A 57,671-nucleotide genomic window follows, 5' to 3' on the forward strand; every position below is an offset into this window, starting at 1 on the left:
GTGTTTTATTCTAGGTTTCGGTTTGTACGGTTCCACATTAATTATCCCGATTTATACCCAGGCGATTTTAGGATGGACGGCAACTGATGCCGGATTATTATTGATTCCGGGTTCTATTACAACAGCGATCATGATGCCATTTGTTGGAAACATGATTCAGAAAGGGGTGCCACAAGGTTATATGGTAGGAATTGGATTTTTTGTTTTCTTCCTATTTACCTTTATGATGCAAACCCGCATGACACCTGATACCGGTGTAGAACATATGTACTGGCCATTGATTTTAAGAGGAATTGGTTTAGGATTACTTTTTGTACCGATTACCACACTTTCACTTTCAACATTAAAAGGGAAACATATTGGTGAGGGAGCTGCTTTTACCGGAATGATGCGTCAATTAGGAGGTTCGTTTGGTATTGCCATCATTACCACTTTTATCACCCGTTTCAGTCAGGAACACCGAGTGAATCTGATCAACCATTTAGACCCTGCAAATCATGATGTGCAGCAACGCATTGCAGGCATGCAACAGGCTTTTATGTCTAAAGGATATAGTGCAGATGTAGCCCTTAAAAAAGCCTATCAGGGAATAGAATACTCTATTTTGAAACAAAGTACCGTAATGGCATACATTGATATTTTTATGTATTTAGGAATTATGTTCCTCTGCTGTATTCCGATTATACTTTTAATCAAAAAAGGAAAAAACAAAATTAATCCGGCAGACGCCATGCATTAATTTTAAAGCAAAAACTAAAAAAGGCCGGATTCAAAATTTGAATCCGGCCTTTTTTAGTTTTGATAATTTTCTATAATGAAACTAAATGTTTACACACTTAAATAATTTGGCTAAAGCCTTTAAAAATGGCTTAACGAATCCCCCGCCAGCTAAAGCTGGGGGCTATTCAACCTAAATTAGAAACCTTAAATGTGAAATGTAAGATGTGAGATGTGAACCAAAAACACCCCTCGAAAACCTTTGTCCCTTTGTCCCTTTGCCCCTAAAAAAACTCAGAACCTCAGCAACTCAAAAAAACTTATCTCGTAAAAACCAAATGATTCCCTTTTGAAAGATTCGCATCAAACTGATAGCCTTCATAATTAAATCCTTTCAAATCGTCGATTGTTTCTGCATTAGTATCAATGATATAACGCACCATCATTCCTCTTGCTTTTTTTGCAAAGAAGCTGATTATTTTTAGCTTGCCATCTTTATAATCTTTAAAATCCGGAGTAATTACAGGGACTTTTAGTGCTTTAACATCAACAGCAGAAAAGTATTCGGTACTGGCCAGATTTACAAACAACTCGTCTTTTTTTAGCTCTTTATTCAATGCTTTTGTGACTGGTCCTTTCCAAAAATCATGTAAATTTTTATGATCCTCTATAGGTAATTTTGTTCCCATTTCTAAACGATAGGCCTGCATTAAATCCAGAGGTTTTAAGACGCCATAAAGTCCGGATAGAATTCTAAGTTTGTCTTGCAATACTTCTAACTTTTCTAACGGAATAGTATACGCATCCAAACCGGTATAAACGTCACCATCAAAAGTATACACTGCCGGACGTGCGTTTTCAGGCGTAAAAGGTGTTTTCCAAACTTGATTTCTCTGCCAATTCAAATCGGCTAATTTTTCCGAAATAGACATTAACGAAGCTAGGTCTGCCGGCTTTTTAGGTTTTAAAACTTTATGAACCAAGCGTGCTTCTTTTAAAAAAGACGGTTCTGTATATTGAGTAGTTGGTAATTCTTTTTCGAAATTTAATGACTTCGCAGGCGATATAACAATTTTCATTTGTGCATTTTTAAGTGATTCAAAAATACAAATTGCATTTCTAAAAATAACCGATTAAGATTGATTTGTTCGATAGCGGCATAATCATAAGCAAGCTTATATTTATTTTGCCACGAATTACACGAATTTGCACGAATTAAAGTTTGTTAGTTTCTGTACGAAAAAAAATGCCACAGATTAGAGGATTAAAAAGATTAAAATAAATCTGCTCGAATCTCTACAATCAGTGGCAAAAAACATTCGTGAAAATTCGTGTAATTTGTGGTAAACTTTTCCCCATCCGTGACTACATTTCATATTTCGATAAAAATTGCCCGGAAAACGGTGACTTTCGATAAAAAAGTGAGCGATAGATTATAAAAGGCATTTTCAATGTTGTAAATTTGCAGGCGTTCGATTCTCTTCAAGAATATGACGTACTATTTAAAATCCGTGAATTCGTGGCTATACAAACAAACTATAAAACAGCTTTACAACATAAAATCTTCGGAATCATTTCGCAAGCATCTCAGGAACTAAATGTGGACAGTTATGTCATTGGTGGCTTTGTCCGGGATTTACTTTTAAACCGTGGTTCAAAAAAAGATATTGATGTGGTGGCTGTTGGCAGCGGTATCGAATTGGCCTTAAAAGTATCTGAATTACTTCCTAAAAATCCAAAAGTACAGGTTTTCAAAACTTACGGAACTGCTATGTTGCGCTTTGAAGACACCGATATTGAATTTGTTGGCGCCCGAAAAGAATCTTATAATTTTGACAGTAGAAATCCACTTGTTGAAAACGGAACATTGGAAGACGATCAAAATCGCCGTGATTTCACGATAAACGCTTTAGCATTATCACTAAACGAAAAAACTTTTGGTGACCTTTCCGATCCTTTTGACGGATTGGCAGATTTAGAAAATAAAATCATAAAAACGCCTTTAGATCCTAGTATCACCTATTCTGATGATCCGTTGCGAATGCTTCGCGCCATTCGTTTCGCCACTCAGTTAGGTTTTGAGATTGAAGAAAATTCACTCCATGCTATTACTAAAAATGCGGATAGAATTAATATCATTTCCGGAGAAAGAATTGTCGACGAATTAAACAAAATTCTTTTGACAGACCAACCCTCTATCGGATTTTTGCTTTTATACAAAACCGGGCTTTTAGATATCATTTTACCGGAATTGACTGCGTTGAATCAAGTGGAAGAAATTGAAGGTCATACGCATAAAAACAATTTTTACCACACCTTGGAAGTGGTAGATAATATTTGTCCTAATACCGACGATGTTTGGTTACGCTGGTCTGCTTTATTGCACGATATCGGAAAAGCTCCAACAAAACGTTTCAATAAAAAACAAGGCTGGACTTTTCACGGACATGAGTTTTTAGGTGGAAAAATGGCCAAGAAAATATTCGAACGCCTACATATGCCTTTGAATCACAAAATGAAATTTGTACAAAAAATGGTTATTATGAGTTCGCGTCCAATTGTTTTGGCACAAGATCTTGTAACCGATAGTGCAGTACGCCGTTTGGTTTTTGATGCGGGAGAAGATGTAGAGAATCTGATGACGCTGTGTGAGGCTGATATTACCACCAAAAACCCGTCAAAATTTAAAAAATACCATAAAAACTTCGAAATTGTCCGCAAGAAAATTGTTGAGGTTGAAGAACGCGATCATGTACGTAATTTTCAGCCGCCAATTTCCGGTGAAGAAATTATGGAGTTATTCGACTTAAAACCATCCCGTGAAATCGGAGTTCTAAAAGAAGCGGTAAAAGAAGCTATTCTGGAAGGCGAAATCCCAAATGAGTATCAGGCTGCTTATGATTTTGTTGTTAAAAGAGCGGAGAAGATGGGTTTGGTTAAAGCGTCTAAGTAACTAAGTTTCTGAGATTCTAAGACAGTAACGCTCAATGAATATTAAATATTGATTATTAAAAAAATGTAAATCGAACCTTTGTTGTTTTGAAAAAAGACGCAGTCAAAAACTACAAACTCAGAACCTCAACAACTTAGATCCTTTGCAACTCAAAAAAAAATGAAAAAACACTTCCCCACAATCGCAAAAACAGCATTAGTTTTAGTTTATTTAGTAATTGTTGCAGGAGCATTAGTGCGTATGACAGGTTCCGGAATGGGATGCCCGGACTGGCCGAAGTGTTTTGGATATTATATTCCACCTACAGATTTAAAAGAACTGACGTGGGCACCAAACCGTGCTTTTGAAAAAGGACAAGTAATCATTAAAGACGAAACTTTATTGGTTGCTAAAGATAATTTTACCACCAAAACTGATTTCGATACTTCGCATTGGGAGAAATATACCAAACATGATTATGCTATTTTTAATCCGCTTCACACCTGGATTGAATATATCAATCGATTGTGCGGTGCTTTGGCAGGAATGGCTTGCTTTTTTATGGCTATTGCTTCGTTTAAATTCTGGAGAGAAAAGAAAGCAATTCCCCTTCTTTCGTGGCTGGTTGTTTTTATGATGGGTTTTCAGGCCTGGTTAGGAGCAAAAGTAGTCTACTCGGTCTTAAACCCAATCAAAATTACGGTTCATATGGTTATGGCTCTCGTAATTGTTGCTGTCATTTTATACATCATACAATTAGCAAGACCAAAATTAGCAACGGTAACGTACAATAGCACATTCAAAACGATACTATTAGTGTCCCTTTTACTGACTTTAATACAAGTAGCTATTGGTACACAAGTACGTCAACTTGTAGATCAGCAAATAAAAAATGGTCTAACCGAGAGTATTCTTTGGTTACAAAATCCATCCGTTACTTTTTACGTACATCGCTCCTTCTCTATTATCGTTTTACTTGTAAATGTGTACTTATTCACCAAAAACAGAAAACTAAACTTAGGATTTTCAAAAATGAACTGGGTATTGTTTCTTATCGGTATTGAAATTCTAACCGGAATGGCTATGGCTTATTTTGATTTCCCAATAGGAAGTCAGGCCATACATTTAGTATTGGCCTCTATCTTGTTCGGAATTCAATTTTACATGATTTTGGAAGCTCAGAAACCTAGCTCAGCCAATTCTTAAAGTCCTGAACTTTTTCACGACTTACCACTACCTCATCTTCCTTATACGAAGGTAAAATTACTTTCAGACGGGAGTTGGTGTATACTTGTATTTCTTTTATTGCTTTTAGTGACACAATAAATTTCCTGCTGACACGAAAGAAATCTTTCATGTCTACTTCTTGTTCCAGAATCTCTAAAGTCGAATCGATTAAATAGTTTCTGTTATCGAAAGTATGAAGGTATGTTCCTTTATTTTCACTAAAAAAACATTCAATTTCGTCAATACCAATTATTTTGAGCTGTTGACCAATCTTAACGGTAAAGCGCTTTTTATATTCTTTTTCGAAGGGATTTGACAGCATTTTTCTGATTTGTTCGAAATCAAGCTGAAGATTCGCATTCTCCGATTCTAATTTAGGTATACGGCTTTTAAATTTGGTAACGGCAATATCAAGATCCTCTTCGTCTATGGGTTTTAAAAGGTAATCGATACTGTTAAGTTTAAAGGCTTTTAGTGCATACTCGTCATAAGCAGTAGTAAAAATAATAGCACTTTTAATATCTATTTTTTCAAAGATTTCGAATGATAAGCCATCAGACAATTGTATATCCAAGAAAATCAGATCCGGATGACTATTGTTCGAAAACCAGTCTATTGACTCTTCAACAGAATGCAACATGGTTTCTACAACAATATTTAGCTTTTCAAGTTTGCGTTGCAATAATCTTGCTGCCGGCTTTTCGTCTTCGATAATTAATGTGGTCATTTAATAAAATGCAAAAAATTTAAAAAAAAATAACCTTAAAATTACTACTATTTTTTAAAACTGGCTCTTTCCTTATCCATATATTTTTGAATTTTCTTTTGTTGCCATTCATGACTGAAAAACAAATCTTCTCCAAAAACAGAAAAGCCATGAAAAAACAAACCAATACCCCAGAAAATTGCCGTTGAATAGGTCCGCCAGTCTAACAGTCCACTATCATAAATATCTGCTCCTCTTCCAAACAAATCCCTGTTTAAATTAGCCACTATTATGATCACATTTACAATAATAAATATTTTCAAGTGCGAATAAAACCCCTTTATTCTTCGCATTTTTCTGTACGCTATGGAAAAATTCTCATCAGAACCAAATTTCTGAAAATAATCTTCTTGTGTACCTCTTTTATATTGTCTCATTTTCTATGCTTTAAAATTATTGCCACTTTTCTTTATTATTCCTTTTTTCTTTCTCCATAAGTTCTTTGATCTTCTTTTCCTCCCATTCTTTTCCTAAAAACGGAATTACATCAAAAACCTTTAACCCATGAAAAATAACTCCTAACCCCCACCACATCAATGGCCAAAAAAACCATAAATACTCCGGTGATGTCCATAAATTTATAATCAATAAAATTATATTCACTCCAATATAAGCGGTTAAATTACCATAAAACCCTTTGATACTTTCGACTTTCTTTTTAGCCGAGAAATAACGATCCTCTTCATTATAATTTACTTCCATGATTACTCCCATTTTTGCGTTTTTGTTTTTTTCTCTAAGATGCTTTTTACCTTTCGCTCTTCCCATTCTTCTCCGAATATTTTATAAGATGCGAATAAATCGATCGCGGACACAGCTAAGAAGACTGTCCAAATTCCCATTACAAACAAATTAATATGTTTTAATGGAAAGAAGTTTAAAGGAGCCCCTAAATAGTCTTTTGAAACAAAAACAAGTATTCCAATGATATAGAAAAACACATGCATATAGAACGCTTTAAGTTTCACTACTTTTTTGCTTGCCATTTTTTGAAGTTCAAACTCCTCAGTACTATTCTTGAAATCTGATTCCATAATTATTTCCAATTTTGTTTGTTATTCTCTTTTTCTAAAATTTCTCTGATTTTTCTTTCCTCCCAGCCCGAACTGTAACCAAACACTTTAAAAGCATGCATTACAACACCAAATCCCCAGCCCAGAGCCGAAAACCAAAACCATTGAAATCCGGGAGAATATCTTAAATTTATAAAAGCTAAAATGGGAATAATACAACAATATGAAATTATATTTCCATAGAATCCTTTTAGTTCTTCCACTCTTTTCTTAGCTCTAAAATAAGCTTTAGTTTCATCGTTATAATCTGTATTTGTTTCCATAACTGTAATTTGTTTCGTCAAAATTGGTATTTTGACCGTGAAATTATTTTCATTTTGTTCAATCAGAACTTTCCTGTTCGATACAATTGCATATCGGTTTACAATATTCTGCAAACCAACTCCCTGACGATCTTGCAAAACTTCTTTTTTCTGAAAATCATTCTGGATTGCGAGATAATCTCCATCAATAAAGATTCTTATATGAAGTGGTTTCTGCTCACTTACTACATTGTGTTTTACTGTATTCTCAAGTAAAAGCTGCAAAGACAAGGGAACTACTTTTGCATCCGGATTGATAGATGTTGCCGGCATTTCGTAAAACAAACTATTCTCAAAACGCATTTTTAACAAATTCATATACGTTTTAGCAAAGGACAATTCATCTTCTACCGACACCAGTTCTTTGTCTTTTTGCTCCAAAACGTAGCGGTAAATTTTAGACAAAGAAGTAGTAAAACGTTGTGCATTATTCGGATTTTCTTCAATCAAAGAACTTAGAACATTTAAACTATTGAATAAAAAATGCGGATCTATCTGATTTTTTAAACTTTCGAATTTTGCATTGGCAGTCCCGGCGATAATCTTTTGTTGCGTTACCTCAAACTTAGAAGCCTGTTTCCACTTTACCATAAAACTGCGGGCTTGCATAAAACTGGAAACACCAAATGATAAAATAATATAAAAAAGATGCAGCCAGATCATTCTTTCGCTGAAAAACTGCTCCAGAGACATTTCCTGTACGCAAACAAAAATGATAAAATTGATTCCTAAAACAGCAGGAACGGTATACAGTACAGTAACCAGAATCCCGTAATATACTCTCAAATTGGTTTGTTCCAGCCAATCCCATTTTTTATCTAACAATACATTCAAAAACCCGTTGCCAAAGCCAAGTCCAAAAGAATACAGACAACTCAATAAGAACGTAAGTACTACATTTTTCAAACTTAAATCGGATCCCAAAAAAATGCAGAAGATTATTGTAAAGACCATAGAAATCTTGAAACACATGATCGTTCCACTTCTCAAATTTCCAAATGTATTTCTATGGTCTTTCATTATAAACTTATTTTATTATTATTATTTTTTACAACTTTTTTGTGTTTCTAAAGCTCTGTCTAATCCCCATTTTGGAGAAAAAGGAGTTTCCGGTTTAAAAGTAGCGAAAAGTTCAACAGCTTTGTCAACTTGAGCACATAATGGCTTTGTATCCACTCCCGTCCATTTTGCTCCACCTAACTGATAATCTGCTTCACCGAAAACCGCTCTCGGGTTATTAGGATCTATTGTCTTTGCTTTTGCATAATTTTCCATTATTCTACCGGAATACTTTTGAGCATTTGTCATCGGATCCTGTACTACCCATGCTGTGTAAAGTAAAGCCTGTAAAACATATAGTTCTGCATTGTTTTGATCTTTTATGAATTCAACATCTAATGCATCCTGTGCTTTTGTCAATAGTAAATCAACTTTAGATCTGTCTTTTTCTGAAAAAGCGGCTGTTGTATTTACTAAAGCCACATAATAATTAGGTAACCAGCTGTTTTTTTCAGCAGAAGCAATTCTTTCGAACATAGCCGACGCTTCTGCACTTTTTCCTTCTTTCCAAAGTCCGAATGCTTTTCCCATTCCTTGTTCGAATTGTGTTTGGGCCGATAATAACCCGCAAATAAACAATGTGATGGCTGTAATAATTTTGGTCATGATTTCTTGATTTTAAAAAGTTATTGTTTTAGTTATTAAGGTTGTGAGTTTCTAAAACTCCGGTTCTTTTTGATATTGATTGAAACTCTTTTTATTTATACTTCAAAAGTAGGTCTGTTTTTGCTCTCTCAAAACTAAATCCTACCGAGTTGTTGAATTTGGTGACTGAATTGCTTTTTTTGAGGTGCAAAGGTCCAGAGATGCAAAGGTTCAAAGTTTTTTTTTCTAAGAAACTTAGAATCTCAGAGCCTTAGCAACTATAAGTTTTTCAACTGATTCTCATTCTTATTATCACTTATGGTCCAGAAGAAACCAACAAAGAAAAATCGGTCTGCTGTTGGTATAATGGCTTGTCTGTTATAAACTCCGTTTGCATCCGGTGATTTTGCGTAATCATATCCGAAAATATTCTGAGTTCCTAAAAGGTTCGAAACCGAGAAATAAAGAATCTTTTGAGTAGTTAGCAAATAAGCCCAGTTAAAACTCAAACTGTTATACGATTTTGTTTTTCCATTCATAAATTGCGTTTGATTGGGATCATTGTAAGGTCTTCCTGAACTATAACTATTGGTAAACCCAATTTGTGATTTCCAATCGGTTATGAAATATTTAGTTACAATTGACAAACTGTGATTGGCAACAAAATTTGGAGTTACCGCCGTTGGAAAATTTTTATAATCTCTTTCCGAATCAATGTACGAGTACGAAATCCAGTATTCTAAATTTTTATACAAATTACTGTCTCTCCAGAATAAATCCAATCCTTTTGCATAACCTGAACCGTTGTTATTGAATACGGAATTGTACTTAATATCTTTTGTATCGTATTTTACCAAATTGCTGTACTCTTTGTAATAAGCCTCGGCTCTGAAAGTCTGACCCGGTTTTGTAAACTGATAATTCAGAATATAATGTTGTGCTTTTTCACTTTCAAACTGATGATACTTTGAATATTTGATATAGTCAACCACAGGAGTCTGAGAGAAATCACCATAAGCAAAAGAAAACTGACTGTTTTTAGAAACTTTGTAAGCAAGAGAAGCTCTTGGAGCAATGTTCGTTTCGTTTAATAAATTATTGTTTGAAAGTCGGAAACCTACTTTGGCTGCTAGTTTTTTAGAGAATAAAATATCTCCTTCGGTATAAAAAGCAGCGATTCCTGAATCGTATCCGTTTGCTACTTTTACAGTCGCATTGTCATCAAAATTTTCATTGAATTTTGTAATGAAATAATCTGCTCCAAAAGACAATTTAAAATAATTTGAAAAATCTTTTCTCAATTTCAATTTTAGTTGTGCGGCATTCTCATTACTGTCAACATCATTTACATCAAACGACACTTTATTTTTACTGTAACCGTAACTGATTCCTGAAGTCAACTGCCATCCCGTTCCAAAATTTCCTTTATACGAAGCATTCAGGTAAAAATTGTTATTGTTTAAATCAGTTCTGATCGGATCAACAAAATTTATATTTTTCTGATTCAGATCAAATCTTTCAGAATCAAAGGCCGCATAAAACTTAAAGATTCCTCTTTCAAAATGATAACGATAAACAGCCTCACCACCAATAGATTGATATGGATTATTCCAGTCTACATTTTGCGGAATAACGGCCTGATAAGGTGCTAAATTGATATAATTGGTATTGATACTGAAGGAGCTTTTTTTCCATTTTTGTGTATTTCCCACTCCCAAACCAACTGTCATCAAAGCAATATCTGTTTTATTTTGGTCTGGTTCGTCCTGCGTATTCAAAAGCAAAACACTTGATAAGGCTTCACCGTATTCAGCAGAGTATCCTCCGGTAGAAAAAGCGATTCCACTAAACAAAAAAGGAGAAAAACGGCTACGGGTTGGTAAATTATTAGTGGTTGCACCATAAGGTTGCGCCACACGAAGTCCGTCAACAAAAGTCTGTGTTTCGCTGGCTTCTCCTCCACGTACAAACAAACGTCCGTCTTCTGCTACATTTTGGGTTCCGGGTAAAGTTTGCAAGGCTGCAATAATATTTCCGGCAGAACCTGCTGTTGTTACAATATCCAATGGTTTAAGAACCGAAACTCTGGCTTTATCTCCGGATTCTAATGTTCCTGCGGTAATTACAACCGCATCAAGCGCATTTACATTTTCACGAAGTTTAATGGTTTGTTCTTTAAAATTGGTGACATCTATCTCTTGTTTATAGGTTTCATAAATTAAAAAACTCACTACTAAAAACTGATTTCCTTTTGTTGCTGTTTCAAAAGAGAACTCACCGGTATCAGAGCTTGTCGCTCCATCATAAGTTCCGTCAATATAAATACTGGCACCAGGAATTGGTTTTCCTTTTTGATCCACTACTTTTCCTGAAATGGTATTTTGGGCAAAAATAAAAGCTGTTGCAAATAAAAATGTAATAGTAAAAATTATCTTGGTTTTCATATCATTGGTTTTTGATGAGGCAAATATATTTTAACACTTTTAGTTAAAAAACATTAAATAACCCAATTGTAGAATTTCATGGATGAGTTGTAAATTACTTATTTGTATCTTAGCTACTGCGTAATTTAAACTAATGATGATGTTAGAAAGTAAAAGAGTTTCAAATTTGTATCAATCCATTTACAATGGAGATCCGTGGTTGGAAGTAACTTTAGAAAATACCTTAAAAAATGTCAGTGCAGCTCAGGCCTATCGAAAAATAAACCCCAATTTAAACACCATTTGGGAAATTGTCAATCACCTTATTCAGTGGAGAAGGAACATCTTAAAACGTGTCCAGGGTGAAACGATTACAACTCCTGACCACAATTATTTTGTCCCGGTTTTAGATTCCTCTGAAGCCGCCTGGGAACAATCGCTACAAAATCTGGCAAAATCACAAGAATTATGGAACAGCTTTCTGAATACCTTTGATGATGCTAATTTTGAAAAAATATATCCTACTAATAATCATACCTATTATGAGCACATTCATGGAATCATTCAGCATGACGTTTATCATTTGGGGCAGATTGTTATTCTTAAAAAATTACTTTAAGCTTAGAACTTTAAGACGTCTTAATCATGAAAAAATCAATATTTACACTTGCCTTTTTACTTTTGAATTGCATTGCTTTTGCACAAGCCACCGAATCTCAATATGATGAAAAGCTGGCAAAATCTTTAAATGCCGACGAATATGGCATGAAAAAATATGTTTTCTGTCTTTTAAAATCAGGAACAAATACAACCGCATCTAAAGAAGAAACCAAAAAATTATTTGAAGGACATATGTCCAATATCGGCAAACTGGCGAAAGAAGGCAAATTGGTCATCGCCGGACCTTTTATGAAAAACGATCGAAATTACAGAGGACTCTATATTTTTAATGTAGAAACTATCGAAGAAGCCACTGCACTTGTAGCTACAGATCCTGCTATTCAGGCCAAATTACTCGAAGCCGAACTAACCCCTTGGTATTCGTCTGCAAGCTTACAGGAGGTGCTAAAACTTCACGATAAAATTGCTAAGAAAAAAATGTAATTTCATTCTATGAAAACAGAAAAAGAGAAAATGATTTCCGGAGAATATTACATCTCCGGCGACCCTATTTTAATAAAAGAGCGCCGAAAAGCTAAAAATCTATTACATCGTTTAAATGTTACCGAATATCGTCTGACAAAAAAAGCAAAAGAAATCATAACCGAATTAATCCCGAACGCAGGCAAAAGCTTTTATATCGAACCGCCTTTTCATTGCGACTACGGATATAATATTACTTGTGGTGATAATGTCTACTTTAATGTTAACTGTGTTGTTTTAGATTGTGCTCCTGTAACTATCGGATCAAATGTGTTTTTTGCACCAAACGTTCAAATTTACACGGCAACTCACCCGTTGGATGCCGAATTGAGAAAAACATTAGAAAATGCACTGCCCATCACTATCGGAGACGACTGCTGGATTGGTGGAAATTCTGTAATCTGTCCCGGTGTAACGATCGGTAAAGGCTGTGTTATCGGAGCAGGATCTGTGGTTACAAAAAACATTCCCGACAATTCACTGGCTGTTGGTAATCCTGCAAAAGTGATTAGAAAATTAAACCAAGAACCTGAATCCAAACCATAATGCTTACCTTAAACAAAGTACACCATATTGCCATTTTATGTTCCGATTATAAGAAATCCAAATATTTCTACACTCAGATTCTTGGACTTACTGTCATTCGCGAGATCTATCGCGAGGAACGCCAATCGTATAAACTTGATCTGGCTTTAAATGGTATTTATATTGTTGAATTGTTTTCTTTTCCAAATCCACCACAGCGACCGTCAAGACCGGAAGCAGTTGGCTTGCGTCATCTTGCTTTCGAGGTAATTAATCTTGATGAAACAATAGCTTTTCTGAACACTAAGAACATAGAATCGGAGCCAATAAGAATTGACGAAACGACAGAAAAACGATTTACTTTTATAGCCGATCCGGATTTATTACCGATTGAATTTTACGAGCGGTAAATAATTGCTTTTAAACTAAAGCAAAAACTGGAATTATGCGTTGATTCCGTTAAACAATGTATACGCAATAAATTTGGCTAAAGCCTTTTCTGCTTCTTTAATCGAATACCTCCAGCTGAAGCTGGAGGCAATTGATCATTTTTATTCTATTTACACCGCTGTATCTATTTTTTTTTAAACACATATATACATAGTTTAGAAAACGAAAAAAGGCATTTCATTTATTTAAAATTTCAATCGTCAGCTTGAGCGAAGTCGAAGACCTCATGGTTAGACTATGTGATAGAAATGTGTTTCTTTTTTATACTCTTTTTCATAACTAAAGTCTATGTTTCTATGTGTTAAATATATTTTTTACCACTTGCATCCGTTTCAACTGGAGAAAAATTGAGGTCTCTTACTAAATGGCTTTAATCCTAAAAACTAAATAATCAGCAAAAAAACAGGGCAAAACCCCTCCTTAACTAATTTTAACACAATAATATGCTGATTTGTTAGGAGAATACTACTTTGATTCTTTAATTTTGTGAATCGCATAAAACTACTGCGACTTACAAATTTACTTCTGATGAACAAAACGGCGCAAATCAAAAAAAATCATCAATTTATTGTCTTTCAAAAATTAGTTGTTGTTTCCCTTTTAATTGGTTTTCTTTCTGCTTTTTTAGGCATTTCACTAAAGAAAATTACAGAGTACTACGAAGAAATCTTTTTCCATGAAGTTTCCGTAAACCCCATATTCTATGTTATTTTCCCGGTTTTCGGATTGTCTGTAATTTACTTTCTAAGGCAATATCTCTTTAAAAAGAAAGAGAACAAAGGAATTAAAGAAGTTTTTGAAAGCACACAATCAAAATCTAAAAACTTACCAACCTACAAAATCCCATCCCACTTTATAAACGGGTTGTTAACTGTTATTTTTGGAGGTTCAACCGGAATCGAAGTTTCTACCGTTGTGGCCACGGCAACAATTGGTTCGGTAGCACAGCAAAAAGAAAATGTTTTTCGCAAATACAAAACAGAATTAATTTGCGCAGGAGTTGCAGCAGGAATCACTGCTTTGTTCAGCAGTCCGATTGCCGGAATTTTATTTGCTGTTGAGGTTATCTCCCGAAAGCTGACCCGCGCCTTTATCATCACCAATTTAATTGCAGTTTCTATCGCCTTTGGTTTGATTACCATTCTAAAAGAAGAACCTTTGTTTACAGTTTCAGTTACAACCTGGCACTTAAAAGCCATTCCTTATTTTATTCTTTTAGGAATTTTAGCCGGAATAAATTCCGTTTATTTAACGCGTTGCGTATTGTTTTTCAAATCTCAGTTCGGTAAAATCCAAACACATTATTACAAAATCCTCATAGGATCCGTTATTTTAAGCACTTCCTTATTTGTGTTCCCACAATTATATGGAGAAGGCTATCATTCTATAAAAATGATCTTTGGTAGTTCTGCCCAACTTCCTCTGACGATTACTTTAGCCCTAACTTTCATCGGAATTTTGATTCTAAAACCAATTGTAACTTCAGTAACATTGGCTTCCGGTGGTGATGGCGGTGTTTTTGCACCGAGTCTTTTTATCGGTGCTTTTTTAGGCTTATTGGTAGCTTCCACTTTAAATACGTTTTTTAACACACAGGTCATTCCGCTCAATTTTATGATTATCGGAATGGCAGCTGTTTTAAGTGCCAGTATCCATGCCCCTTTTACAGCGATATTTTTAGTTTGTGGATTAACCAATGACTATACTTTATTTTTCCCCATTTTAGCAGTTTGTCTAATTTCTAAATACACGGCAAAAATGATTTATCCACATACTGTTTATACCTATTCGCCAAGCTTTATTAAGTAAAACAAGACCGTATCGTATGCCTGTTCAGAAAATAAAAAGAAGTTACCGCAAAACACGTTACATCCTTTATAAAGAAACTTTAATAGATTATAAAGAGCACTTTTGGTCCTTTTTAGGTTCATTTGTCGGAATCGGAATTCTGGCTTTTCTTCAATCCAAAAACTTCTCAGGAAGTGATGCTGTTTATTTGATTGGTTCTTTTGGCGCTTCGAGTGTTTTAGTATACGGAATCATTCAAAGCCCATTTTCACAACCTCGAAATTTAGTTGGCGGACATCTAATCTCTGCCTTTATTGGGGTAACGATTCAGAAACTGGTACCGGACATTGCCTGGCTTTCCGCTCCGTTGGCAGTTTCGTTTTCTATTATCTTCATGCAAATCACCAAAACGTTACATCCACCCGGAGGTGCGACTGCACTTATTGCCGTTACAGGCTCTGATCAGATAAAAAATCTTGGATACGAATATGTTTATTCCACGGTGTTTATCGGAGTTTTGATTTTACTACTTACGGCTTTGGTTTTTAACAATATGACCTCGAGCAGAAGTTACCCTAGCCATAGCACCTATCATAAACACTACCATAAAATTAGAAAGCGATTGAGTAGAAAGTGAGTGTTTTTTCTGTCCTTCCGATTGAGGTAATTAAGTAAGTGTGCGGAGTAGCGGTATACTGCATAACGGCTCCTAGTGTGATTCCTCCTATGTCGGAATTAACAATTTGTATACTATTTGTCATTCCGAAGAATGAGGAATCACAATAGTAATTCAACAAAGATTGGCGACGTGCTGTGTAGAGTTTCGTGTGTGATTCCTCATTCTTCGGAATGACAATTGTTGCTTGTTATTAGCTAGAATTACAGAGTAGTCGCATAAGCCCGTCTCGTCTGTCATTTGACAAGGGAAGCAGTCATTTGTCATTTCGACTTTAGGAGACCCGAGCGATAGCGAATAGACGAAGTAAATCACACCAGTAATTCGACAAAGATTAGCGATTCTCTTTACGGAGTTTCGTGTGCGACTCCTCATTCTTCGGAATGACAATTGTTGCTTGTTATTAGCTAGAATTACAGAGTAGTCGCATAAACCCGCCTCGTCTGTCATTTCGACGCAGGAGAAATCACACGTTGTTTAAAAAGGCTCTCTAAATAAAATCTTTTCAACAAATCGTAATTCACAATTCGTATTTCGTTTTTTATATTTTACCTTTGACCTCTCAATAAATACAAAGATTATGGTTTATAAATTTAGAGTAATTCTAGACGCCGAAGAAGACATTTTTAGAGACATTGCAATTCTTGAAGACGATACCCTTGAGGATTTACACAATGCCATCTTCAACGCTTTTGGTTTTGACGGAATGGAAGTGGCTTCGTTTTATACCTGCGATGAAACTTGGAATCAGGAAGATGAAATCCCGCTTTTTGATACCGGAGACGTTCCCGGTGAACATAAAATCATGAGTGATTACCCATTATCTGATATCTTAGACAAAGAAAATACCAAAATTATCTATGTGTACGATTTTATCCACATGTGGACTTTCTTAGTTGAATTGGCTGCCATTGAAGAGCAATCTGTAGGAGTAACTTACCCGGAAACCTTATTCTCTCATGGAGAAATGCCGGACGAAGCCATAGAAAAAAACTTCGAAGCCGACATGCACGACGATATCTACGGAGAATTTGAAGACGACTTAGACGAAGATGATCTTGATATGTTTGAAGGAGACGACAGCTTTGAAGATTTCGGATTTGAGGAGAATTGGAATTAGTTTTTTGAAGGCACAAAGGTTCAAAGTGGCAAAGGTACAGAGGTTTTCTCTTAAAATCTTTCGATTTTAAAATGTAATCTTTTTATTGCTTTTACGTTTAATTAATTTTAAATGTAAAAATATGAATACTTTTAGAGACCTTTTAATCTGGCAAAAATCTATGAATTTGGTGACCGAAATTTATCGAGTGACCAATTTATTTCCCAAAGAAGAAATTTATGGACTAACTTCACAAATTAGAAGAAGTTCCATATCGATTCCAAGTAATATTGCTGAAGGTTATGGCAGAGAAGGAAATAATGACTATTTAAGGTTTTTAAATATTTCCATTTCATCATTATTTGAAATGCAGACACAACTTGAAATCTCATTCAATTTAAATTATATAAACGAGAATCAATTCACTAAAATAAATGGAGAAAGCAAGGAAATAGAACGAATGTTGAGTTCTTTTATCAGAAAAATAAAAGACCGAAACTAAACCTTTGTTCCTTTGAGCCTTTGCAACTCTGAACCTAAATAAAGAAATGATCAACTTATTCAACACCCACATCGAGTCGCTTTCGATACACCGCGTAGGAAACAAAAGCAGAAATGAAGCGATTTTTTTATCGGAACAACCATTTAATTTAAATGACGAAATTGTGCCTCTGATAAAAGAGTACTTTTTTAAGCCTTTTAGAGAAAAAGAGGAAAACTATTATCAGTTTGCGCACGAAGTAGATTTGGATTATAATGATATGTACAAATATGCTTCAGAGATTTTTGCTAATCCGGGCAATGTACAGGAGATTTCTAAAAAAATCACTACACATTTATTTGAGCAGTCCAATCATCCGCATATTAAAAACGGAGAGGTTTATGTAACCTATCTAACCAATTTAAGTATTGACAACAATGTAGTCGATGCCATTGGAATTTTTAAAAGCGAATTACAGGCTGACTTTTTACAATTTGAAGAAAAAGACAGCAACCTTGAGATGATCTTGCAACAAGGAATTAACCTGAGCAAATTAGACAAAGGATGTTTGATTTTTAATTTCAAAAAAGAAGAAGGATACAAAATCCTGACTGTAGACAGCAACCGTTATGATGCCCGTTACTGGTTAGAGCACTTTTTATCTGTTGACGCTTTTGAAGATGAAAACTTCATCACTAAGAAATACCTGAAATTCTGTCAAAACTTCGCGAAAGATGTTGTTTTACCGGCAGAAGACAAAAAAGAAGAAGTAATGTTTATGAACCGATCAGTGAATTATTTCGCTAAAAACGATCAGTTTGAAGAACAAAATTTCTTAAACGAAGTATTAGACAATCCAGACTTAATTCCTGAATTTAAAAACTATAAAGTTGATAAAGGAGAAAAATACAGCATCGAAGATGTAACCTCATTCCCTATTGCCAATTCAGCTGTTTCTGATGCCAGAAAATCGATTAAAAACGTAATTAATCTGGATACTCATATTCAGATTAAAATGGATTTTATCAACCCCGAAAGCGCAGAAAAATTTGTTGAAAAAGGCTGGGATGAAGAAAAACAAATGTATTACTATTTAGTTTACTTCAATAAAGAAGAAAAAAGCTAGTAGTCATTCATTTTCTATTACTTACTTAAGCAAAAAACGGCAACTACCCTTTGTAATTGCCGTTTTTTTTAATTGAAACAACTTTCAAAACAGAAAAAAGTCAACACGAATTTTCACGAATGTTATTTTTGCGACTTGTATCTTGGCTGTTTAATTAATTTAGTATCAAAACAAAGAAAACATTGCTTTGAGAATATCATCGTAAACTTGTTTGTCTTTTTCTCCAGCACGAGCCAACACCCTAATTCCTGTATAATTATTAAAGATAAAGCGAGCCAGTGTTCTGGCTTCCAACCGTGTTGAAATCTGTCCTGACTCTTGCCCTTTTTTAACCGCTGCCAAAAAGATTTCTTCGACCGTCTGCCTGTTATCAGTGACTATTTTTGCAATCTCATCATCGTGCATTGCAAGTTCAACTGCTGCATTTATTACAAAACAGCCCTTTGTCATTCGATCGTCTAAGCTTTCAATAACGGCTTGTTTGAAGATATCCGTCAATACAACTTTAATATCTTCTGATTCGTTTAAAAGCTCTCTCGTACTTTCCTGTCCATGTTTGAGGTATCTCTTTAAAGCCTTTGAAAAAAGTTTTTGTTTGTCTCCAAAAGTATCATACAAACTCGAACGGCTTAAGCCCAAATGCGTCACCAAATCCTGCGCCGAAGTACCATTATACCCTTTACACCAAAAAATTTCTATTGCCTTATCCAGAGCTTTATCCTCATCAAATTCTTTTGTTCTGGCCATGACTTCCTAATTAAATTCCATCGCAAAGATACAAAAAATTACGGAACGATTGTTCCGTAATTAGAGCAAAAAATTAAACCACAGTGTTTACGATAAGCCCACCATCTACTACGATTTCTGTCCCCGTAATAAACGAAGCGTCATCTGAGGCAAGAAAAGCAACTGTTTTTGCAATCTCTGAAGCTTTACCAAAACGTTTTAATAAAATCTTATCACTTAGAGCTGCTCCAAATCCGTCAATTTCTTCTTTTTCTAGTCCTAATTTTCCAAAAATAGGTGTTTCAATCGGACCGGGTGAAATGGCGTTTATTCTAATATTTCTTGGAGCCAATTCCGCTGCAAAAACACGATTTAAAGATAAGAGCGCTGCTTTACTTGCAGCATAGACTCCCGAATTTTGCATACCCACACTGGCGTTTATAGAAGTATTAAAGATTACGGAACCTCCGTCATTCAAAATCGGTAACAGTTTTTGAAGTGTGAAATAAACTCCTTTTACATTTACATCCATAATCGAGTCATAATGTCCTACTGATGCCGATTCTAAAGGTGCAAAAGCAGCAATTCCCGCATTCAGAAATACAATATCGACTTTGTCAAATTTTGCTGAAACTTCAGTTACCAAATTATCGATTGATTCCAAATCCGACTGATCGGCTACAATTCCGGTCACATTCAATTCTTCCTCAGCTTTTGCTAACGTTTCTTTGTCTCTTCCGGTAACAATTACACTTGCCCCTCTTTCAGCAAATTCAGCAGCAGTTGCATACCCGATTCCACTATTTCCGCCTGTTACAACGGCTACTTTCTTTTCTAAATTTTTCATTTTATTAATTTTTATAGTATTGATTACTTGATTATTGTGAGACAAAGATATAATTACGGAACGATCGTTCCGTAATTATTTTAGTTAAAAATTTGTTAAAAATAAAAAATCAACAATGGTGCTATTCCACTAACAAAGAAATCTATGAGGCCATAAACGAAACAAATACTAAAAATGATAAACATCATTAATTTATGCTTAAATTTACGTTTCAAAAACAAATAAAGATGGGTAATCCTTTATACGACGAAAGTCCTTTCAAAACCATAATCTCCTTTCACAGGCTAATTGAATCTTTTGAGGAAATTGCTTTGTCTGATGTTGATTATCGCTCTAACTATGCCAAAGCTATACTAAAAGAAATAGCAACTGTACCAGAGTTTAGAAACGGAATTGAAGATTTTAGCATCATTAAGCAAAAAGAGACCTTAATCAAAAATATGTTTGCTGATCTGTTCCCTACTGCTTTAACAAACAATGAAATAAAAGCAATTACAATTCCTTTTCAAAATATCACTTTCAACTACACAGAGCGCTTCAAAAAGATTTTGCGAAATGCCGGTGATGAATTTAATGTCGAAATCCGTGATTTTGACAATCATCAATTCTATATAAACAACTGTTGTTTGATTCTGGGTTGTCACTACCATCAAAATATTGATTTTAACAGACCTTTTTTCTATGACATTCCTGATGAAAACGGTGTCGAAAAACACTATCGTCTTTTGTACAATGCCGATTTTATGGAAATCACCCCTAATGAAAATGCATTACCGCTTACACAAGATGATATCGATTTGTTAATCGATAACTACAATGACATTGAACTTTGGAAATCAAAATTTCCTCCCGGAAGCTGGACTTTAAAAGGTTTCGGAATTGTTTCATTATTTGATGCCACTACAGAAAGTGCGATCTCCAATTTAAAAAGCAATTTACTAAAACCCGATACCCAAAACGTTGCTACCAATGATGTGATTGCAGGTATTTTTAGATCTATTTTCAAAATTCCGGATCTTGAAGTTGGTTTTATCATTTATAATCCGGAAGATGAAAAATTTATCAGACCTATAAAATACGAAAGTCAGATGCAAAGTTTTTTACTTTCATCGACTCAGGAACTGGATTGTAAAAATGCATTTTTTGGTTGTACTTTTGAAAATCTGTTAACCAACAAAGAGCCTCTTGTTATCTCTAACGTTCAAAAATTTATCGGAGCATCAGAAAATAAAAAACTGGGCGAACATTTGTTAAAACAAAATATCCAGAGCTGCGTTTTTGCTCCGGTCATAAAAGATGGGCATTTACTAGGCGTTGTTGAGCTAGTTTCTAAACAACCAAGAGCACTAAATAGCATAAACGCTACTAAACTCGAATTGGTATTGCCGTATTTAACCGATACAATTGATCGTTATAATACCGATATGCAACATCAGGTTGAAGCGATCATTCAAAGAGAATATACTACGATTCATCCTAGTGTGTACTGGAAATTTAAAAAAGAGTCGCAAAATTATTTCCAAAACACCAATCCGACCAAAGATTATATTTTTAAGGAAATTGTCTTTAAAAATGTTTTCCCATTATACGGACAAATTGATATTAAAGGCTCATCAGAACACCGAAACGAAACCGTAAAAAAAGATTTAAAAAATCAACTTACTACGATTTTGGAAATTTTCGAAAACCAAAAGCCAAACACCAATCTGATGCTTTTGGAACAGCGAAAATTTGAATTAGAATCGCTTCGCGACGAACTGGACCAGCCTTTAAAAGCAGATACAGAACAACACATTCAGCGTTACATTGAGGAAGAAATTCATCCTATACTAAAAAACACAAAAAACACCGATAAAAGTCAAAAACTGGAAGAATTGTATTTTTCAAGTCTGGACGAAAAAACAGGGATGTTTTACCACGAAAGAAAGAAATTTGATAATGCAATGTCTATTATCAATAAAAAACTAGCTTCGGTTCTGGATAAAAAACAATTGGAAGCACAACAAATATATCCGCACTATTACGAACGTTTTAAAACGGATGGTGTTGAACATAACTTATACATAGGAGCTTCAATTGCCCCAACAAAACCTTTTGATATTATGTATCTGCATAACCTTCGCTTATGGCAACTGCAGACTTTATGCGAAATGGAAATGGAGCATCATCAACTGAAAGAATCTCTACCGTATGAATTGGACGTAACTTCACTGATTTTGGTATTCAGCGCGGCACTTTCTATTCGTTTCAGAATGGATGAAAAACGTTTTGATGTTGACGGAACTTACAATGCCCGATATGAAGTAGTTAAAAAACGTATCGATAAAGCCAACATCAAAGGCACAAACGAACGTATTACTGAAAAAGAAAAAATTACCATTGTCTACTCTCAAAACAGCGAAGAAGCAGAATACCTAAAATATATTAAATACCTACAACACAAAAAGATACTTGAACCTTCCATCGAACAATTTGAAGTTGACGATTTACAGGGGGTTTCCGGTTTGAAGGCGATTCGTGTAAAAGTAATTAACAACACTGTAAATACAAACGCCAAAAAAATCACTTATCAAGATTTATTAGATGAGCTCAACTAAAATTAGTTGAGCTTTTTGTTTAAAGATTTTTAAACGCAACTACAAATGCAATAACTGTAATAATAATTCCGAACATAAAAAAATTGTAAGCAATTCTAAGTAAATTATACTTACGTTGCAAAACCAATCCGAGATAGTACAAATCCTTAATCATGGTCGAGTACAAATAATCCCGGTCCTTCATCATTTCATTCATCGCCCAGTTGTAATCTTCGAGAGGCATTTTGTAAAAATTTCCAAAAAACATCAAATTTACTTTTTTTGCTTCTACATCATCACGTGTAAAAACCCCTGAGGTTACTTTTGGTCGTGTGGATAGAATTGCAAAAATTATGGTGACTACACTTGATATCAACATAACAAAAGTAGGAACCACTAAGTGTACATTTTTTGGACTGTCTAATTTTGGAATAATAGTCGAAAGTGCAATCGAAATAATAATAGCATTTACTGACAATAAAATATTGGCTTTACTGTCTGCAATACCGCTTAAACGGGTATGATTTCCTAAGGTAACACGAAACAGTGTGTCGATCCCACGATCCGGTTTTTCAACTTTATCTCTCTTTTTCTCCTCGTCTTCCAGCTCTTTTGCTTTTTTCAGTTCATGTTTATTGAGTCTTTTTTGCACCAGTGCAATATTTTTCTCTTTTAAAGGCTGCCATTTTTTTATGGCATAATCGGTATAAAAGCGATGTTTGTTCAGTAAAAAATTCAGATTTTCTCTTGCCCAATCCAAATCAGAAAAAGAAATATTTAAACTGTTTTTTAATTCCAAACGTAATAATTCGCAAGTCGATTCATATTCTAAACTGGTAATATGAATATAATCTGCATCTTTAATTATCTTTTCTAATTCAGTTTGTGGTACATACTCTTTTACCGTTGTCAAAATCAATTTAGAAACCTCCGCTATAAATGCATCAGACTGCCCTTTCTCTTTTAAAAATGCCGTGGCTATCTTTACACTCTCATTTTCATGCTTTTCAGGTCCGTTTACATAACCGGTATCATGAAACCATGCCGCCACCAAAAGTAATTCTTTCTCTGCCTCATCCACATTTTCCTTAACACAAAGCTTATTGATAGCACTTATAACATTAATAGTATGATTAATATTATGATAAGAATATAAATTAGAAAGTTTATCTTTGAGTAATTTACTAACAAAATCTTCGGACTGCTCTACTAGATTCATAAAGAAAAATTTAATACCACGAAATTATGAAATTGTTTTCGGATAATGCTTTTATTGCTATAATTAAAAATTATTCAGCAATCATAACTTTACTGCTTTTACTAAATTCCTGTGCAACTCATAAACCACAATACGGGAAAAATGTAAGTGCCGTTAAAGACGAGAACGCAACTGATACCTTAAAAATTGCGCATACTTTTTATTTAGTTGGAGATGCTGGAAATGCAGATCAGACACAAGCAAAACAAACATTGGAATTATTACATGAGAAACTAAAAAATTCAAGTGAAAAAGCCACTTTACTTTTCTTAGGCGATAATATTTATCCAAAAGGTTTTCCTTCTAAAGACAATCCGACTGAGAAAGCTTTAGCCGAAACAAAACTTACCAATCAATTAAAAATAACTGAAGGATTTAAAGGAAAAACAATCGTTATTCCGGGAAATCATGATTGGTACAGCGGTATCAAAGGACTGGAAAGACAAGCTGCTTTTGTAACCAACTATCTCAATGATAAAAAAGCATTCTTACCCAGAAAAAGCTGCGCTATTGAAGACTATAAAATTGACAATGCCACCACTTTGATAGCTATTGACAGTGAATGGTTTTTGGAAGATTGGGACAACCACCCCACTATAAATGACAATTGTGAGATCAAAACCAGAGAAGCTTTTTTTGATGAACTGGAAAGCCTCCTCAATAAAAATCAGGAGAAAACGGTAATTATAGCACTTCACCATCCTTTAATGAGTAACGGATCACATGGAGGGCAATTTTCATTAGAAAAACAATTATTTCCTTTAGAACAGAAAATCCCGCTTCCTATTATAGGTTCTTTTATAAATTTATTACGTCAAACCTCCGGTATAAGCCCTCAGGATATTCAAAATAAAGAATATACAACTTATACCAAGCGAATCAAGACCCTTTTACAAATGCAAAAAAATGTAATTGTAGTTTCGGGACACGATCATAATCTACAATATGTTAATAAAGAAAACATCAAACAGATCATCAGCGGAGCAGGTTCAAAATCAGAAGCAGCAAGAGCAATTAATGCAAATGATTTTTCGTATGGAGGCAATGGTTATGCTGTGCTGACTTTATTTAAAAGTGGTGATGCTAAAGTGGCCTTTTTTGCCAATGAAAACAATACAGAAAAAAAGCTTTTTGAACATGAAATTATAAAGGCTAAGGAATTTAATTGGGGGGCAGATACGCCGAATACTTTTCCGCCAACCGTTACCACTTCCATTTACACGAAAGAAATGACACAAAAGAGTTTGGTTCATTCCTTTTTATTCGGGAAGCATTACAGAAAATATTACAGCCTGCCCATTGAAGCTAAAACAGCCACATTGGACACTCTTATGGGAGGTTTGAAACCTATCCGAGAGGGCGGTGGACATCAATCTATTTCTTTACGAATGTCTGACTCTAAAGGAAGGGAATATGTCATGCGCGCCATGAAAAAAAGCGCTACACAGTTTTTACAAGCTGTTGCGTTTAAAGATCAGTATATTGTAAATGATTTTCAGGATACTTATGCTGAAAATTTCTTATTGGATTTTTATACAACCTCTCACCCATACACCCCTTTTGTCGTTGGTGATATGGCCGATAAATTAGGCTTGTCTCATACAAATCCGGTGCTGTATTACATTCCGAAACAAAACACTTTAAAAGAATACAATTCTAATTTTGGAGATGCTTTGTACATGGTAGAAGAACGACCTTCGAGCAACCATTTAGACGCCAAAAATTTTGGCAATCCGAGCGACATTATCAGTACTACCGATATGATGCTGAATCTTCATAAAGATGAAAAATACAGCGTTGACGAAAACGAATATATAAAAGCTCGTTTGTTTGATATGCTTATTGGTGATTGGGACCGTCATAATGATCAATGGCGTTGGGGAGAATATAAAAAAGATGGTAAGGTAATCTATAAACCAATTCCGCGCGATCGCGATCAGGCTTTTACAAAATATGACGGAACCTTACTTTCTCTTTTAATGAACATTCCGGCACTTCGCCATATGCGTAGTTTTAAGGACAAAATCGATAATGTGAAATGGTTCAACAGAGAACCTTACCCGCTTGATTTGGCATTTCTAAAAACTTCAGACGAAAAAGACTGGTTAGCTCAGGCCCGATTTATTCAGGAAAACTTAACTGACAGCGATATTGATCATGCGTTTAAAGGACTGCCAAAGGAAGTTCAGGATAAAACCATCGAAGACATAAAAGCGAAACTGAAAAACAGAAAAAAAGAGCTTCAACAATATGCCTCCACTTATTTTAATGTTTTGAGTCATACCGTAATGATTGCCGGAACAGACAAAAAAGACAAATTTGTGATCAATCACAAGGCTAAAAAAAGCATCGAAATCCAGGTTTACAGAGCTAAAAAAGAAGGCGATGAATTAATTTACACCAAAAACATCACCGACGACAAAACTAAAAATTTATGGATATATGGTTTAGATGACAGTGATACTTTTCAGGTAACCGGAAAATACAAATCAAATATAAAGATTCGTTTAATTGGAGGTCAAAACGATGATATTTACAATATTGAAAATGGAAAACGGGTGATCGTATATGATTTTAAATCAAAACAAAACACCTATAATCTGGATTCTAAAACGCAAACACAACTAACAGATGATTACGATGTAAACTCATATAATTACGAAAAACCCAAATACAATTCAGTTTCAGGGCTTCCTAACATTGGTTACAACCCGGACGACGGGGTAAAACTAGGTTTCAATATAAACTATACCGTTAACAACTTCAAACAAAATCCTTATACGCAAAAACACAATTTAAACGGCTTTTATTATTTTGCTACCGGAGGTCTTGAGTTTACTTACGATGCGCATTTTCCCGGATTATTAGGAAAATGGGTTATTGATGTCGAATCAAAATACACCACACCCAATTTTGCCATCAACTATTTTGGTTACGGAAATGAATCCGAAAATAAAGATCAGGAATTTGACATGGATTATAACAGAGTTCGTATTCAGCAATTTAAAGTTGCCGGAGCCATCAGACATGTCGGGCGTTACGGAAGTGAATTTAGTTTCAAACCCTTTTTAGAACAAATGAAAGTGGAAGAAACCAACAACCGATTCATAAATGTCCCAAACAGTATCAATCCGGATGTTTTTAACAGCAACCTTTTTGGAGGAGTAAAAGTAAAATACAGTTTTAGAAATTCTGACTTTAAAGCAAAACCAACTCTAGGAATGGCTTTTGCCATCGAAGCTAGTTGGACTACCAATTTAGACGATACCAAGCAAAACTTCCCTTCATTGGAAAGTACTTTAGGTTTTACACACAAAATTGACAAAAACGGAAAACTTATTTTAGCAACTTACCTCAAAGGAAAAGCAATTTTTAATGATAATTATGAGTTTTACCAAGGAGCGACATTAGGAGGTGATAAAGATTTACGCGGCTATAGAAACGAACGCTTTCTAGGTAATTCTTACTTTTCTCAAAGTAGTGATTTAAGACTTTCACTCGGCAAAATTCAACGCACCATTGTACCCCTAACCTACGGAATTTTGGCAGGTTTTGATTATGGCAGAATTTGGCTTGAGGGAGAAAATTCCAGAAAATGGCATCAGGATTATGGTGGCGGACTTTGGATAAATGCAGTAAACACAATCACAGCCCGAATTTCTTATTTCAAATCACCAGACGAAGTTGGTCGTGTAATTTTTGGGGCCGCTTATAGTTTTTAGAGAGGTTCAAAGAGACAAAGGTTCAGAGGTACAAAGTTTTTTTTTAGTGAGATGCAAAATGGTAATTGCCATTTTACATCTCACTTTTGAGTTTTAACGACACATACTTTGCTTTACACACAACCTATAACTGGTAGAAAATATACTTATAACTCGTTAGTGTAATTCGAAAAAAAATATTTAACACATAGAAACATAGATTTCTCTGGCTTAAAAAAAGAATATAAAAAAGAAACTCGTTTCTATCACATAGCCAAACTAAGTGTATTTAAACAAGTAAAACGCCTTTTACCGTTCGCAAAACTATGTTTCTATGTGTTAAAAACAAACACCGATACATTTTACATTTCACAACCCACATCTCACATCTCACATCTCACAACAAACACCTCCCTACTTCAATTTAAACTCATAAACCTTACCTCCTACTTTATTCGTTTTTTCGTCGGCGATAAGTAAGGTGGTATTGTCTTTAAAAACAATAGCTTCTTTTTGTGAAAAATGATTCAGCTTTATTTCAGTCTGAGTGCCTTTATGGAACAAATCTCCTTTGAAACCTTTGAACAAAACAATTTTATCATGACTTAACAAAACTACTTTTTTCCCGTTAGGACTAATGGTAGCACTTGTTAAAACACAATGATTGTAGTTGTCACACGTTTTAAACTCACCAATTTTAGTCGCTTTTTGAGTTCCGGGAGCATTCGGAATTTTATAGATAAAAGCAGTCCCGTCAAACCCCTTGCTTCTGTTTTTGGTGAATAGATAAAAATTGTTCTGATATTCAAAAAAACCTTCAACATCAAAAAACATTTCTTTTTTCTTTGGTGGAAACGCTTTTTGTTCAGGATATGAAAAGGAAATTTTATATTCTGAAACAGCATTATCTTTATTCAATTCGTTTTTAGCCACTTTATAAATACACAAATCTTTGCGTGCATTATCATTGTTCCCAAAATCTCCAATATAGATATTTCCTGTCTGATCTTTTGTAATGTCTTCCCAATCTACATTTGTTGCATTTGTAATGGTAATGGTTTTGTTTATTTTTCCATCCGTATTTAATGCATAAATTTCATTGGCATTCCCACTGTCTTCTAAAGTATAAATCAAATTAGATTTAGGAAAATAGGTAATTCCGGAAACTTCTTTTAGCTTTTTCGGAAGTGAAAAAAGTGTTTTTAAATCATTGTCTGACTGTTGTTGACAAGCTAATAAAACAATAGAAACGGTAAACAGAAATAACTTTTTCATAAGAATATATTTTTTAAATTATTTTGCTACAGATTAATGGATTAAAAAGATTAAGAATCAAACAAAAAATCCATAAAATCTGTGCAATCTGTGGTACAAACCCTTTGCGAACCTCGCGTAAATCTTTGTGCCCTTTGCGGTTAAAAACCTTTAAACTAAATTAGTATTTTTAAAATTACGTGTAATAAACTCAAAAGCAGCAAACATAATATGCCCCATCGACTTGGCATTTTTAAATTTCATATCATTGGTATAACGATACAATTCCATTTTTAGTTGATTCAGATGTTCTTCTGTCGAAATCCTGTCATGACACATAATATTCAACAACTTTTTGATCCTGTTTTCAGCAGAGTGAATACGTTTTGCCAGAATAGCTCTCTCTTCATCTTTATATTGAAGAATCGAACGTTCTTCGAGCTTCTCTTTAATCAATTGAATCATCGGATAGTTTTCCTTAAAAAACTGAGGACGATAAACTTTAAAATTCCCTTCATAACATTGCTGATCAAAATCTATGGGACGAATTTTATAAACGACCTGATCAAAATCATGAATCGGCACAATTACATAATTATACGCCCGCATATCCCCCAAAAGCCTAATCATACAGCGTTCATTAAACTTTACAAACTCTTTTGCTATTTGGGATTTTTCCATCTCTGTACAATTAGGCAACAAAGTTTCCATAAAAACATCACCCGGAATCCCGATAATATGCTCTTCGATTAAAGTATCTTTATAAACCAAAAAGTTGATTTTATCCGGCGAAAGGATATCCTCTAATTCCAGTCCGTAAATTCTGGAAGCATCTGCTTTTTTAATGTAAAAATGAACGTAGTTGTCATTGAGAATGTTTCGGACTTTTATCCGGAATGGTTTCGAATTTCCGAATGTGCAATAATCAATGGCGTCAATATTCAAAAACTGAATGATCTCGTTATTACCATCAGAATGCAAAAGAGAATAGATTTTCTTTAAATTTAAATCGATTTCATTTCTTTCAAATTCACTGTAATACACCCGAATCCATAAGGTGTCTGTTTCATATTTATCATAGACATTTACAGAACCGGAAAATCGCAATAAGTCATCATAGAACACGGACACTTTCGAGATTCTATCGTATCGTCCCAGGTAACTTAAAAGAGATGGTAATAAAGGATAAGACGGTTTTTTCAAAACCATTAAAGGCTCACTCATTTTGAATATCTTTAATACAAATTTACAGTAAATTACTCCATTGAGGGCTAATTATTTTTTAACACATAACCTACAAAGTTTCTCTCGCAGATTTAGCAGATTTGTTCAGATTGTATTATTGGACCCTAAAACAAAAAGCAGTGTATTCTGCTACCTGAGCGATAACAAACTGGCGGAGCAAATCTGCCTGAGAAAATACTTGGTACGGATAAAAAAACATAAATTAAAAAACAAAAAAAAGGGTATTCCACTTATTTAAACAAACATAGCTTGACTATGTGATAGAAACGAATTTCTCTTTTAAATTCTTTTTCATAAATAAAAGCTATGTTTCTATGTGTTAGGCATAATTTCACGAAATACATTCGACAGATATAAAATTATAATCTTAATTTTAAAATCTGACGTAACAATAAGAAGCTTGAATCGTCATACTACAAACTAAAACTGAAATAACTTTGGAAACCATCCTTACTATCGAAAATCTTCACAAAAGATACGGGCGTATTCAAGCCTTGAAAAATGTATCTTTTGAAATACAAAAAGGCCGTGTTTATGGCATACTGGGTCCCAACGGAAGTGGCAAATCTACCACTCTGGGTATTGTACTGAATGTTGTAAACCGAACATCAGGTAATTACAGCTGGTTTAATGGACAAATGCAAACACACGATGCTTTAAAAAAAGTAGGTGCTATTATAGAAAGACCTAACTTTTATCCTTATATGACGGCAGAAGAAAACCTGAAATTGGTTTGCAAAATAAAAAACATTGACTATTCTAAAATTAATGAAAAACTGGATCTGGTAGGTCTGTCAGAAAGAAAAGACAGCAGATTCAGCACTTTTTCTTTGGGTATGAAACAGCGTCTGGCTATCGCATCGGCCTTGTTAAACGATCCTGAAATTTTAATTTTAGATGAACCAACGAATGGTTTAGACCCGCAGGGAATTCACCAGATTCGTGATATTATTCGCAAAATTGCTTCACAGGGAACCACTATTTTACTGGCCTCCCATTTATTAGACGAAGTTGAAAAAGTGTGTTCGCATGTAATCGTCCTGAGAAAAGGAGAAATCTTATACTCCGGCTCTGTTGACGCCATGTCTGCCAATGAAGGTTTCTTCGAGCTTCAGGCCAATGATAACCAAGCCCTGAAAAATGCCCTAAGTGAACATCCAGCTGTAGACCACCTCACAGAAGAAGAAGGAAAAATTTTGGTGTACCTAAAATCCGATTTATCAGCCTCTGAACTGAATTTGTATTTATTCTCTAAAAACATTGCATTAAGCCATCTGGTAAAACGCAAAAACAGTTTAGAAGCACAGTTCTTAGAATTAACCAAAAATGCCACCCCACAAAAAAACTAAACCATGAAAAGACTTATCTCTATAGAATTACAAAAAATCTGGAAAAACAAAGCCAGTCGAGTCCTTACATTAACCTATTTTATTTTGCTTTCGTTTATAGCCCTAATTGCTTCGATCAAATTTAATTTAGGCGTTTTCCAATTTCACTTAGCAGAAATGGGAATTTTCAATTTCCCTTTTATTTGGCATTTTAACACTTATGTTGCCGCTATACTGAAGTTTTTCCTTGCCATTGTTATTGTTTCTATGATGGCCAATGAATATAGTTATGGAACCTTAAAACAAAATCTTATCGATGGTTTAAGCAAAAAAGAATTTGTATTATCTAAATTCTTAACTGTTGTTGTTTTTGCACTCTGCTCCACCATTTTTGTTTTCATCATGAGCTTAATTTTGGGACTGTGTTTTTCTTCCTACAACGAGTTCGGAATTATTTTCACCGATCTGGATTATCTTTTGGCCTTTTTTGTCAAACTAACTGGTTTCTTTTCCTTCTGTTTATTTTTAGGGATCTTGGTAAAACGATCTGCATTTGCGTTAGGATTTCTTTTTGTTTGGAGCATCGCAGAAGGTATTATTAAAGGAGTTTTGGCTTTTCAAATTTTCCCTAACAGTAAAATTAGTGATTACATCATGCAATTTTTCCCTTTAGAAGCAATGTCAAATCTAATCATTGAACCTTTTTCAAGACTAAACGTAGTAAAAACTATTGGATCACAAATAGGGGTTGAAAATACCAAAGATTATGGCGTAAACTACCTTCCAATATTGATTGTTTTAATTTGGACATTTATATTTATCTATTCGTCTTACAAATTATTAAAAAATAGAGATTTGTAGTATATTTGTTATGCTATGAACTTTCTAAAACCCATTTTATTGGTCCTCTTTAGTATTTGCGCATCTACAAAAGTAAATGCGCAAATAACTATTGACGATCAAAAATCACCAAAATTTCTCATTGAAGATGTTTTAGTTACCAGTTCTTGCGCTGCTGCTTCAAACGCAACAGGTTTGGGAGATACTTTTAGACCCGGCGGAAGACAAAGTTTTGCCTACTTTAACAGAAATGGAAGCAATTTCCCTTTTGAACAAGGAATTGTACTCGCAACATCTACAAGCCAGAGTGCCATTGGCCCGTTTGTCAGCGAGCTTGTAAGCACCGACAGCGACAGTTGGAAAGGTGATACTGATCTCGACCAAACATTGGGCATTAAATCAATAAATGCAACCGTATTGGAATTTGATTTTGTTGCTACCGCCAATTCATTGAGTTTTAATTATATTTTTGCCTCAAATGAATACCAGTATAACTACCCCTGCGACTATTCCGACGGATTTGCGTTTTTAATTAAAGAAGCCGGAACAGCTGACCCTTACACCAATTTAGCGGTCCTACCCAAAACTACTACTCCTGTTTCTTCTGTAAACATACGTCCACAAATTGCACCGGGAACAAGACCAGGCGGAATTTCGTACACCGGTTGCCCCGCTTCAAACCTAAACTATTTTAATGGCTTAAATAACAATACCAGTCCGGTAAATTATGCAGGACAAACTGTGGTCATGACTGCGCAATCATCCGTAATCTCAGGAAAAACCTATCATGTAAAACTTGTAATCGCCGACGATCAAAATAGAAATTTAGAGTCGGCCATTTTTCTGGAAGCCGGAAGTTTTCTTTCTAAGATTGATTTAGGCCAAGATCGCACGCTTACAGACAATAACCCTGCTTGTTTTGGTGAAAAGGTACTCTTAGACTCCAAACTGGACATCGCCGATTACAACTTTAAATGGTTTAAAAAAGAGGATCCTACCACTATTTTAGGTACAAATTCAACCTTTGAAGTAACAACTGCCGGAACTTATAAAATTGAAGCTGAACTAAAAGCTACAGCATGTAAATCCTATGGAGAAATCAAAATTGATTATGCTCCCGAAATACTTTCAACAAATACTTCTTTTTTACAATGTGATGATGATACCGATGGTTTTTCAATCTTTAATTTGACTAAAGTAGATAATATCATAAAAAACAACATTTCAACCAATACAAACAATGGATATTACGAATTCTTAGCCGATGCGCAAGCCAAAACGAACCCCATTGCAAATCCGCAGAAATACACCAATAAAAGTGCTAATCAGGTCGTTTTTGCCCGAATTGAAAATCAATACAACTGTTATAAAATTGCTGAAGTCACTTTGCAAATTGCCACTACAACTATTCCCAATCAAAACCCTATAAAAATATGTGACTATGATGGTACTCCTGATGGATTCTATCAATTCGATCTCAAAGCACAAGTCACACCACAACTTACCGCAGGACTACCAAGCGGACTAGACGCAAACTATTACCTTACTGCTAACGATGCTGTACTGGAAGAAAATGCAGTACCGAATATTTTCAAAAATACGACCGCTTATTCACAAACCATTTACGCAAGAGTTCTCAACGGAGCTGATTGTTACGACATTACCCCAATTAACCTTGTTATAAATGTTTTCGACCCGCTAAATTTTGAAGATGAAACTGTCCCTTTATGCAAAGGAAAGCAAACTGATTTAACAGTAGATCCGGGCTTTGACAGTTACACCTGGTCAACAGGCCCAGGAGATACAAGTAACAAAATCACAGTTTCTAACCCCGGAGATTATACCGTAAAAGTGACTGATATAAACAGTTGCGAAAAAACTAAAAAATTCAAAGTAATTTTATCCGAACCTGCTGTTATTACTGATGTTGTTATCAAAGATTTTTCAGGAAATGACAATTCTGTTTTGATAAAATATACCGGAGCCGGAAATTATGAATTCACATTAGACGGAATAAATTTTCAAGACAACCCTTTATTCACCGGAATAAGACCCGGAATTTATCATGCAATTGCCATCGACAAAAACGGCTGTGGACCTTCAAATTCGTTTCTGTTATACGTTTTAGATTACCCACGCTTTTTTACTCCAAATGGAGATGGCGCCAATGATTTATGGACAATCAAAAACCTAGATCAACTTCCCGACTATACCCTTTCTATTTTTGACCGCTACGGGAAATTATTAAAACAAATGAATCAAAACAGCTCCGGATGGACAGGCCAATTCAACGGTCAACCCCTACCTTCTGACGATTATTGGTTTAGTTTAATTTTTGTGAATGGTAAAAACATTAAGGGGCATTTTAGTTTAAAAAGATAACTTAAATAAATTCCAAATACCAATTTGTCATCCTGAGCAAAGTCGAAGGACAAATTCCAACTTGTCATCCTGCACGAAGCCGAAGAGCAATGTCATCCTGAGCGAAGCCGAAAGACATGCTATAAATAAAAAAACAAATCCTTCTAATCTGTGAAATCTGTGGCAAAAAAAAATAGAGTTGCCACAAATTAAAGGGATTATTCCTAAGTCTTAAAATTTAATTCGCGAAAATTCGTGAAATTCGCGGCTAACTAAAATACAGAGTAAAAAAAGAATCCCAAACTCCATAAATTGGAATTTGGGATTTTTTATATTGGAATTTAAAAAAATTTAGATTTTAAATCTTTTTCTATCCGTTTCTGTCAAATAGATTTTTCTCAAACGAATAGATTTTGGAGTAACCTCTACATATTCATCTTTTTGAATGTACTCTAAAGCTTCCTCTAAAGAGAAAATGATTGGAGGAATAATTCTCGCTTTTTCATCAGCTCCGGAAGAACGAACGTTAGATTGTTTTTTCTCTTTCGTTACGTTTACACACATATCATCACTACGAGAGTTTTCTCCAATTACCTGTCCTTCGTAAATTTCAGTATTTGGTTCAACAAAAAACTTACCACGATCTTGTAATTTATCGATAGAATAAGGAATCGCTTTTCCTTTTTCCATAGAAATCAAAGAACCTTTGTTACGACCAGAGATTTCTCCTTTGTAAGGCTCATATCCGATAAAACGGTGTGACATAATCGCCTCACCAGCAGTTGCAGTAAGCAATTGGTTACGCAATCCAATAATTCCACGAGATGGAATATTAAATTTAATGATCATACGCTCCCCTTTAGTTTCCATAGAAAGCATTTCACCTTTACGAACTGTAACGAATTCAACCGCTCTACCTGAAAGGTTTTCCGGTAAGTCGATTGTTAATTCTTCGATTGGCTCACATTTTTTACCATCAATTTCTTTGATAATAACTTGTGGCTGACCGATTTGCAACTCATACCCTTCTCTTCTCATTGTTTCAATAAGAACAGACAAGTGAAGTACACCACGACCAAAAACCATGAATTTATCAGCAGAATCAGTTTCACCTAACTTCATCGCTAAGTTTTTCTCTAATTCTTTTGTTAATCTTTCTCTAATATGACGAGAAGTTACAAATTTACCTTCTTTACCAAAGAAAGGAGAGTCATTGATAGTAAACAACATACTCATTGTTGGCTCATCAATAGCGATAGAAGTCAAACCTTCAGGATTTTCATGATCAGCGATAGTGTCTCCAATTTCAAAACCTTCAACCCCAACAACCGCACAAATATCTCCGGCAATTACTTCTTGTACTTTTTTACGTCCAAGACCTTCAAAAGTATGTAATTCTTTAATTCTTGATTTTGTTACAGTACCATCTCTTTTTACTAAAGATATTGGCATCCCTTCTTTCAAAACGCCTCTTTCTAAACGACCAATAGCAATACGTCCTGTAAAAGCTGAGAAATCTAAAGATGTAATCAACATTTGAGGAGTACCTTCTGATACTTTAGGAGCAGGAACATGCTCGATAACCATATCTAATAATGGTTCAATGTTTTCTGTTTGGTTTTTCCAATCATCAGACATCCAGTTGTTTTTAGCAGAACCGTAAACAGTTGGGAAATCTAATTGTTCTTCTGTAGCACCTAATTCAAACATTAAGTCAAAAACTTTTTCGTGAACTTCTTCAGGAGTACAGTTTTCTTTATCAACTTTGTTGATAACCACACAAGGTTTCAAACCTAAATCAATAGCTTTTTGCAGTACAAAACGCGTTTGTGGCATCGGCCCTTCAAAAGCATCAACTAGCAAACATACACCATCGGCCATGTTTAAAACACGTTCTACTTCACCTCCAAAATCGGCGTGGCCAGGAGTGTCAATAATATTGATTTTAGTTCCTTTATATTGAACCGATACGTTCTTAGAAGTAATAGTAATACCTCTCTCACGCTCTAAATCGTTATTATCAAGAATTAAATCACCTGTGTTTTCGTTGTCACGAAATAATTGACAGTGATACATAATTTTATCAACCAAAGTGGTTTTACCGTGATCGACGTGGGCAATAATTGCAATGTTTCTAATAGATTCCATCTGTGATTTTTAATGGGTGCAAAGGTACACTTTATTTTGATATAAAAAACGTTTCTGCGATAGTTTGCGTACAGACAAGCAATTAGTTCTTTAAATCAATGTAAATTTAACCTCTAAAATGACCTTTAATTATTGTTCAATTATGGTTAATTTAACTATATTTGAGTGATGAAAAGTAAAACTATCCAAATTACTCTAATTTACATTATCATTTCGTTATTTATGGCTATAATCTGTCATAAATTACTCGCCGGCTTTATTTCTTCCAAAGAAAATTTTTATTTATTTTTCATTAAAGACATTTTATTCATATTAATAACCGGTCTTATTTTCAAATACATACTCGCAAAAAACGAAAGTAAAAATGTTGCAATCTTTGAAAAATTAAAAAAAACAAATCAAGACATTAAAGAATCAAATGAAAAATATGACATTGTAGCAAAAGCAACAAGCGATACCATTTGGGACTGGAAAATTCAAAAAGACAGCATCGGATGGAACAAAGGAATAGAAAGTGTTTTCGGTTACAATCATAAAGAAGTAGGTAAAACATCAAAATGGTGGTTTGACAAAATCCATCCGGAAGACAGCATCAGAATGTCTATCAAACTTTATTCTTTTATCGAACAGAAAACAGAGAAATGGCAAGATCAATATCGTTTCAGATGTGCAGACGGAACTTATAAATATGTTTTAGACAGGGGATTTTTATTGAAAGACGAAAACGGCAGAGCCATCAGAATGATCGGAGCCATTCAGGATATCACAAAACAAAAAGAAGAAGAACAACGATTAAAGCTTTTAGAAACCGTAATCACACAATCTAAAGATTCAATATTAATTACAGAAGCGAATTCAGCAAGCGGAAGAATTCCTAAAATAGTTTACATCAATCCTGCCTTCTCACAGATGTCTGGCTATCAGCCAAATGAAATAATAGGAAAGTCAACAAATATTTTTAACAAAGGACCAAATTCAGATTCAGAAGAGTTAAAAAAACTGTTAAAAGCAATCAAAAACGAAGAGGAGTGTCTGATAGAAACCATCAGCTACACCAAACAAAAAGAAGAATATTGGGTTCGTTTTTCTATGATTCCGATTTTCAACAACGAAGGCATTATCTCTCATTGGATTTCTATTCAAAGAGACATTACAGACGAGAAAAAACTAGAAACAGAAAAAGAACATCTGATTCGTGAACTAACACAAAACAACAAAGATTTAAAACAATTCTCTTATATAACATCGCACAATCTAAGAGCACCGCTTTCTAATTTAATCGGACTTTTAAATCTAATAGAGGATATTCCGATAGAAAACCCTGAACTTGAAGAAATTTTAGCCGGTTTCAACAAATCGACACATTTATTAAACGAGACCATAAACGACTTAGTAAAAGTAATTATCATCAAAGACAACCCTTCGATGCAAAAAGAAGAAGTCTCTTTAAAAGAAGTTTTTGAAAATGTCTTCAGCCAATTGTCTTTTCAGATAGAACTGCACAAGCCAATTATCAAACTCAAATTCGACAGAGTTCCATTATTAAACACAAATAAAGCCTATATTGAAAGTATTTTACTCAACCTTCTGACCAATTCCATCAAATACAAATCAGAAAACAGAAAGTTAAAAATATCCATAGTCGCTGAACAAATCGATCACAAAGCTATACTAACCTTCAAAGACAACGGAATCGGAATAGACCTGGAGAGAAACAAAGACAAAGTATTCGGACTCTATCAGAGATTCCACAACTACCCTGACAGCAAGGGACTAGGCTTGTACCTTGTAAAATCACAGGTAGAAACCATGGGAGGAACAATAAGCATTGAAAGCGAAGTCAATAAAGGAACTACATTTACAATAACATTTAAAAATTAACATTATGCTTGAGCAAATTTTATGCATTGACGATGATCCAATCACGTTAATGTTATGCAAAAAAGTAATTTCAAAGTCTTCATTTTCAAATGAAATTATCACAGCACAAAATGGCGAAGAAGCATTACATCACTTTAACACCTTAAAATACAACAACTGCAAAAACAAAGTCAATAAAAAACCGCAATTAATCTTTTTAGACCTTAATATGCCCGTGATGAGCGGCTGGGAGTTCCTGGATCACTTCACCTCTCCGGATTACGCCGAGTTCAACACAGCTAATGTCATTGTATTATCCTCCACCATTGACCCTGATGATTTGGCCAAAGCAAAAAAATACCCCATCATTATAGACTTCCTCTCCAAACCCGTCACACAACCAATGCTTGAATACCTCAAGAAAAAGATTGAACCCTAGCTTGTTTTAAATTCCAATCTTTTTAAATCCCAAATTCCAACAAATCTTAAATCATATTAAATTCCCAATTGTCAGTCTGAGCGAAGCCGAAGACCAAATCCCAACGAACATTAAACATTATTCTTAACATTCCTACTTACAATAAAACGACAGCCCCGGAGGGGCGTTACATCTATAGATAGAATTTAAAAGGATCAACACGAAAAACTGTGGAGAGATAAAAATCTTCGAGAGTATCATGTTTGTTTAACCGCAAGGACCACAAAGGTTTTAGCAAGGTTCGCTAAGATAAAAAATAGCAGTTTCGACAAAAGCTTTGCAGGCTCCTATGTTTGCAGTGAAACTTTTTCATGCAGATTTATTCAGATTGTTTTTATCTAAGCACAAAACAAATATCGGCTTAATCTGCAAAATCTGCGTGCAAAATACTTTGCTTTGTATTAATACTTTACGAGCTCTTTGCAATAAAAGCTAACAAAAATTCTTGCGACCCTTGCGGTTAAACAAACTGTGATATTTAACACAAGAACAGGTTTTTATAAAAAGCCCACAACTTTTGAGCTTGATTCATTTAAAATAACAACATTAAGCTCCGGAGGAGCGACATATCCAATTTACTTTTTTTGCGGTTCCCCAAATCCCAACAAATCTTAAATCACATTAAATTCACATTGTCAGTCTGAGCGAAGCCGAAGACCCCCAAACAAAAAAAGTCCTCTAAAAGAGGACTTTTTATATCTTTAATAAATTGTATCTAATTACAATTTAGCAACATGTTTCGTTAATTTAGACTTCAAGTTAGAAGCTTTATTATCGTGAATGATGTTTTTCTTAGCTAATTTATCAATCATAGAAATTACAGTTGATAATTTTGAAGCAGCATCAGATTTTTCAGTAGACAATCTTAACGCTTTAATTGCATTACGAGTAGTCTTATGTTGGTATCTGTTAAGAACTCTTCTTTTTTCGTTACTTCTAATTCTTTTTAAAGCTGACTTATGATTTGCCATTTTATTATTTTTTTACCTTTTTTATAATTCTTTTTTGTAGTCCGTAAGGGAATCGAACCCCTGTTACCAGGACGAAAGCCTGGAGTCCTAACCCCTAGACGAACGGACCAATTTCCCTTCTAAGTTTTCTTCAATTTAAGCAATTGAAATTGTAGTCCGTGGGGGAATCGAACCCCCCTTACCAGGATGAAAACCTGGCGTCCTAACCGATAGACGAACGGACCAAAACACTAAGTAAATAACTTAATTCGCAGTAAAAAAAAGTAGTCCGTGGGGGAATCGAACCCCCCTTACCAGGATGAAAACCTGGCGTCCTAACCGATAGACGAACGGACCGTTGTTTCTCTAATGCGGATGCAAAGATACAACTATTTTTAAGTTGCGCAATAGCTGAACTAAAAAAAAATATATTTTTTTAATAAGCCTTAGCAAACAATACTCTTCGCGCTGATTTCTGACCTGTTAACACGCAGGTTCCCAGCTCCTCAACAGCATCCAAAGGAATACAACGAATTGTTGCTTTTGTCAGGTCTTTTATTTTCTCTTCGGTAGCCGCAGTTCCATCCCAATGAGCGGACACAAAACCACCTTTACCATCTAAAACTTCTTTAAACTCTTCAAAGCTATTTACTTCTGTAATATGCGTATTACGATAATCCAAAGCTTTATTGAATAAGTCGTTTTGAATCTGCTCCAACAAATCATTTACATAATTCACGATTCCTTCAGCAGCAACCACTTCTTTTGTCAAAGTATCTCTTCTGGCAACTTCAAAAGTTCCATTTTCTAAATCCTTTGGTCCTACGGCAATTCTAACAGGTACTCCCTTCAATTCCCATTCCGCAAACTTGAATCCTGGCTTTTGAGTAGTTCTGTCGTCATATTTAACCGATATCTTCAATTTCTTTAATTTTGCCACTAATTCATTAACAGCAGCGGTAATTTGTGCTAATTGCTCGTCTGTTTTATGAATAGGAACAATAACAACCTGTATAGGCGCTAAATTTGGAGGCAAAACCAATCCTTGATCATCAGAGTGTGTCATAACCAATGCCCCCATTAAACGAGTAGAAACTCCCCATGAAGTTCCCCACACATGCTCTTGTTTCCCTTCTGCATTAGCAAACTTCACATCAAAAGCTTTGGCAAAATTCTGGCCTAAGAAATGTGACGTCCCGGCCTGCAATGCTTTTCCATCCTGCATTAATGCCTCAATACAATAAGTTTCATCTGCACCGGCAAAACGTTCTGTTTCGGTTTTTATACCTTTAACAACAGGAATCGCCATGAAGTTCTCTACAAAGTCCGCATAAACATTCATCATTTTCTCAGACTCTTCCAAAGCTTCTGCTTTTGTAGCGTGCGCCGTATGCCCTTCTTGCCATAAAAACTCAGCCGTTCTTAAAAACAAACGAGTACGCATTTCCCAACGCACCACATTAGCCCATTGATTAATCAACAAAGGTAAATCTCTATAAGATTGCACCCATCCTTTATAAGTAGACCAAATAATAGCTTCACTTGTCGGACGAACAATAAGCTCCTCCTCTAATTTCGCATTTGGATCCACCATTAGCTTTCCGGGTTTATCCGGATCGTTCTTTAATCTATAATGTGTTACGATAGCACACTCTTTTGCAAATCCTTCTGCATTTTTTTCTTCCGCTTCAAACATGCTTTTAGGCACAAATAAAGGGAAATACGCATTCTGATGCCCTGTCTCTTTAAACATCCTGTCTAACTCAGCCTGCATTTTTTCCCAAATAGCATACCCGTACGGTTTAATAACCATACAGCCTCTAACGCCTGAGTTTTCAGCTAGATCTGCTTTTACAACCAGCTCGTTATACCATTTCGAATAATCTTCTGATCTTGTAGTGAGGTTCTTACTCATATTGAATAGTTTGGCACAAATTTTGTTTTACTTTTTTTTAACTAAATAGTTTGACAAAACTAACTATTTTTGTAATGTGCAACAATAAAAAACACCACAGATATGAAAACTTCTATTTCACTCCGTCAAAACTCAAGTCATTTTTACCTAATCGGATTATTGAGTTTTCTACTAGCATCGTGTGGTTCTTACCAAAACACCTCTTATAATGATAATGATGGTATTTACGGTACTACACGAAGCACTTATGCACAAACTACTACTACAAATACCAACAATCAGTATAAAGATTACTTCAGATCGTTGCAAAATGACAATCAACCTACCGAAATTTTCACAGATGTAGACAATTACGGTAATTATGCTGAAAACGACAGCACGCAAACCGCTGTTGCATCATACCCTGCATGGGGAAGCAGTACCACCGAAGTTGCTATCAATTACTACCCTGACACTACATGGTCATGGGGACTTTCTATGGGATGGGGCTACCCATATTATGGATTCGGATGGGGATATGGCGGATACTGGGGTTATCCCGGATACGGATGGGGCTACCCTGGATACTGGGGATCTGCTTGGGGATGGGGAGGCTATCCAGGATACTGGGGAAGACCCGTATATGGATACGGATACAACAATTATGCTTATAACTATGGAAGAAGAGGCTCTGCATCTTACTACGGTGGAAGAGACTACAGCAACAGAAGTTACAGCGACAGAAGTTACAGTAACAGAAACTATACCGACAGAAGCTACAGTAACAGAAGCTACGGCAATAGAAACTTTACCAATACCAACAGAGACTACAGCAACAGAAACTTCACAAACAGAAGTTACAGTACCGACAGAAGTTACTCTAACACCAACAGACGAAGCGACTATACCGATTTCAGAAGAAGTTCATCTACAAACGGAAGAACCACAACAGGTCCTACGTACACCAACAGAACTTATACACAAGGTCAAAACAATAGTACTGATTATTCAAACAGAAGATCTTACAACAACGGCACAACAAACAGAACCTATAACTACAACAACAGCACGAACAGCGCTCCAACCAGAAGTTACTCTCCAAGTCCATCACGTTCAATGAATAGTGGCGGAGGAAGCATGAGATCCGGTGGCGGTGGAGGCGGCGGCGGAAGATCCTACGGCGGCGGTGGCGGTGGAGGCAGAAGATAACCTCCTTCCGTTTCAACACAACTGTAAAATCATCTAAAATCAAAACCAAATGAAAAAAATATTCTTACTATTTATAGCAGGACTAACTGTTAGCGTCTCACATTCTCAAGAAGTTTCAGATGCGATGCGTTACACACAAGACAACCTTACCGGGACTGCCCGATTCAGAGCAATGAGCGGAGCTTTTGGAGCAGTCGGAGGTGATCTATCCGCTATAACCGTAAACCCAGCAGGATCAGCAATATTCTTAAATAATCAGGCAACCATAACCTTAAGCAATCAAAGCAAAAAAAACAATTCCAATTATTTCGGAACCCAAACAAGCGACAATGACAACTCTTTTCTTCTAAATCAAGCTGGAGGTGTTTTTGTTTTTCATGATAGAAATCCCAACAGCGATTGGAAAAAGTTCACTATTGGTGTCTCTTACGAGAATACAAATAATTATGATAACAACATTTTCTCTGCCGGAACCAATCCAAGAAACTCTATTGACAAGTATTTCTTAACTTACGCCAACGGAATTTCTTTAGGAGACATAAAAAACATTGACTACAGAGACCAGTTCTTCGATGAACAACAAGCTTACTTGGGATTAAACGGGAAAGTTATTTATCCTACAAGCTCAAACGACAGCAACACAGAATACACCTCCGGCGTCCCTTCCGGAGGTAATTACGCCCAGACAAATGAGGTTTACACTAGCGGATACAACAGCAAAGCCACCTTTAATATTGCAACCACCTATAAAGACCGTCTTTATTTAGGAGCAAACCTAAATGTCCACGTCACCGATTTCAGAAGGTCAAGCAGTTTTTACGAAAGCAATAACAACGCACTCCAAACAGGCGAAACCATATCAAAATTACGTTTCAACAACAATCAATACACTTACGGAAACGGATTTTCATTTCAACTTGGTGCTATTGCTAAAGTCACAGAATCTCTTCGTCTTGGTTTAGCTTACGAATCTAACACTTGGTACGAGCTTAACGACGAAATATCTCAAAGTCTTTACACCACAAGACAAGCAACCGGCGGACAACCAATAGACGCAACTGTCAATCCAAATGTAATAAATGTTTACAAACCATACACCTTACAGACTCCAGCAAAATGGACTTTTAGCGGTGCTTATGTATTTGGAAAATCCGGCTTAATCAGTATCGATTATGCCATTAAAGATTACAGTAACTCAAAATACAAACCCACAAGTGATCCGGGTTTCAGAAGTCTAAACAGCGAAATAAACAATACCCTAACCAATACCGGAGAATTACGAATCGGTGCGGAATATAAAATAAAACAATTGAGTTTGCGTGGCGGATATCGTTATGAAGGCAGTCCATACAAAAACAAAACAACAATTGGTGATCTGAACAGCTATTCTGGTGGTTTAGGTTATAATTTTGGTGGCACGAAAGTAGATTTAGCCTACTCCTATTTAGAACAAAAGTTCAATCAGGGATTTTTCGCTACCGGATTTACCGACGGAGCAAATATCACATCCAAGCTAAACAATGTCACTTTGACTTTATTATTTGAATTGTAATTAGAAATCAAAATAGATCATTAGAAATTTCCGTCAGGCGTAACTTGACGGATTTTTTTTACCCTAACAGAAGTTACATTCTTTATTTAACCTCCTAAATTAGAAAAAGACCGCATAAATAATAGAATTAGCCACACAAAAATCATCTAAAACAAACCGAAACAAGCGGTGTTTGAATAAAAAAGTGTAATTTTGCACTCCAATTTATAAAAGTATGAGAACCAAGTCTTTAAAAAAGAACAAAATTAACGTAATCACTCTTGGGTGTTCGAAGAATGTTTATGATAGTGAAGTCCTAATGGGACAACTTCGTGCAAACGGAAAAGAAGTTGAGCATGAAGCTCCTGTAGAGAGAGAAGGAAACATTATTGTAATCAACACTTGTGGTTTTATTGACAATGCAAAAGCAGAATCAGTAAATATGATTTTGGAATATGCAGATAAAAAAGACAAAGGACTCGTTGACAAAGTTTTCGTAACCGGATGTCTATCGGAACGTTACAGACCCGATTTAGAAAAAGAAATTCCAAATGTAGATCAATATTTTGGTACAACAGAATTACCTCTATTATTAAAAGCATTAGGAGCTGATTATAAACATGAATTATTAGGAGAACGTTTAACTACAACTCCAAAAAACTACGCTTATTTAAAAATTGCCGAAGGTTGCGACAGACCTTGCAGTTTCTGTGCGATTCCTTTAATGCGTGGCTCTCATGTTTCGCAACCGATTGAAAAATTGGTAAAAGAAGCACAAGGTTTAGCTAAAAACGGAGTTAAAGAGTTAATCTTAATAGCACAAGATCTTACCTATTACGGTCTTGATCTTTATAAAAAGAGAAATCTTGCAGAACTTTTAGAAGAATTGGCAAAAGTAGAAGGTATCGAATGGATTCGTTTGCATTATGCCTACCCTACCGGTTTTCCAATGGACGTTTTGGAATTAATGAAACGTGAACCTAAAATTTGTAATTATATTGATATTCCACTACAACATATTTCAGACTCTATCTTAAAATCAATGCGTCGTGGAACCACACAGGCAAAAACGACTAAATTGTTAAAAGATTTCCGTGCTGCCGTTCCGGGCATGGCCATTAGAACAACTTTAATTGTTGGATATCCGGGTGAAACTCAGGAAGACTTTGAAATTTTGAAAGATTTCGTTCAGGAAATGAAATTTGACAGAATGGGATGTTTTGCTTACTCGCATGAAGAAAACACCCATGCCTATTTGCTTGAAGACAATGTTCCGGACGATGTAAAACAAGCCAGAGCAAATGAGATTATGGAATTACAATCTCAAATCTCATGGGATTTGAATCAGGAAAAAGTTGGAAAAGTTTTCAAATGTATCATTGACAGAAAAGAAGGCGCTCATTTTGTTGGAAGAACGGAATTTGACAGCCCTGATGTTGATAACGAAGTTTTAATTGATGCTTCAAAACATTACGTAAAAACTGGCGATTTTGTTAATATCAAGATAATTGAAGCGACAGAATTTGATTTATACGGAGAACCTGCTTAAATTTACGGTATCTATTTTCTAACTTTTGACAAAAACACTTTTATGAAATCTATTCAATCTTTATTTCTTTTAGTTTTTACGTTATTATGCGTTAATGCTGTTTCTGCTCAATACGGAAACGGATATAACAATGGTTACGGTGGTGGTGGCTACGGAAGAGGTGGCGGAATGGGAATGGACAGAAGTATGATGCAGGCAGGACCGCAAAGCTCTCCCAGCAAACCTAAAGAAGTCCCTGCCGAAGAAATAGCAGCTAAAATTACCGAACAGATGAAACCGGTTGTAAATCTTGACGAACTTCAGGCTATTGCCATTACAAATGTTTTTGCTGATAGTCTAAGAGAACAAGGTATACTGTTAAAAAATGAAAGCAGCAGTCAAGATCAGAAAATGGAACAAATGAAAGCATTAAAAGAGAGTACTAACAAAAAAGTAACCGCTTTCCTTAATCCTGATCAGATTGAAAAATACAACGCTTTTATGGCTGATTTTAAAGAGATTAAAAAATCAAAGTCAAAAAAGAAAAAAGAGGCTAAAGAAAATAAAGAAATAAAAGAAGACATTCAAACTGAAAAAGTTCAAGAATAATTAGCTAAACCTAAATTCCAAAATGTAATTGATTATGATAAAAAGACATTTATGTTATCTGCTTTTAGCAATTATTATTTGTTCGTGCTCTACAAATCCTTATAAAAACACAGAAAAAGTTTACGATCAGCAGCTAAAAACTTTAGAAAATCAAATTACAAGTAAAGAAGCCAAACCTATACCTCCTGTTAGCCCGGTAGTAATTGATACCACCTATGCGCAACAATTAGGGATTGTAAAAGACACCTTATCCAAAACAGGATCTACTGTTTTGCTCAATGGTATTAACACAGAATGGATTGGTACGGTTAATTTTAACTTAAGAAAACCAAGTTTTATAATTATTCACCATACCGCACAAGATTCTCTTCAACAGACAATCAATACTTTTACGAAGACGAGAACACAGGTAAGTGCTCATTATATAATTTCTGAAAACGGAAAAGTAGTTCAGATGCTAAATGACTACCTAAGAGCCTGGCATGCAGGATCTTCTACCTGGGGAAAAAATACAGATTTAAACTCAAGTTCAATTGGTATTGAACTTGACAATAACGGATTTAAACCTTTTACAGAAGCGCAAATCGGTAGTTTGGTAGCACTTTTGACCAAGCTGAAAAAAGATTACAATATTCCAACTCAAAATATATTGGGACATGCTGATATCGCGCCGGGAAGAAAACAAGACCCAAGCGCTTTGTTTCCCTGGAAAACATTAGCAGAAAAAGGATTCGGAATCTGGCCGGATCAAATACTGGAAGAAGCTCCTTTTGATTTTAAAATTGAGCCGGCATTGCGCATTATCGGGTACAATACAAAAAATCTTTCGGCAGCCATAATGGCTTTTAAGTTGCATTATATTCAAACTGACACTACTTCTGTTTTAGACCGAAAAACGATAGATACCATTTACTCTATTTATAAAAAACAGATTCAATAACTATAGTTGACTCAAAAGAAAAAATGCATTTCTATTAATTTAGAAATGCATTTTTTTTTGCTTTGCCCAATTGCAAATTTTCTATCATATGTAATCGCGCTTTGTGAAACAATTTAAATTTAGCAGATCTCAAGCTAAATCCAATAAAAAAAACAGATCAGAAAACACTAGAACTAAAAATCTTCCGCTACATTTCTATTAATTAACTCAAGTCGCTAGTTGTGAGATGTAAAAAATGAAAGATGAGCCTTAGAAATTCTCCGTTTTTTATAAAAACCAAACTTTAATGAATAGAATGCTTGTGAAAGTAAAAAACAAAACTGTTTTATTTCATTGATTTAATATCTTACTTAGGAACTGAAAATGAAGTTGTTCTTAATTACTTTACTTCAACAATTCCTATAAACTCTATTCCCTTTTATGCTTATTTCGCAAAAATAAAGCTGCAGAACAAAAAGTATCAAATTTCATACTTACATTTCACAACTCATAACTAGCAACTTAAATTAATTACATCTCTGATCTGCATTACCCAAAATCAAATAAGCGAAACAAAAAGGGCAATTCCTTTTTTATTTTATTTTTTTGAACAACATTAAAATTAAAATTTACAACAATAAATTTGGTCGAATGGCACACAGTAGATTTCATTAAATTCCGATCAAATTGATACTATTAAAATCATTACAAATAGCAATGCAAACAATACAGCAATATGTCTCACCATTTTAAAAAAAATCATTATGACAAAAAAAAATCTGTGCTATCTGATTTTAGCAATTATTGGTATTTCTTGCTCATCAAATCTTTATAAAAAAACAGAAAAAGCTTATGATGAGCAGCTAAAAACTTTAGAAAATCAAATTACAAGTAAAGAAGCTAAGCCCTTACCACCTATTAGTCCGGTAATGATTGAAAGTGCATACGCGCAACAACTTGGAATCGTGAAAGACACCTTATCAAAAACAGGATCTACTGTTTTACTCAATAGTATCAACACAGAATGGATTAGTACGGTTAATTTCAACTTAAGGAAGCCTAATTTTATAATTATACATCATACTGCACAAGATTCTATTCAGCGAACCATACAAACCTTCACAAACACAAAAACTCAAGTGAGTGCGCATTATGTGGTTTCGAAAAGCGGAAAAGTAGTTCAAATGTTAAATGATTATTTAAGAGCCTGGCACGCCGGAATATCTTCATGGGGAAAAAACACAGATATAAACTCCTGCTCAATTGGTATAGAACTTGACAATAACGGATTTAAACCTTTTACAGAAGCACAAATCAATAGCTTAATTGCTCTTTTAACCCGGTTAAAAAAAGATTACAATATTCCAACTCAAAATATAATTGGTCATGCTGATATAACACCGGGAAGAAAACACGACCCAAGTGCTTTTTTCCCCTGGAAAACATTAGCAGAAAAAGGATTCGGAATCTGGCCTGATCAAATATTGGAAGAAGCTCCCTTTGATTTTAAAATTGAGCCGGCATTGCGCATTATCGGATACAATACAAAAAATCTATCGGCAGCTATAATGGCTTTTAAATTGCATTACATTCAAACTGATACCACTTCTACTTTAGACCGAAAAACGATAGATACCATCTACTCTATTTACAAAAAACAATTTCAATAGGATAAAAAGCGGCTTCCCAAAAAAAAAAAAGCCGATTACAATTATAAAACACTAATTAATTCAAGTTGCTAGTTGTAAAATGTATACTGTATGTGTGATATGCTAGTCTGAAAGGGCGTATATTTTAATTAACTGACTTTCTTGCTATTAAATGAAGCACTAGAATTTAAGTATATTGCTACTCTATTTCAATAGTCTGACACAACTATATTTGTACAATATAAGGTAGTAATCAGTTACAAAACTTATTACTTTTTACAGTATACATTATTATTCAACTGCCAACTTAAGTTAATTAAGAGCAACACCAGCACTAACATTTCACAATAAACGTTTCACATTAAACTTATATCTAGTTCAAAAAAAAACTGCCAGAACATTTGCACATTCTGACAGCTTCAAAAAAAAAAAAATATCAATCTTTATCTCCTAAAAAGAGTATGTTGTAGCGAGTAAAGCAAAAAACATTCCACTTGTTGGAAGAGCATCACTATTTTTAAAAATATCTTCAGATGCAGTATCGTATCGCAACTCAGGAATAATAGTCAACTTTCCGACTTTATAATTTAGCGAAACCGTATTCGCAAATACGTTCGATCCCGTAAGTGCCCCTAAACTTGAAGCGGCGCCTTTAGCATTAAAAAATTCCGTTCGGTAAGCGAGACTTAAAGTTTCTTTGAAGGCATAATTGACATATCCTACTAATGAAAACCACTCTCCATCTAATGTACTGTCCAAATCATTTGTTGTTTTTGCATAAGTCGCGTTAAAACCAAGTCCAAAACTATCATTTAATGATTTAGTGGCCACAAAATCAACTTGCGTTTTATTTTCTTCTGATGCCGGATTAGCACTTCCCGAAGTAAAATTCAAATAAGCACTTCCCGTATCTCCAACATATCCCAATTGGCCTATATAGGTTTTCTGTTTTGTCCCCGCATCCATCGCAGATTTAAAATCAGTCGGATTTGTTATTCCGAACATTGCTGAAAATCTTCCGGATGTATACTGTGCTTTTAAACCTGTATTAAAAAAGGGTCCATAGGAGAAAGCATACGACATACTGTAGTTTTTGTTATCTACTGCATCTACCAATTCATATCCGATATGAGTACCAAAACTACCCGCCACTACTTTAAACTTATCCGTAATATCGTAGGTAAAATATAATTGTTTGATTAAAAATTTAGCGGTAATATCTTTGTCTGTTGTTTCATTATACGAAAATTCACCTGCTCTTTTTCCAAAACCCAGATCTACAAAAACGGATCCTTTTTTAAAAGAATGCGAAGCTTCAATGGAAGCCATCCCTAATTCGAACGAGTCCTGTGAGTTGGTAAAACTGGTCAATCCATTCATTTGTTTAGAAAAATCATATTTATAATATGCGTCGGCAGATCCGGCAAAAGTAGTTGCAGGAGAAGCCGGCTTTTCACTATCATCTTGGGCACATACAAAAGAACTGGTTAACATGGCGACTAAAATGTGAAATGCTTTTTTCATGTTTTCATTGGTTTTTAGTTTCTAATTGATTTTGGTTAGTTATTCTTTTATATATCTATTTACTAGTATAAGTCATCTCTAAAACCTCAAATTCGTCCCTTAAACTTCTTCTTTTCCTTAGCGAATTTATTAACTTTTACAGGAGTACAAGAATCAAAAACTACTTTTTTTCTGTTTTAAAGCGAGAATTATGGATTACAAAAAATTAGCTTCCAATAATCATTATTTGATATTTACAGCGTTTTGTTTTTAAAAATTCAATAACACATAAAAAACACAAATACCATAAAAAAACTAGGGTACATTAAAAATAACTACGAATAAAAATTCAAAAATTAAAAGTTAAAAACTAAAAACTAAACATATACCTATTAAAATTTAGGGTAATTTATTTTTAATTAAAAAATTTAAAAAAGCCGAAATTTATTCAAACAGAGCAAATAAAGAAATAAACACAACCTAAAAATTCCTACAAAAATAAAACAAACAAAATACCAACCTTACACAACAAAAAAGGCCTGTCCAAAACTTGAACAGGCCAAATAATAATCTATAAAAAATCTATTATTGCTTCTTATATTTTTCTCTCAGCTCTTTAATGCACTTCTGCTTTTTTAATACTGTTGTTTTTAATTTACTTTACGATCTAATCACATTTATTGTTATTTAATATTGCATCATTACATCATTAAATTAATGTGGATATAAACACGATCGTAAATCATAGGAGAAGTACACGCGATCGTAAACCTGGGAGAAGCACTGCTGTGCTTCTCTACGGTGTGATCATTTGATTTCTTTTAAATCGATAATTCACCTGACTATCTAATTGAAAATATTTAATCACACCTTTATTTTAGAATCGATTCGATCGCATTTAATTCGTCTGAAGAGAAATTTTGTTTTTGCAGGCAATCAATATTATTATTCAATTGTCTCACAGAACTCGCACCAATTAATACGGAGGTAATTCTTTTGTCTTTTTGCAGCCAGGCAAGAGCCATTTGCGCCAAAGATTGTTCTCTGCTTTGAGCAATTTCATTTAACTGAACTAATTTCTGAATACGTTGCTGTGTCACTTCATCTTCTTTTAGATGTCCGTTTGGATTATGTGCTCTTGAATTTTCAGGAATTCCGTTTAAATATTTATCTGTTAAAAGACCTTGCGCTAATGGTGAAAATGCAATACAGCCTACTCCTTTTTCTTCCAACACATCCAACAGCCCATTTTCTACCCAACGTTCCAACATCGAATATTTGGCCTGATGTATCAAACAAGGTGTTCCCAATTGTTTTAAGACCTCAACAGCCACTCTGGTTTGTTCCGCCGAATAGTTACTGATTCCGACGTACAACGCTTTTCCTGATCTTACGGCATGATCTAAAGCCATCATGGTTTCTTCAATTGGCGTTTCGGGATCAGGACGATGGGAATAAAAAATATCCACATAATCAATATTCATTCTTTTTAAACTCTGATCCAAACTTGATAATAAATATTTACGTGAACCCCAATCTCCGTAAGGCCCATCCCACATGGTATAACCTGCTTTGGTAGCAATCACGATCTGATCACGCAAATTTCCCTGAAAATTATGCCATAGTATTTTGCCAAAATTCTCTTCGGCAGAACCCGGAACCGGTCCGTAATTATTCGCTAAGTCAAAATGAGTTATACCCTTATCAAAAGCTTCTTTGGCAATACTTTCAGCAGTATCAAAATTATCTACTGATCCGAAGTTATGCCATAATCCTAAAGAAATTTCAGGTAAGAGTAATCCACTTTTTCCACATCTGTTATATTTCATTGTATAGGTTTAATGGTTATCGATTTTAAAGGTAAAAAACAATCCTAATTATTTTAAATCCTAATTGCGCTTTATTTTTGTAAATTTGTTTAAACAATAAAATTATGGATATTAATTGGCAAAAATTCATTTCTATAGATACTGACATCAGATTTGGCAAACCTGTTATCACAGGAACAAGAATTAGTGTCTCTGATATTCTTTCCTGGTTATCGACAGGAATGTCTTTTGAAGATATTATAGAAGACTTCCCTGAATTAAAAAAAGAACATATTCTTGCCGCTCTTGCATTTGCAGCATAATACAATTACTTCTAAATGCCAATTCCTTAATTAAAAACAGGACGTTTATTTAGACGCGGATAAGACGGATTTACTTTGCAAAGACGCGGATAAAAACGGATTTTTTTATTTTTCTGGTTCTATTGATTCTATATATTTCTGAGTTAGAGAGACGTTTTTTGGGCTGACAAGAATTAGACTTATACATCATGAAAGCCATTTCTCCAATAGATTTCAACATTAAAAGTGTTACCAAACTTTTATCCTAAACTTATTCAGTAATAAAACACGAAGCAGGCAAATTAGCTGTATTAAACAAATCCGATTGTATTGTGTTTCCCCAGGCAAAACGGGCTTTAACAGGGTCTTTAACTTTTTTACTCCACGAGACCACTTGGTTATTTTTAATTAAAGCTTCAGCAGAGTAAAAAACACCATCAATCCCCGCAACCTCAAACTGATTTGATACTTTATCTTTAAAATACAAGCCTTCGGCATAATCAAAAGAAAGGATTACTTTGTCTTTGTCAATTTCAAAGCCTTTAAAAAGCGGGCCATTTACTAACCCTAAATTGATTTTATAAGTACTTTTCAGAGCCAGATTAGCTAAACGAATCCCAACTGTTTTTTTATTTTTGGGATGAATATCTATTGTATCAGAAATATCGCTGACCATAACCATCCCGGTATTCGGAACTTCATTGAGTACTTTTCTTTGGCAATCTCTGATCGTAACATTTGAAAAATTGTTATTTCCCGTTTTAAAAGGTGCGATTTGCACATAATAAAACGGAAAGTCATCCTGCCATGCTTTTCTCCATGAAGTAATCAAGGCAGCCAATGTTCTGTCGTAGACGGCAGATCCTACATTAGACTCCCCCTGATACCAAATCGCTCCGGCAATTTTAAACCCGACAAACGGATAAATCATAGCATTGTAAGCACGACCGGGCAATCTCGGTCCATAATCCTGCTCATTTAATTTTCTGGCGTTTTCCAGCAAAACAGCATCACTCAGAACCACATCTTCAGGCATCCAGATTTCAGCGGGAGTGCTTCCCCAATTCGAAGAAATCAAGCCGATCGGGACATTTTTCAAGTCTTCTCTTAAACGCTTAGCAAAAAAATAACCCACAGCACTAAAATACTTCATACTTTCTGAAGTCGATTCGGTCCAGTTGCCAAGCAGATTGTTCTGTGGTGTGGTTGCAGTTAATTTGGGAACGGTAAAAAATCGAATATCAGGATTTGCTGCATTTTTTATTTCTTCCTCTCCATTATCGATTCCCCAACTTGCTGACATTTCCATATTGGATTGTCCGCCACAAACCCAAACTTCACCAATCAAAATATTTTTAAGAACAATTTCGTTGTACCCTTTTATCGAAATCGTAAAGGGGCCGCCAGCATCGGGAGTGTTTATTTTTAGTTCCCATAACGCCTGATTATTTGCTCTCACTTTATATTCTTTGTTATCCCAGCTTCCGACAAATTTGATTTCTTCTTGCGGATTTGCCCAGCCCCAAATCTTAACTTCAGACTTGCGTTGTAAAACCATATTATCACCAAAAATATTCGGGAGAGAAACATTTGCCATCATAGAACCTGAAATCAACAGTAAGGAAACAAACTTAAATATATTATTTCTCATTTGAGCGTTTTTAAAACTTATAAATAATCCATTTTTTTGCCGCAGATTTCATTGATTAAAAGGATTTTTTTTACTGATTTATAATTACTATTCAATAATCCGTTTCACGTTATTAGTCTGTACTCGCTTTTGTAATGTTCTTTATAATAAAAGTAAAAAAGTTTTCTTAAAAAAATACCTGTTAAAAAAATATTACACAGAACAACTAAAACATTACCAGTATTTTATAAACACAAAAAACTCCGGACACATTACATGTCCGGAGTTCTCCTCTTTATAACTAATCTATTTAAAACTCTTAGATAACTGTTCCTTTTAAAGTAAGGACTTTAGGTGTAGTTTCGGCACTGGTTGTTACCGTAACCGTTTTAGTAAAACCACCTTTGTTTGCTGCATTATAAGTAGCTGTTACTTTTGCTGATTTACCAGGTAAAACTGGTTCTTTAGTATAATCTGTAGCAGTACAACCACAAGATCCCTGAACATTTGTAATTACAACTGCTGTTTTTCCAGTATTTTTAAATTCGTAAACAATAACTTTTGGAGTTCCTTGTGGAATTTGTCCAACATCAATTGTTTCTGCTTTCCAAACAATTGTAGAAGCTGTAGCATTCTCTGTATTTGGAGTAGCAACTAAAGATTGTACCGGTGCAATCGCAGAAAAAGACATTAATCCTAGCGCTAAAGCTAACATCGAAATTTTAATTATTTTCATAGTATTTTTATTTAGTGGTTATTAGTTAAATTTCACATTTCAAAAGTACTTTAGAAGAAAACAATTCGCTGTTAAGCGGTTTCAAATCTTTGTTAACGACTTGTTAATGGGTGTTTTTGATTTAATTTTTGATTAATATTACACTTGTAAACTGCATTTGCTTTGAAAATAAACAAACTCAATAGTATTATCCTTCTGGGATTAGTCGCCATTATCAGTATATTGGTTGCACAATTACTATGGACAAAAGAGGCTTTTAGCCTTGAACAAAAAAAGCTGAGTCAAAAAGCTCATATTGCCCTGTTAGAAGTTGCCAAAAAACTATATCAAGGTACCAATCACGAACTATCTTGTACCAACCCGGTACAAAAAATTGCTAATGATTATTATATCGTCAATGTCGAAAATGATTTTGAGCCCGACATTTTAGAGTTTTACTTAAGATCCGAATTCAAAAAGATGAATATCACCACTGATTTTGAATTTGCGATGTACAATTGTCAGAGTGATGAAATGGTATACGGAAATTACATTTCTTTGTCTCAAAAGGAAAAATCGCAACAAACTGTTCATTTTCCGAAACACAAAAATCTGGTTTATTATTTTGCTGTTCGTTTTCCAAATGAAACTACTTATTTATTTAGTTCGATGCGTTTTTGGTTTGTGCTTTCTATCGCCTTGATTCTGATTTTATTGATCTATGTTTATTCGATTTTTACGCTTTTACAGCAGAAAAAATATTCCGAATTGCAACGTGATTTCATCAATAATATGACACACGAATTTAAAACTCCTTTATCTTCCATTTTAATTGCTTCAAAATATCTTATTGAACAGCATCCGATTAAAGAAGACAAGAAATTGTATACTTATACGGATATTATTATCAAACAAAGCCACAAACTGAACAATCATATTGAAAAGATCCTAAGTGTAGCCAAATCTGATCATACCCCTTTGGAGTTAAAAACAGAATCTGTTTTGATCGTACCGCTTATAGAAGAAATCATTACCAATGTTCAATTAAAATGCCCGGAAGCCATTGTAAGAACAGAGGCAGATTCTGTCGATTATCAAATCGAAACCGATGTTTTTCACTTCTCCAATTTAATTTACAATCTGTTGGACAATGCCGTAAAGTATTGCAATGAAAAACCCGAAATTCTGATCCGGATTGCGAAAGAAAATCAAACTTTAAAATTAGAATTCATCGATAATGGAATTGGAATAACCTCTAAAAACATTTCATCTATTTTTGATAAATTCTACCGCATTCAAAATGAAAAAAGTAACGAAGTAAATGGTTTTGGCCTTGGTCTGTATTATGTTAAAGAAATTTGTACCTTACAATCCTGGAAAATAAATGCCACAAATAATTCCGAAAAAGGCATCACAATAACGTTGACAATTCCGTATAAAAAATGAAAAATTTTAGAATTCTGTACTCCGAAGATGATGAGACATTAGCGTTTCTGACTAAAGATAATTTAGAGCAAAACAATTATGATGTAACGCATTGTTCTAACGGGAAATCAAGTTTAGAGACCTTCAAAGAGGAAGATTTTGATATTTGTATTTTTGATATCATGATGCCAAAAATGGATGGTTTTGAGCTGGCAACCGAAATCAGAAAAATTGATACTGATATTCCTATCATTTTTCTTTCAGCCAAAACCTTAAAGGAAGACCGCATCAAAGGGTTACGTCTCGGAGCTGATGACTATCTTGTTAAGCCTTTTAGTATTGAAGAATTACTACTAAAAATTGAAATTTTCCTAAAGCGTTCGCAAAAAAACAATGCCGTCAAAAAATCGGTTTATGAAGTTGGTAAATATCAGTTTGATACCGAAAATTTTATCCTTTTTAATGAAACCGAAAAAATTAGTCTGACACAACGAGAGGCAGAACTTCTCAAACTTTTTGTAGACAACAAAAATCTGGTTTTAAAAAGACAACAGATCCTTACCTCTCTTTGGGGCGATGATGACTATTTTATGGGACGCAGTCTGGATGTTTTTATCTCACGCCTGCGTAAAATTTTGGTTAACGAAACAGGAATATCAATTGAAAACCTACACGGAATAGGTTTTCGATTTACAATGTAATCCACCAATTTTAATTTATATAATTTTGTATTTTTAATATCAAATCTTTTCGATATGAAATTACATCATTTGCGCAACGCCACTTTAGTTATTGAAACAGAAAAGCATGTGATCTTAATTGATCCCATGTTAGGAAAGAAGAAAACTATTGCTCCTTTTACTCTTTTTCGTTACAAACCAAAAAGAAATCCGCTAAAAGCGCTGCCCAAAAACAGCCGTGAAATTCTTAGTAAAGTAACACATTGCCTCATTACACATCTGCATCCGGATCATCTTGATAAAGCCGGTGAGATTTTTTTAAGAA

The 57,671-nt window shown here is 34.7% G+C and carries 49 protein-coding genes and 3 tRNA genes (2 of these 52 running past the window's edge); 29 read left to right on the top strand and 23 right to left on the bottom strand.

The features are described from left to right. Positions 1 to 739 carry the 3' end of an MDR family MFS transporter gene (locus G3A47_RS10295; RefSeq protein ID WP_166922078.1) on the top strand. The gene continues 848 nt to the left of window position 1, outside the view, so the window shows 739 of its 1,587 coding nt (coding positions 849-1,587); the start codon falls outside the window, past its left edge; the stop codon is at positions 737 to 739. Between the two features lie 298 nt (positions 740 to 1,037). On the opposite strand, the gene yaaA is transcribed toward G3A47_RS10295, so the two are convergent. Further along, entirely contained in the window at positions 1,038 to 1,796 is a 759-nt protein-coding gene (gene yaaA / locus G3A47_RS10300) for a peroxide stress protein YaaA (protein WP_166922079.1), read from the bottom strand. A 440-nt stretch (positions 1,797 to 2,236) separates the two neighbouring features. On the opposite strand from yaaA, the gene G3A47_RS10305 reads away from it, so the two are divergent. Then, on the top strand, positions 2,237 to 3,670 hold the full coding sequence (locus G3A47_RS10305; protein ID WP_166922080.1) for a CCA tRNA nucleotidyltransferase: 1,434 nt from the start codon (positions 2,237 to 2,239) through the stop codon (positions 3,668 to 3,670). Positions 3,671 to 3,829: 159 nt separating this feature from the next. Next, positions 3,830 to 4,855 (top strand): COX15/CtaA family protein, encoded by a 1,026-nt coding sequence (locus G3A47_RS10310; RefSeq protein WP_166922081.1) that lies wholly within the window; start codon positions 3,830 to 3,832, stop codon positions 4,853 to 4,855. Here G3A47_RS10310 and G3A47_RS10315 read toward each other — a convergent pair. The 7 genes from G3A47_RS10315 to G3A47_RS10345 form a co-directional block, all read right to left on the bottom strand. Further along, positions 4,836 to 5,603 carry a LytR/AlgR family response regulator transcription factor gene (locus tag G3A47_RS10315; RefSeq protein ID WP_166922082.1) on the bottom strand — a complete coding sequence of 256 codons (768 nt, stop codon included), beginning with the start codon at positions 5,601 to 5,603 and terminating at the stop codon, positions 4,836 to 4,838. The genes G3A47_RS10310 and G3A47_RS10315 overlap by 20 nt on opposite strands. 47 nt (positions 5,604 to 5,650) lie before the next feature. Continuing rightward, on the bottom strand, positions 5,651 to 6,019 hold the full coding sequence (locus G3A47_RS10320) for a 2TM domain-containing protein (protein ID WP_166922083.1): 369 nt from the start codon (positions 6,017 to 6,019) through the stop codon (positions 5,651 to 5,653). A gap of 16 nt (positions 6,020 to 6,035) precedes the next feature. Then, entirely contained in the window at positions 6,036 to 6,356 is a 321-nt protein-coding gene (locus G3A47_RS10325) for a 2TM domain-containing protein (protein ID WP_166922084.1), read from the bottom strand. Then, on the bottom strand, positions 6,347 to 6,676 hold the full coding sequence (locus G3A47_RS10330; protein WP_166922085.1) for a 2TM domain-containing protein: 330 nt from the start codon (positions 6,674 to 6,676) through the stop codon (positions 6,347 to 6,349). Before G3A47_RS10330 ends, G3A47_RS10325 begins: the two co-directional genes overlap by 10 nt. Positions 6,677 to 6,678: 2 nt before the next feature. After that, entirely contained in the window at positions 6,679 to 8,037 is a 1,359-nt protein-coding gene (locus G3A47_RS10335; RefSeq protein ID WP_166922086.1) for a histidine kinase, read from the bottom strand. A 21-nt stretch (positions 8,038 to 8,058) separates the two neighbouring features. Next, on the bottom strand, positions 8,059 to 8,682 hold the full coding sequence (locus G3A47_RS10340) for a hypothetical protein (RefSeq protein WP_166922087.1): 624 nt from the start codon (positions 8,680 to 8,682) through the stop codon (positions 8,059 to 8,061). Positions 8,683 to 8,939: 257 nt separating this feature from the next. After that, positions 8,940 to 11,105 carry a TonB-dependent receptor gene (locus G3A47_RS10345; protein ID WP_166922088.1) on the bottom strand — a complete coding sequence of 722 codons (2,166 nt, stop codon included), beginning with the start codon at positions 11,103 to 11,105 and terminating at the stop codon, positions 8,940 to 8,942. A 133-nt stretch (positions 11,106 to 11,238) separates the two neighbouring features. On the opposite strand from G3A47_RS10345, the gene G3A47_RS10350 reads away from it, so the two are divergent. The 9 genes from G3A47_RS10350 (at position 11,239) to G3A47_RS10390 (ending at position 18,372) form a co-directional block, all read left to right on the top strand. Further along, a complete protein-coding gene (locus tag G3A47_RS10350; protein WP_243860413.1) occupies positions 11,239 to 11,703 on the top strand; it encodes a DinB family protein in 465 nt (154 codons plus the stop codon). A gap of 26 nt (positions 11,704 to 11,729) precedes the next feature. Next, entirely contained in the window at positions 11,730 to 12,188 is a 459-nt protein-coding gene (locus G3A47_RS10355) for a YciI family protein (RefSeq protein WP_166922089.1), read from the top strand. A gap of 9 nt (positions 12,189 to 12,197) precedes the next feature. Next, positions 12,198 to 12,773, top strand: coding sequence for a sugar O-acetyltransferase (locus G3A47_RS10360; RefSeq protein ID WP_166922090.1), 576 nt, complete (start codon positions 12,198 to 12,200; stop codon positions 12,771 to 12,773). Further along, positions 12,773 to 13,162, top strand: a complete 390-nt coding sequence (gloA2, locus tag G3A47_RS10365; protein ID WP_166922091.1) for an SMU1112c/YaeR family gloxylase I-like metalloprotein — start codon at positions 12,773 to 12,775, stop codon at positions 13,160 to 13,162. The genes G3A47_RS10360 and gloA2 overlap by 1 nt, the downstream gene beginning before the upstream one ends. 568 nt (positions 13,163 to 13,730) lie before the next feature. Further along, complete coding sequence (locus G3A47_RS10370; protein ID WP_166922092.1) at positions 13,731 to 15,011, top strand: chloride channel protein; 1,281 nt, start codon at positions 13,731 to 13,733, stop codon at positions 15,009 to 15,011. A gap of 16 nt (positions 15,012 to 15,027) precedes the next feature. After that, positions 15,028 to 15,627, top strand: a complete 600-nt coding sequence (locus G3A47_RS10375) for an HPP family protein (RefSeq protein ID WP_166922093.1) — start codon at positions 15,028 to 15,030, stop codon at positions 15,625 to 15,627. 619 nt (positions 15,628 to 16,246) lie between these two features. After that, positions 16,247 to 16,786 carry a plasmid pRiA4b ORF-3 family protein gene (locus G3A47_RS10380; protein WP_166922094.1) on the top strand — a complete coding sequence of 180 codons (540 nt, stop codon included), beginning with the start codon at positions 16,247 to 16,249 and terminating at the stop codon, positions 16,784 to 16,786. A gap of 121 nt (positions 16,787 to 16,907) precedes the next feature. Then, entirely contained in the window at positions 16,908 to 17,267 is a 360-nt protein-coding gene (locus G3A47_RS10385) for a four helix bundle protein (RefSeq protein ID WP_166922095.1), read from the top strand. Positions 17,268 to 17,313: 46 nt separating this feature from the next. Further along, entirely contained in the window at positions 17,314 to 18,372 is a 1,059-nt protein-coding gene (locus G3A47_RS10390) for a nucleoid-associated protein (RefSeq protein ID WP_166922096.1), read from the top strand. Between the two features lie 165 nt (positions 18,373 to 18,537). Here the strand turns inward: G3A47_RS10390 and G3A47_RS10395 are convergent, their stop codons facing one another. Together G3A47_RS10395 and G3A47_RS10400 are read right to left on the bottom strand one after the other, a co-directional pair. Beyond that, positions 18,538 to 19,119 carry a TetR/AcrR family transcriptional regulator gene (locus G3A47_RS10395; RefSeq protein WP_166922097.1) on the bottom strand — a complete coding sequence of 194 codons (582 nt, stop codon included), beginning with the start codon at positions 19,117 to 19,119 and terminating at the stop codon, positions 18,538 to 18,540. 73 nt (positions 19,120 to 19,192) lie between these two features. Then, entirely contained in the window at positions 19,193 to 19,945 is a 753-nt protein-coding gene (locus G3A47_RS10400) for an SDR family oxidoreductase (protein WP_166922098.1), read from the bottom strand. A 227-nt stretch (positions 19,946 to 20,172) separates the two neighbouring features. Between G3A47_RS10400 and G3A47_RS10405 the strand changes: the two genes are divergently transcribed. Beyond that, complete coding sequence (locus tag G3A47_RS10405) at positions 20,173 to 22,542, top strand: GAF domain-containing protein (RefSeq protein ID WP_166922099.1); 2,370 nt, start codon at positions 20,173 to 20,175, stop codon at positions 22,540 to 22,542. A 19-nt stretch (positions 22,543 to 22,561) separates the two neighbouring features. Here G3A47_RS10405 and G3A47_RS10410 read toward each other — a convergent pair whose 3' ends face one another. Beyond that, positions 22,562 to 23,740, bottom strand: a complete 1,179-nt coding sequence (locus G3A47_RS10410) for a Pycsar system effector family protein (RefSeq protein ID WP_166922100.1) — start codon at positions 23,738 to 23,740, stop codon at positions 22,562 to 22,564. Positions 23,741 to 23,766: 26 nt separating this feature from the next. Between G3A47_RS10410 and G3A47_RS10415 the strand changes: the two genes are divergently transcribed. Beyond that, on the top strand, positions 23,767 to 27,501 hold the full coding sequence (locus G3A47_RS10415) for a metallophosphoesterase (protein WP_166922101.1): 3,735 nt from the start codon (positions 23,767 to 23,769) through the stop codon (positions 27,499 to 27,501). 393 nt (positions 27,502 to 27,894) lie between these two features. Here the strand turns inward: G3A47_RS10415 and G3A47_RS10420 are convergent, their stop codons facing one another. Then, on the bottom strand, positions 27,895 to 28,755 hold the full coding sequence (locus G3A47_RS10420) for an SdiA-regulated/phytase-like domain-containing protein (protein ID WP_166922102.1): 861 nt from the start codon (positions 28,753 to 28,755) through the stop codon (positions 27,895 to 27,897). Positions 28,756 to 28,905: 150 nt separating this feature from the next. After that, positions 28,906 to 29,958, bottom strand: coding sequence for a hypothetical protein (locus G3A47_RS10425; protein WP_166922103.1), 1,053 nt, complete (start codon positions 29,956 to 29,958; stop codon positions 28,906 to 28,908). A gap of 458 nt (positions 29,959 to 30,416) precedes the next feature. Between G3A47_RS10425 and G3A47_RS10430 the strand changes: the two genes are divergently transcribed. From G3A47_RS10430 to G3A47_RS10440, 3 genes are read left to right on the top strand one after another with little or no spacing between them, the layout of a single operon-like run. After that, positions 30,417 to 31,328, top strand: a complete 912-nt coding sequence (locus tag G3A47_RS10430) for an ABC transporter ATP-binding protein (protein WP_166922104.1) — start codon at positions 30,417 to 30,419, stop codon at positions 31,326 to 31,328. Between the two features lie 3 nt (positions 31,329 to 31,331). Then, a complete protein-coding gene (locus G3A47_RS10435) occupies positions 31,332 to 32,168 on the top strand; it encodes an ABC transporter permease (RefSeq protein ID WP_166922105.1) in 837 nt (278 codons plus the stop codon). Positions 32,169 to 32,183: 15 nt separating this feature from the next. Next, complete coding sequence (locus tag G3A47_RS10440; protein WP_166922106.1) at positions 32,184 to 34,529, top strand: T9SS type B sorting domain-containing protein; 2,346 nt, start codon at positions 32,184 to 32,186, stop codon at positions 34,527 to 34,529. 330 nt (positions 34,530 to 34,859) lie between these two features. Here the strand turns inward: G3A47_RS10440 and typA are convergent, their stop codons facing one another. Next, complete coding sequence (gene typA, locus G3A47_RS10445) at positions 34,860 to 36,656, bottom strand: translational GTPase TypA (protein WP_166922107.1); 1,797 nt, start codon at positions 36,654 to 36,656, stop codon at positions 34,860 to 34,862. Between the two features lie 168 nt (positions 36,657 to 36,824). Between typA and G3A47_RS10450 the strand changes: the two genes are divergently transcribed. Further along, positions 36,825 to 38,537 (top strand): PAS domain-containing sensor histidine kinase, encoded by a 1,713-nt coding sequence (locus G3A47_RS10450; protein WP_166922108.1) that lies wholly within the window; start codon positions 36,825 to 36,827, stop codon positions 38,535 to 38,537. A gap of 4 nt (positions 38,538 to 38,541) precedes the next feature. Continuing rightward, positions 38,542 to 38,955 (top strand): response regulator, encoded by a 414-nt coding sequence (locus tag G3A47_RS10455; protein ID WP_166922109.1) that lies wholly within the window; start codon positions 38,542 to 38,544, stop codon positions 38,953 to 38,955. A 758-nt stretch (positions 38,956 to 39,713) separates the two neighbouring features. Here G3A47_RS10455 and rpsT read toward each other — a convergent pair. The 5 genes from rpsT to proS form a co-directional block, all read right to left on the bottom strand. Further along, positions 39,714 to 39,965, bottom strand: coding sequence for a 30S ribosomal protein S20 (gene rpsT / locus G3A47_RS10460; RefSeq protein WP_047778428.1), 252 nt, complete (start codon positions 39,963 to 39,965; stop codon positions 39,714 to 39,716). A gap of 37 nt (positions 39,966 to 40,002) precedes the next feature. After that, positions 40,003 to 40,074, bottom strand: a tRNA-Glu gene (locus tag G3A47_RS10465). Between the two features lie 43 nt (positions 40,075 to 40,117). Beyond that, positions 40,118 to 40,189 (bottom strand) — tRNA-Glu (locus G3A47_RS10470). 40 nt (positions 40,190 to 40,229) lie between these two features. Continuing rightward, a tRNA-Glu gene (locus tag G3A47_RS10475) sits at positions 40,230 to 40,301 on the bottom strand. A gap of 79 nt (positions 40,302 to 40,380) precedes the next feature. After that, positions 40,381 to 41,859 (bottom strand): proline--tRNA ligase, encoded by a 1,479-nt coding sequence (proS, locus tag G3A47_RS10480; protein WP_166922110.1) that lies wholly within the window; start codon positions 41,857 to 41,859, stop codon positions 40,381 to 40,383. A 102-nt stretch (positions 41,860 to 41,961) separates the two neighbouring features. On the opposite strand from proS, the gene G3A47_RS10485 reads away from it, so the two are divergent. The 6 genes from G3A47_RS10485 (at position 41,962) to G3A47_RS10510 (ending at position 49,304) form a co-directional block, all read left to right on the top strand. After that, the gene (locus G3A47_RS10485) at positions 41,962 to 43,047 is read left to right on the top strand and encodes a hypothetical protein (protein WP_166922111.1); all 1,086 of its coding nucleotides are present in this window, start codon (positions 41,962 to 41,964) and stop codon (positions 43,045 to 43,047) included. Between the two features lie 49 nt (positions 43,048 to 43,096). Continuing rightward, positions 43,097 to 44,599, top strand: coding sequence for an OmpP1/FadL family transporter (locus G3A47_RS10490; protein WP_166922112.1), 1,503 nt, complete (start codon positions 43,097 to 43,099; stop codon positions 44,597 to 44,599). 214 nt (positions 44,600 to 44,813) lie between these two features. After that, entirely contained in the window at positions 44,814 to 46,127 is a 1,314-nt protein-coding gene (rimO, locus tag G3A47_RS10495; RefSeq protein WP_166922113.1) for a 30S ribosomal protein S12 methylthiotransferase RimO, read from the top strand. Positions 46,128 to 46,169: 42 nt separating this feature from the next. After that, on the top strand, positions 46,170 to 46,715 hold the full coding sequence (locus G3A47_RS10500) for a hypothetical protein (protein ID WP_166922114.1): 546 nt from the start codon (positions 46,170 to 46,172) through the stop codon (positions 46,713 to 46,715). Positions 46,716 to 46,749: 34 nt separating this feature from the next. Then, positions 46,750 to 47,655 carry an N-acetylmuramoyl-L-alanine amidase gene (locus tag G3A47_RS10505; protein ID WP_166922115.1) on the top strand — a complete coding sequence of 302 codons (906 nt, stop codon included), beginning with the start codon at positions 46,750 to 46,752 and terminating at the stop codon, positions 47,653 to 47,655. A gap of 743 nt (positions 47,656 to 48,398) precedes the next feature. Continuing rightward, the gene (locus tag G3A47_RS10510; protein WP_166922116.1) at positions 48,399 to 49,304 is read left to right on the top strand and encodes an N-acetylmuramoyl-L-alanine amidase; all 906 of its coding nucleotides are present in this window, start codon (positions 48,399 to 48,401) and stop codon (positions 49,302 to 49,304) included. A gap of 429 nt (positions 49,305 to 49,733) precedes the next feature. Here the strand turns inward: G3A47_RS10510 and G3A47_RS10515 are convergent, their stop codons facing one another. Together G3A47_RS10515 and mgrA are read right to left on the bottom strand one after the other, a co-directional pair. Continuing rightward, positions 49,734 to 50,807 (bottom strand): outer membrane beta-barrel protein, encoded by a 1,074-nt coding sequence (locus G3A47_RS10515; protein WP_166922117.1) that lies wholly within the window; start codon positions 50,805 to 50,807, stop codon positions 49,734 to 49,736. A gap of 851 nt (positions 50,808 to 51,658) precedes the next feature. Then, positions 51,659 to 52,615, bottom strand: coding sequence for an L-glyceraldehyde 3-phosphate reductase (gene mgrA / locus G3A47_RS10520; RefSeq protein ID WP_166922118.1), 957 nt, complete (start codon positions 52,613 to 52,615; stop codon positions 51,659 to 51,661). A gap of 104 nt (positions 52,616 to 52,719) precedes the next feature. Between mgrA and G3A47_RS10525 the strand changes: the two genes are divergently transcribed. Then, on the top strand, positions 52,720 to 52,917 hold the full coding sequence (locus G3A47_RS10525) for a DUF433 domain-containing protein (RefSeq protein WP_166922119.1): 198 nt from the start codon (positions 52,720 to 52,722) through the stop codon (positions 52,915 to 52,917). A gap of 250 nt (positions 52,918 to 53,167) precedes the next feature. On the opposite strand, the gene G3A47_RS10530 is transcribed toward G3A47_RS10525, so the two are convergent. Both G3A47_RS10530 and G3A47_RS10535 read right to left on the bottom strand, forming a co-directional pair. Then, complete coding sequence (locus G3A47_RS10530) at positions 53,168 to 54,547, bottom strand: sialate O-acetylesterase (RefSeq protein WP_166922120.1); 1,380 nt, start codon at positions 54,545 to 54,547, stop codon at positions 53,168 to 53,170. A gap of 298 nt (positions 54,548 to 54,845) precedes the next feature. Further along, positions 54,846 to 55,262 carry a DUF1573 domain-containing protein gene (locus G3A47_RS10535; protein ID WP_166922121.1) on the bottom strand — a complete coding sequence of 139 codons (417 nt, stop codon included), beginning with the start codon at positions 55,260 to 55,262 and terminating at the stop codon, positions 54,846 to 54,848. A 162-nt stretch (positions 55,263 to 55,424) separates the two neighbouring features. Here G3A47_RS10535 and G3A47_RS10540 point away from each other — a divergent pair, with 162 nt between their 5' ends. The 3 genes in view from G3A47_RS10540 to G3A47_RS10550 are tightly spaced (at most 54 nt apart) and all read left to right on the top strand, a layout consistent with a single transcriptional unit that may run on beyond the window. After that, entirely contained in the window at positions 55,425 to 56,687 is a 1,263-nt protein-coding gene (locus G3A47_RS10540) for a sensor histidine kinase (protein ID WP_166922122.1), read from the top strand. Continuing rightward, a complete protein-coding gene (locus tag G3A47_RS10545) occupies positions 56,684 to 57,367 on the top strand; it encodes a response regulator transcription factor (RefSeq protein WP_166922123.1) in 684 nt (227 codons plus the stop codon). The genes G3A47_RS10540 and G3A47_RS10545 overlap by 4 nt, the downstream gene beginning before the upstream one ends. Before the next feature lie 54 nt (positions 57,368 to 57,421). Further along, a protein-coding gene (locus tag G3A47_RS10550; RefSeq protein ID WP_166922124.1) for an MBL fold metallo-hydrolase crosses the window boundary here: on the top strand, positions 57,422 to 57,671 show its 5' end (the start). The gene runs 515 nt beyond the window's last position; the window shows 250 of its 765 coding nt (coding positions 1-250); it begins with the start codon at positions 57,422 to 57,424; the stop codon falls past the right edge of the window.

The sequence above is a fragment of the Flavobacterium poyangense genome, assembly GCF_011751075.1.
GTDB classification, from domain to species: Bacteria; Bacteroidota; Bacteroidia; order Flavobacteriales; family Flavobacteriaceae; genus Flavobacterium; species Flavobacterium poyangense.

Coding starts and splice junctions, on each gene's coding strand:
- G3A47_RS10380 (WP_166922094.1), top strand. CDS start 16,247: ATGGTTTATAAATTTAGAGTAATTCTAGACGCCGAAGAAGACATTTTT.
- G3A47_RS10370 (WP_166922092.1), top strand. CDS start 13,731: ATGAACAAAACGGCGCAAATCAAAAAAAATCATCAATTTATTGTCTTT.
- G3A47_RS10535 (WP_166922121.1), bottom strand. CDS start 55,262: ATGAAAATAATTAAAATTTCGATGTTAGCTTTAGCGCTAGGATTAATG.
- G3A47_RS10400 (WP_166922098.1), bottom strand. CDS start 19,945: ATGAAAAATTTAGAAAAGAAAGTAGCCGTTGTAACAGGCGGAAATAGT.
- G3A47_RS10530 (WP_166922120.1), bottom strand. CDS start 54,547: ATGAGAAATAATATATTTAAGTTTGTTTCCTTACTGTTGATTTCAGGT.
- G3A47_RS10510 (WP_166922116.1), top strand. CDS start 48,399: ATGACAAAAAAAAATCTGTGCTATCTGATTTTAGCAATTATTGGTATT.
- G3A47_RS10505 (WP_166922115.1), top strand. CDS start 46,750: ATGATAAAAAGACATTTATGTTATCTGCTTTTAGCAATTATTATTTGT.
- yaaA (WP_166922079.1), bottom strand. CDS start 1,796: ATGAAAATTGTTATATCGCCTGCGAAGTCATTAAATTTCGAAAAAGAA.
- G3A47_RS10450 (WP_166922108.1), top strand. CDS start 36,825: ATGAAAAGTAAAACTATCCAAATTACTCTAATTTACATTATCATTTCG.
- G3A47_RS10425 (WP_166922103.1), bottom strand. CDS start 29,958: ATGAGTGAGCCTTTAATGGTTTTGAAAAAACCGTCTTATCCTTTATTA.
- G3A47_RS10500 (WP_166922114.1), top strand. CDS start 46,170: ATGAAATCTATTCAATCTTTATTTCTTTTAGTTTTTACGTTATTATGC.
- rimO (WP_166922113.1), top strand. CDS start 44,814: ATGAGAACCAAGTCTTTAAAAAAGAACAAAATTAACGTAATCACTCTT.
- G3A47_RS10490 (WP_166922112.1), top strand. CDS start 43,097: ATGAAAAAAATATTCTTACTATTTATAGCAGGACTAACTGTTAGCGTC.
- G3A47_RS10360 (WP_166922090.1), top strand. CDS start 12,198: ATGAAAACAGAAAAAGAGAAAATGATTTCCGGAGAATATTACATCTCC.
- G3A47_RS10420 (WP_166922102.1), bottom strand. CDS start 28,755: ATGAAAAAGTTATTTCTGTTTACCGTTTCTATTGTTTTATTAGCTTGT.
- G3A47_RS10340 (WP_166922087.1), bottom strand. CDS start 8,682: ATGACCAAAATTATTACAGCCATCACATTGTTTATTTGCGGGTTATTA.
- G3A47_RS10415 (WP_166922101.1), top strand. CDS start 23,767: ATGAAATTGTTTTCGGATAATGCTTTTATTGCTATAATTAAAAATTAT.
- G3A47_RS10395 (WP_166922097.1), bottom strand. CDS start 19,119: ATGGCCAGAACAAAAGAATTTGATGAGGATAAAGCTCTGGATAAGGCA.
- G3A47_RS10435 (WP_166922105.1), top strand. CDS start 31,332: ATGAAAAGACTTATCTCTATAGAATTACAAAAAATCTGGAAAAACAAA.
- G3A47_RS10345 (WP_166922088.1), bottom strand. CDS start 11,105: ATGAAAACCAAGATAATTTTTACTATTACATTTTTATTTGCAACAGCT.
- G3A47_RS10405 (WP_166922099.1), top strand. CDS start 20,173: ATGGGTAATCCTTTATACGACGAAAGTCCTTTCAAAACCATAATCTCC.
- rpsT (WP_047778428.1), bottom strand. CDS start 39,965: ATGGCAAATCATAAGTCAGCTTTAAAAAGAATTAGAAGTAACGAAAAA.
- G3A47_RS10320 (WP_166922083.1), bottom strand. CDS start 6,019: ATGAGACAATATAAAAGAGGTACACAAGAAGATTATTTTCAGAAATTT.
- G3A47_RS10485 (WP_166922111.1), top strand. CDS start 41,962: ATGAAAACTTCTATTTCACTCCGTCAAAACTCAAGTCATTTTTACCTA.
- G3A47_RS10525 (WP_166922119.1), top strand. CDS start 52,720: ATGGATATTAATTGGCAAAAATTCATTTCTATAGATACTGACATCAGA.
- proS (WP_166922110.1), bottom strand. CDS start 41,859: ATGAGTAAGAACCTCACTACAAGATCAGAAGATTATTCGAAATGGTAT.
- G3A47_RS10440 (WP_166922106.1), top strand. CDS start 32,184: ATGAACTTTCTAAAACCCATTTTATTGGTCCTCTTTAGTATTTGCGCA.
- G3A47_RS10410 (WP_166922100.1), bottom strand. CDS start 23,740: ATGAATCTAGTAGAGCAGTCCGAAGATTTTGTTAGTAAATTACTCAAA.
- G3A47_RS10455 (WP_166922109.1), top strand. CDS start 38,542: ATGCTTGAGCAAATTTTATGCATTGACGATGATCCAATCACGTTAATG.
- G3A47_RS10390 (WP_166922096.1), top strand. CDS start 17,314: ATGATCAACTTATTCAACACCCACATCGAGTCGCTTTCGATACACCGC.
- gloA2 (WP_166922091.1), top strand. CDS start 12,773: ATGCTTACCTTAAACAAAGTACACCATATTGCCATTTTATGTTCCGAT.
- typA (WP_166922107.1), bottom strand. CDS start 36,656: ATGGAATCTATTAGAAACATTGCAATTATTGCCCACGTCGATCACGGT.
- G3A47_RS10350 (WP_243860413.1), top strand. CDS start 11,239: ATGATGATGTTAGAAAGTAAAAGAGTTTCAAATTTGTATCAATCCATT.
- G3A47_RS10310 (WP_166922081.1), top strand. CDS start 3,830: ATGAAAAAACACTTCCCCACAATCGCAAAAACAGCATTAGTTTTAGTT.
- G3A47_RS10325 (WP_166922084.1), bottom strand. CDS start 6,356: ATGGGAGTAATCATGGAAGTAAATTATAATGAAGAGGATCGTTATTTC.
- G3A47_RS10385 (WP_166922095.1), top strand. CDS start 16,908: ATGAATACTTTTAGAGACCTTTTAATCTGGCAAAAATCTATGAATTTG.
- G3A47_RS10375 (WP_166922093.1), top strand. CDS start 15,028: ATGCCTGTTCAGAAAATAAAAAGAAGTTACCGCAAAACACGTTACATC.
- G3A47_RS10545 (WP_166922123.1), top strand. CDS start 56,684: ATGAAAAATTTTAGAATTCTGTACTCCGAAGATGATGAGACATTAGCG.
- G3A47_RS10355 (WP_166922089.1), top strand. CDS start 11,730: ATGAAAAAATCAATATTTACACTTGCCTTTTTACTTTTGAATTGCATT.
- G3A47_RS10315 (WP_166922082.1), bottom strand. CDS start 5,603: ATGACCACATTAATTATCGAAGACGAAAAGCCGGCAGCAAGATTATTG.
- mgrA (WP_166922118.1), bottom strand. CDS start 52,615: ATGAAATATAACAGATGTGGAAAAAGTGGATTACTCTTACCTGAAATT.
- G3A47_RS10330 (WP_166922085.1), bottom strand. CDS start 6,676: ATGGAATCAGATTTCAAGAATAGTACTGAGGAGTTTGAACTTCAAAAA.
- G3A47_RS10335 (WP_166922086.1), bottom strand. CDS start 8,037: ATGAAAGACCATAGAAATACATTTGGAAATTTGAGAAGTGGAACGATC.
- G3A47_RS10515 (WP_166922117.1), bottom strand. CDS start 50,807: ATGAAAAAAGCATTTCACATTTTAGTCGCCATGTTAACCAGTTCTTTT.